The sequence below is a fragment of the Streptomyces sp. NPDC004629 genome (assembly GCF_042873595.1).
Taxonomy (GTDB): Bacteria; Actinomycetota; Actinomycetes; order Streptomycetales; family Streptomycetaceae; genus Streptomyces.
In genome coordinates, this window is record NZ_JBIALO010000022.1 from 1 (window position 1) to 57,671 (window position 57,671).

At 71.6% G+C, this 57,671-nt stretch carries 46 protein-coding genes and 1 other RNA gene (1 of these 47 running past the window's edge); 28 read left to right on the forward strand and 19 right to left on the reverse strand.

Going from position 1 to position 57,671, the window contains the following annotated elements; translation table 11 throughout:
- The 7 genes from ACFYTE_RS29005 to ACFYTE_RS29035 all read right to left on the reverse strand — a co-directional run.
- The coding region (locus ACFYTE_RS29005) for a glycosyltransferase family 2 protein (RefSeq protein ID WP_388716522.1) at positions 1-213 on the reverse strand (213 nt) is incomplete at its 3' end.
- Positions 214-219: 6 nt separating this feature from the next.
- Positions 220-2,430 carry a CDP-glycerol glycerophosphotransferase family protein gene (locus ACFYTE_RS29010; RefSeq protein ID WP_388716525.1) on the reverse strand — a complete coding sequence of 737 codons (2,211 nt, stop codon included), beginning with the start codon at positions 2,428-2,430 and terminating at the stop codon, positions 220-222.
- A 166-nt stretch (positions 2,431-2,596) separates the two neighbouring features.
- Complete coding sequence (locus ACFYTE_RS29015) at positions 2,597-4,858, reverse strand: CDP-glycerol glycerophosphotransferase family protein (RefSeq protein WP_388716528.1); 2,262 nt, start codon at positions 4,856-4,858, stop codon at positions 2,597-2,599.
- A 167-nt stretch (positions 4,859-5,025) separates the two neighbouring features.
- Positions 5,026-5,934, reverse strand: coding sequence for a carbohydrate ABC transporter permease (locus ACFYTE_RS29020; RefSeq protein WP_388716531.1), 909 nt, complete (start codon positions 5,932-5,934; stop codon positions 5,026-5,028).
- The gene (locus ACFYTE_RS29025) at positions 5,931-7,274 is read right to left on the reverse strand and encodes a carbohydrate ABC transporter permease (RefSeq protein ID WP_388716533.1); all 1,344 of its coding nucleotides are present in this window, start codon (positions 7,272-7,274) and stop codon (positions 5,931-5,933) included. The genes ACFYTE_RS29020 and ACFYTE_RS29025 overlap by 4 nt, the downstream gene beginning before the upstream one ends.
- A 7-nt stretch (positions 7,275-7,281) precedes the next feature.
- Complete coding sequence (locus ACFYTE_RS29030; RefSeq protein ID WP_388716536.1) at positions 7,282-8,667, reverse strand: ABC transporter substrate-binding protein; 1,386 nt, start codon at positions 8,665-8,667, stop codon at positions 7,282-7,284.
- Between the two features lie 155 nt (positions 8,668-8,822).
- Positions 8,823-12,428 carry an FtsK/SpoIIIE domain-containing protein gene (locus tag ACFYTE_RS29035; protein WP_388716878.1) on the reverse strand — a complete coding sequence of 1,202 codons (3,606 nt, stop codon included), beginning with the start codon at positions 12,426-12,428 and terminating at the stop codon, positions 8,823-8,825.
- Between the two features lie 381 nt (positions 12,429-12,809).
- Between ACFYTE_RS29035 and ACFYTE_RS29040 the strand changes: the two genes are divergently transcribed.
- The 4 genes from ACFYTE_RS29040 to ACFYTE_RS29055 all read left to right on the forward strand — a co-directional run bounded on the left by ACFYTE_RS29040 (position 12,810) and on the right by ACFYTE_RS29055 (position 18,690).
- Positions 12,810-14,501, forward strand: a complete 1,692-nt coding sequence (locus ACFYTE_RS29040; RefSeq protein WP_388716539.1) for a protein kinase — start codon at positions 12,810-12,812, stop codon at positions 14,499-14,501.
- 132 nt (positions 14,502-14,633) lie between these two features.
- Complete coding sequence (locus tag ACFYTE_RS29045; protein ID WP_388716542.1) at positions 14,634-15,866, forward strand: serine/threonine-protein kinase; 1,233 nt, start codon at positions 14,634-14,636, stop codon at positions 15,864-15,866.
- A 779-nt stretch (positions 15,867-16,645) separates the two neighbouring features.
- On the forward strand, positions 16,646-17,752 hold the full coding sequence (prfB, locus tag ACFYTE_RS29050) for a peptide chain release factor 2 (protein ID WP_388716545.1): 1,107 nt from the start codon (positions 16,646-16,648) through the stop codon (positions 17,750-17,752).
- Between the two features lie 320 nt (positions 17,753-18,072).
- Positions 18,073-18,690, forward strand: a complete 618-nt coding sequence (locus tag ACFYTE_RS29055) for a hypothetical protein (protein ID WP_388716549.1) — start codon at positions 18,073-18,075, stop codon at positions 18,688-18,690.
- Positions 18,691-18,802: 112 nt separating this feature from the next.
- On the opposite strand, the gene ACFYTE_RS29060 is transcribed toward ACFYTE_RS29055, so the two are convergent.
- Complete coding sequence (locus ACFYTE_RS29060) at positions 18,803-19,009, reverse strand: hypothetical protein (protein WP_388716551.1); 207 nt, start codon at positions 19,007-19,009, stop codon at positions 18,803-18,805.
- Positions 19,010-19,279: 270 nt separating this feature from the next.
- On the opposite strand from ACFYTE_RS29060, the gene ftsE reads away from it, so the two are divergent.
- The 5 genes from ftsE (at position 19,280) to ssrA (ending at position 23,201) form a co-directional block, all read left to right on the forward strand.
- A complete protein-coding gene (gene ftsE, locus ACFYTE_RS29065; RefSeq protein WP_361289025.1) occupies positions 19,280-19,969 on the forward strand; it encodes a cell division ATP-binding protein FtsE in 690 nt (229 codons plus the stop codon).
- Positions 19,970-20,007: 38 nt separating this feature from the next.
- Positions 20,008-20,925 (forward strand): permease-like cell division protein FtsX, encoded by a 918-nt coding sequence (gene ftsX, locus ACFYTE_RS29070; protein WP_388716555.1) that lies wholly within the window; start codon positions 20,008-20,010, stop codon positions 20,923-20,925.
- Positions 20,926-20,992: 67 nt separating this feature from the next.
- Complete coding sequence (locus ACFYTE_RS29075) at positions 20,993-22,165, forward strand: S41 family peptidase (RefSeq protein WP_388716559.1); 1,173 nt, start codon at positions 20,993-20,995, stop codon at positions 22,163-22,165.
- A gap of 58 nt (positions 22,166-22,223) precedes the next feature.
- Positions 22,224-22,709 carry an SsrA-binding protein SmpB gene (gene smpB / locus ACFYTE_RS29080; protein ID WP_388716563.1) on the forward strand — a complete coding sequence of 162 codons (486 nt, stop codon included), beginning with the start codon at positions 22,224-22,226 and terminating at the stop codon, positions 22,707-22,709.
- A 93-nt stretch (positions 22,710-22,802) separates the two neighbouring features.
- Positions 22,803-23,201, forward strand: a transfer-messenger RNA (tmRNA) gene (ssrA, locus tag ACFYTE_RS29085).
- Between the two features lie 141 nt (positions 23,202-23,342).
- Here ssrA and ACFYTE_RS29090 read toward each other — a convergent pair.
- The 6 genes from ACFYTE_RS29090 to ACFYTE_RS29115 form a co-directional block, all read right to left on the reverse strand.
- Positions 23,343-24,353, reverse strand: a complete 1,011-nt coding sequence (locus ACFYTE_RS29090; protein ID WP_388716566.1) for a LacI family DNA-binding transcriptional regulator — start codon at positions 24,351-24,353, stop codon at positions 23,343-23,345.
- Entirely contained in the window at positions 24,353-26,620 is a 2,268-nt protein-coding gene (yicI, locus tag ACFYTE_RS29095; protein WP_388716569.1) for an alpha-xylosidase, read from the reverse strand. Before yicI ends, ACFYTE_RS29090 begins: the two co-directional genes overlap by 1 nt.
- A gap of 9 nt (positions 26,621-26,629) precedes the next feature.
- Positions 26,630-27,454, reverse strand: a complete 825-nt coding sequence (locus tag ACFYTE_RS29100; RefSeq protein ID WP_388716573.1) for a carbohydrate ABC transporter permease — start codon at positions 27,452-27,454, stop codon at positions 26,630-26,632.
- Entirely contained in the window at positions 27,451-28,416 is a 966-nt protein-coding gene (locus ACFYTE_RS29105; protein WP_388716576.1) for a carbohydrate ABC transporter permease, read from the reverse strand. Before ACFYTE_RS29105 ends, ACFYTE_RS29100 begins: the two co-directional genes overlap by 4 nt.
- The gene (locus ACFYTE_RS29110; protein WP_388716579.1) at positions 28,413-29,705 is read right to left on the reverse strand and encodes an extracellular solute-binding protein; all 1,293 of its coding nucleotides are present in this window, start codon (positions 29,703-29,705) and stop codon (positions 28,413-28,415) included. Before ACFYTE_RS29110 ends, ACFYTE_RS29105 begins: the two co-directional genes overlap by 4 nt.
- Before the next feature lie 153 nt (positions 29,706-29,858).
- Positions 29,859-30,974, reverse strand: a complete 1,116-nt coding sequence (locus ACFYTE_RS29115) for an MFS transporter (protein WP_388716582.1) — start codon at positions 30,972-30,974, stop codon at positions 29,859-29,861.
- 545 nt (positions 30,975-31,519) lie between these two features.
- Here ACFYTE_RS29115 and ACFYTE_RS29120 point away from each other — a divergent pair.
- The 11 genes from ACFYTE_RS29120 (at position 31,520) to ACFYTE_RS29170 (ending at position 42,923) form a co-directional block, all read left to right on the forward strand.
- Positions 31,520-32,491 (forward strand): LysR family transcriptional regulator, encoded by a 972-nt coding sequence (locus ACFYTE_RS29120; protein ID WP_388716586.1) that lies wholly within the window; start codon positions 31,520-31,522, stop codon positions 32,489-32,491.
- 1,098 nt (positions 32,492-33,589) lie between these two features.
- Entirely contained in the window at positions 33,590-34,333 is a 744-nt protein-coding gene (locus ACFYTE_RS29125; protein ID WP_388716590.1) for a hypothetical protein, read from the forward strand.
- Complete coding sequence (locus ACFYTE_RS29130; protein WP_388716593.1) at positions 34,333-36,531, forward strand: glycosyltransferase; 2,199 nt, start codon at positions 34,333-34,335, stop codon at positions 36,529-36,531. Before ACFYTE_RS29125 ends, ACFYTE_RS29130 begins: the two co-directional genes overlap by 1 nt.
- Positions 36,528-37,901: an acyltransferase gene (locus ACFYTE_RS29135; RefSeq protein WP_388716596.1), complete on the forward strand. Its 1,374-nt coding sequence runs from the start codon at positions 36,528-36,530 to the stop codon at positions 37,899-37,901. Before ACFYTE_RS29130 ends, ACFYTE_RS29135 begins: the two co-directional genes overlap by 4 nt.
- A gap of 196 nt (positions 37,902-38,097) precedes the next feature.
- Positions 38,098-38,754, forward strand: coding sequence for a hypothetical protein (locus ACFYTE_RS29140; protein WP_388716599.1), 657 nt, complete (start codon positions 38,098-38,100; stop codon positions 38,752-38,754).
- Positions 38,754-39,788, forward strand: coding sequence for a hypothetical protein (locus ACFYTE_RS29145; RefSeq protein WP_388716602.1), 1,035 nt, complete (start codon positions 38,754-38,756; stop codon positions 39,786-39,788). The genes ACFYTE_RS29140 and ACFYTE_RS29145 overlap by 1 nt, the downstream gene beginning before the upstream one ends.
- 125 nt (positions 39,789-39,913) lie before the next feature.
- Positions 39,914-40,231: a hypothetical protein gene (locus ACFYTE_RS29150; protein ID WP_388716605.1), complete on the forward strand. Its 318-nt coding sequence runs from the start codon at positions 39,914-39,916 to the stop codon at positions 40,229-40,231.
- Positions 40,228-41,013, forward strand: coding sequence for a putative T7SS-secreted protein (locus ACFYTE_RS29155; protein WP_388716608.1), 786 nt, complete (start codon positions 40,228-40,230; stop codon positions 41,011-41,013). The genes ACFYTE_RS29150 and ACFYTE_RS29155 overlap by 4 nt, the downstream gene beginning before the upstream one ends.
- 217 nt (positions 41,014-41,230) lie before the next feature.
- Entirely contained in the window at positions 41,231-41,506 is a 276-nt protein-coding gene (locus tag ACFYTE_RS29160; RefSeq protein WP_388716611.1) for a hypothetical protein, read from the forward strand.
- Between the two features lie 111 nt (positions 41,507-41,617).
- Positions 41,618-42,229, forward strand: coding sequence for a hypothetical protein (locus ACFYTE_RS29165; RefSeq protein ID WP_388716614.1), 612 nt, complete (start codon positions 41,618-41,620; stop codon positions 42,227-42,229).
- 1 nt (position 42,230) lies between these two features.
- A complete protein-coding gene (locus tag ACFYTE_RS29170) occupies positions 42,231-42,923 on the forward strand; it encodes a hypothetical protein (RefSeq protein WP_388716617.1) in 693 nt (230 codons plus the stop codon).
- A gap of 66 nt (positions 42,924-42,989) precedes the next feature.
- Here ACFYTE_RS29170 and ACFYTE_RS29175 read toward each other — a convergent pair whose 3' ends face one another.
- The 4 genes from ACFYTE_RS29175 to ACFYTE_RS29190 all read right to left on the reverse strand — a co-directional run bounded on the left by ACFYTE_RS29175 (position 42,990) and on the right by ACFYTE_RS29190 (position 46,077).
- Positions 42,990-43,514, reverse strand: a complete 525-nt coding sequence (locus tag ACFYTE_RS29175) for a hypothetical protein (protein ID WP_388716620.1) — start codon at positions 43,512-43,514, stop codon at positions 42,990-42,992.
- A 447-nt stretch (positions 43,515-43,961) separates the two neighbouring features.
- Positions 43,962-44,882: a MauE/DoxX family redox-associated membrane protein gene (locus tag ACFYTE_RS29180; RefSeq protein ID WP_388716623.1), complete on the reverse strand. Its 921-nt coding sequence runs from the start codon at positions 44,880-44,882 to the stop codon at positions 43,962-43,964.
- 11 nt (positions 44,883-44,893) lie between these two features.
- Positions 44,894-45,514 carry a cell wall protein gene (locus tag ACFYTE_RS29185; protein ID WP_388716626.1) on the reverse strand — a complete coding sequence of 207 codons (621 nt, stop codon included), beginning with the start codon at positions 45,512-45,514 and terminating at the stop codon, positions 44,894-44,896.
- A gap of 140 nt (positions 45,515-45,654) precedes the next feature.
- Positions 45,655-46,077, reverse strand: coding sequence for a hypothetical protein (locus ACFYTE_RS29190; protein ID WP_388716629.1), 423 nt, complete (start codon positions 46,075-46,077; stop codon positions 45,655-45,657).
- A 490-nt stretch (positions 46,078-46,567) separates the two neighbouring features.
- On the opposite strand from ACFYTE_RS29190, the gene ACFYTE_RS29195 reads away from it, so the two are divergent.
- From ACFYTE_RS29195 to ACFYTE_RS29230, 8 genes are all read left to right on the forward strand, one after another.
- Complete coding sequence (locus tag ACFYTE_RS29195) at positions 46,568-47,950, forward strand: nitrate/nitrite transporter (RefSeq protein WP_388716632.1); 1,383 nt, start codon at positions 46,568-46,570, stop codon at positions 47,948-47,950.
- A 205-nt stretch (positions 47,951-48,155) separates the two neighbouring features.
- Entirely contained in the window at positions 48,156-49,307 is a 1,152-nt protein-coding gene (locus ACFYTE_RS29200; protein WP_388716635.1) for a uroporphyrinogen-III synthase, read from the forward strand.
- A 392-nt stretch (positions 49,308-49,699) separates the two neighbouring features.
- Positions 49,700-50,287 carry a CGNR zinc finger domain-containing protein gene (locus tag ACFYTE_RS29205; protein ID WP_388716637.1) on the forward strand — a complete coding sequence of 196 codons (588 nt, stop codon included), beginning with the start codon at positions 49,700-49,702 and terminating at the stop codon, positions 50,285-50,287.
- Between the two features lie 650 nt (positions 50,288-50,937).
- Positions 50,938-51,459, forward strand: coding sequence for a sigma-70 family RNA polymerase sigma factor (locus ACFYTE_RS29210; RefSeq protein WP_010039908.1), 522 nt, complete (start codon positions 50,938-50,940; stop codon positions 51,457-51,459).
- A 59-nt stretch (positions 51,460-51,518) separates the two neighbouring features.
- Positions 51,519-52,286, forward strand: a complete 768-nt coding sequence (locus ACFYTE_RS29215; RefSeq protein WP_388716640.1) for an anti-sigma factor family protein — start codon at positions 51,519-51,521, stop codon at positions 52,284-52,286.
- A 116-nt stretch (positions 52,287-52,402) separates the two neighbouring features.
- A complete protein-coding gene (locus ACFYTE_RS29220; RefSeq protein ID WP_388716643.1) occupies positions 52,403-54,835 on the forward strand; it encodes a HelD family protein in 2,433 nt (810 codons plus the stop codon).
- 357 nt (positions 54,836-55,192) lie between these two features.
- Positions 55,193-56,608: an NAD-dependent malic enzyme gene (locus ACFYTE_RS29225; protein WP_388716647.1), complete on the forward strand. Its 1,416-nt coding sequence runs from the start codon at positions 55,193-55,195 to the stop codon at positions 56,606-56,608.
- A 290-nt stretch (positions 56,609-56,898) separates the two neighbouring features.
- Positions 56,899-57,180 carry an HU family DNA-binding protein gene (locus tag ACFYTE_RS29230; RefSeq protein WP_351736298.1) on the forward strand — a complete coding sequence of 94 codons (282 nt, stop codon included), beginning with the start codon at positions 56,899-56,901 and terminating at the stop codon, positions 57,178-57,180.
- Positions 57,181-57,552: 372 nt separating this feature from the next.
- Here the strand turns inward: ACFYTE_RS29230 and murA are convergent, their stop codons facing one another.
- On the reverse strand, positions 57,553-57,671 hold the 3' portion of the coding sequence (murA, locus tag ACFYTE_RS29235) for a UDP-N-acetylglucosamine 1-carboxyvinyltransferase (protein ID WP_388716651.1). It continues 1,222 nt past the right edge of the window; 119 of the gene's 1,341 nt are visible here — the last part of the coding sequence; its start codon lies off the right edge, out of view; it ends in the stop codon at positions 57,553-57,555.

Consider the following 57,671-nt stretch of genomic DNA (forward strand, 5'->3'; position numbering starts at 1 on the left):
GCCGAGGCCGACGTTCTCGGGCAGGTGCAGCACGGTCACGCGCGGGTCGCGGGCCGCGTACTCGTCGAGGATCGCGCCGCAGCCGTCCGGCGAGCGGTCGTCCACGGCGATCACCTCGAAATCGGCGAAGGACTGCTCCAGGACCGAGTCGAGGCACTCGCGCAGGAAGCCCTGCACCTTGAAGCACGGGACGATGACGCTGAAGCGGGGCACTGCGGGTCAGCTCCTTGCGAGGGTCACGGCGGCGGGGGCGGGGACGCGCTCCGCGAGCGGCATCACGGGCGGGATCGCCTCCGGTGACTCGCCGAGCAGCACCCGCCGCACCACCCGCTCGGCGGCCCGGCCGTCGTCGAAATCGCAGAACCGCTCGCGGAACGCGGCGCGCAGCGCCCGCGACGTCGCCCCCGCGTACGTGCCGTCGCGAAAGACCCGTGCCAGCTCCTCCGGCGTGCGCGCCACCGGGCCCGGCGGCGCCGCCATCAGGTCGAAGTAGACGCCCCGCGTCTCCCGGTAGACGTCCCAGTCGTCCGCGTACACGACGATCGGCCGGTCCAGGTTGGCGTAGTCGAACATGATCGACGAGTAGTCGGTGATCAGCGCGTCCGCGGCCAGGCAGACGTCCTCGGATGAGCGGTGCGCGGACACATCGATGATCCGGCCGGCGGGGCCGCCGGCCGCGGCCCGGCCGCGGTCGTAGAAGTAGTGGGCGCGCAGCAGCACGACCACGTCCTCGCCGGCCGCCTCGCAGAACGCCTCCAGGTCGAGGCCCGACTCGAAACCGGTGTGGTGGTCGCGGTGGGTGGGCGCGTACAGGACGGCCGTGCGGCCCTCGGGCACGCCGAGTTCCCGGCGGATGCGGGCCACGTCCTGCGCGGTGGCCGTGTAGTACACGTCGTTGCGCGGATAGCCGTACTCCAGTGCCTCGTACGAGCCGGGGAAGGCGCGCTCCCACATCTGGGTGGAGTGGCGGTTGGAGGACAGGTTGAAGTCCCAGCGGTCGACCCGGCCGAGCAGCTTGGCGAAGCTGCCGGACTGCGCGGCCACCACCGGGTACGTCGACTGGTCCACGCCCATCGTCTTCAGCGGGGTGCCGTGCTGGGTCTGCACATGCACGCTGCCCGGCCGCTTGACCACGCCCTCGGCGAAGTTGGCGTTGTTGACGAGGTACTTGGCGCGGGCCAGCACCTCCCAGTAGCGGCGGGAGCCGATCACGACGTGGTCCACGTCCTGCGGTACGGCGTGTTCCTGGCCGGCCTCCACCAGGAACACCGAGCGGATGTGCGGAGCGAGTTCGCGGGCCTTGGCGTGGATCGCGGCCGGGCTGCACGCGTAGCCGCGGCCCCAGTAGGCGCAGTACACGGCGAGCCGGGGGTCGATCGGGCGGCGCAGTTGCGTCCGGTAGTGCAGCCGGGTGCGCAGCCCGCGGGGACGCGGGAGGCGCTCGGCCGCCCGCGAGGCCGACCGGTTGGCGGCGCGCAGCGCGCAGAACGCCGTGTAGGCGCCCGCCGCGAGCAACCGGTGCTGGACGCCCAGGCTGCCGGCCGGCACCCGGAAACCGGCCGGGCGGTGCCGGCGGTACAGCCGGTGGGCGCGGCGGAAGAAGCCCCGGTGCCCGGAGGGCAGCCGTTCGGGCCGGGAGGCCGTCTTCAGGACGACCGCGAAGAGCTGTGCGAACAGCGGCCTGGCCCGTTCGCCGGCCAGCCCACGCTCGGCGGCCCGGGTCAGCACCAGGTCCACCTGGTCGAGCAGTTCGCGCTGGTGCGCGCCGGGCAGGTTGAGCCGGTTGCCCTGCCGGCGCAGCCGGTGCCGGACCAGGGCCCGGCGCAGCACCGCGACCCGCTCGGCGGCGAGGGTCGTCAGACCGCCCCAGCCCAGATCCGTGAAGTGACCGTCGGGAAAGGCGAGTCGGTGCTCGGCGACGAAGGAGCGGCGGTAGGCGGCGCTCCACGCCGGGAGCGGTACGCCGGTGAGCCGCGGGGCGCGGGCGGGCGCGAACGCGCCGCCGGGGGCGGCGGCCAGCAGCGGGGCGGCCGGGTTGCTCGGCTCGCCCTCCCACCAGGGGGCCCGCTCGTGCTCGAAGTACAGCACGTCCACGTCGCCCGTAGCGCCGAGCCGCGCGTCCAGCGCCGCCAGCGCGCCCGGGAGGAGGAGGTCGTCGCCGTCCAGGAACAGCAGATAGCTGCCGGACGCCGCCCGCATCCCGGCGTTGCGGGCCCCGCTCAGCCCGGCGGACGGCGGTGAATGCACCGGGGTCACCCGGGAGTCCCGCTCGGCGTACTCCCCGGCGACGTCCGCCGCCGGGGAGTCGGGGGAGTCGCAGACCGGGATCAGCTCCAGGTCGGTGAAGGACTGTGCGAGGACCGAGTCCAGCGCCTGGGACAGCCGGCCCGCGACCCCGTGGGACGGAACGATGATGCTGAAGCGGGGCATTGCGCTCTTTCTGTTGTGATACCTGCCTCCCGGGTCGCCAAGGTCCCGGGACTCAGGCCGTACGGACGCGGCCGGGCCGCCCGGTCGGCCGCCAGGTGGACGGCCGGGTCGGGGTGGGCCGCGAGGTGCTGCAGGGCATGGGAACTCCCGTGAGAGCCAACGGTGTTCAGCGGCAGTCGGTGACGGTGACCGGACCGGAAGGTTGCGGAAGGGTGACCAACGGGGGACCGGCGAGCGCCGACGACGCCGACGGCACCGGATGGCGTTCGGCGAGCGGTGTGACCGGCGGCAGCAGCACGGCCTCGCCCAGCACCACATGCCGGACGACCCGCTCGGCGGCCCGGCCGTCGTCGAACGGGCAGAACCGCTCCCGGAACGCGGCCCGCAGCTGGGTCGAGCGCGAGCCGCGCCAGTGGCCGGTCGCGAAGATGTCGATCAGCTCGTCCTCGCTGCGCGCGTACGCGCCCGGCGGACAGGAGCGCAGATCGAAGTAGGTGCCGCGGGCCGCTTCGTACGCCTCCCGGTCCGGGGCGTACACGACGATCGGCCGGTCCAGGTTGGCGTAGTCGAACATGATCGACGAGTAGTCGGTGACCAGCGCGTCCGACGCCAGGCACAGGGACTCCACGCTCGGATGGCCGCTGACGTCGATGACGCGCTCGCCCTGCACCGGCGGTCCGTCGTGCCCGGGATGGGCGCGGAACAGCAGCACATAGCGCGGGCCCAGCCGGCGCAGCAGGCGCTCCGGGTCGAGCAGCAGGTGCTGGTCGCGCCGGTGGTCGCGGTGGGTCGGCGCGTACAGGATCGCCACGGTGCCCCGGGGGATGCCGAGTTGTTCGCGCAGCCGGGACACGTCGGCCGAGGTCGCCTTCTGGAAGACGTCGTTGCGCGGGTAGCCGTACTCCAGGGTCGTGTAGCGGCCCGGACAGACCCGCTCCCAGGTGACGGTGGAGTGGCGGTTGGCGGACAGGACGTAGTCCCACTTGTCGACGCCGTCCAGATACGACCCGAAGTCCGTGGCACCGGCGGCGGCCGGGCGGTCCTGCAGATCGAGGCCCATCCGCTTGAGCGGGGTGCCGTACCGGGTCTGCACCCAGACCTGGCCGCGCCGCTTGACCAGCCGCGGGTCCAGATCGGCGTTGACCACCAGGTACTTGGCGCGGGCCAGCGCCGTCCAGTAGGCCGCGGTGTCCGGACGCAGCCGGCGGGTGGCGGGCGGCACCGTGTGCTGGTGCTCGGGCCGGGCGATCCACGCCGTGCGGATGTGCGGTGCGTACCTGCGGAACGCGGCCTCCAGGGCGCCCGGGTTGCAGCCGTGGCCGCGGCCCCCGTGAGCGGTGAACACCGCCCGGTCGGGGCGCACGGGCAGGCAGAGCTGGATCCGGTAGTGAAGCCACAGGACGGCGGCGCGCACCACCCGGCGCAGCCCCGCGGCGGACCTTCGCACGCCCCGGCGCAGGGCCGCCGCCAGCCGCAGCGCGCGGTAGGTGCGGTGCGCGCCCAGCCGGATCAGGGTGTGCCGCAGACGGGCGCGCGGCGGGACGGGGGTGCCCGGCGTGCGGTGGCGCAGATACTGGGCGCGGGCGCGGCGCAGGAACTCGGCGCGGCTGCCGGGCGGCAGCCGGTCGGGCTTGCCGTACACGGTCGCCAGGTGGTCGACCATGCGCTGGAACAACGCCGGCTGCCAGCGGGCGAGTTCGGGCCGCTCGGCGACGTATGCGAAGACCCGGTCGTACTGCTCGAAGATGTCGAAGTGCTTGCGGCTGGTGGTGCCGAGGATGTTGCCGGTGCGGCGCTGCCGGTAGTGCACGCACACCCGGTCCAGCGTCGCGAGGGACCGCGCCGACATCAGGGCCGGGAAGGTCCAGGGGGTGTCCTCGTAGTAGCCCGGTGGGAACGACAGCCGCTCGGCCTCGACGAACTCCCTGCGGTACGCCTTGTTCCAGGCGACCATCAGGACGTTCAGCAGCCCCGGCCGGTCCGCCAGCCGGAAGGGGGCCGGGCCCTCCTCGGTGAGCTGGGCGGCGACCTGGTTGCGGACCGCCTCGCCCGTCCAGTAGGTGCGCGCGTAGTCGTAGACCAGGACGTCCGGTTCGTCGGTCTCCTTGATCCGGTCGGCGATCCACTCCAGGGCGCGCGGGGTGAGCGTGTCGTCGCCGTCGAGGAAGACCAGGTAGTCACCGGTCGCGCACTTCATGCCCGCGTTGCGGGCCCGGCCAAGACCCCGGTTCTCGGACAGGTGCACCGGCCGGACCCGTGGGTCGCGTGCCGCGTACTCGTCGATGATCGCGCCGCTCGCGTCCGGCGAGCGGTCGTCCACGACGATCAGTTCGAGATCCGGGTACGACTGTTCCAGCACCGAGTCCAGGCATGCGTGCAGATATGCCTGGACCTGGTACGCGGGGACAATGACACTGAACCTGGGCACGGCACATCCATGGGTCGGTCGTCGCGGGCGTTCTGCCCGGGAACGGCCGGTGGAGTGAAGTGGTTACGGTTCGTGCGGCAAGTGGGGGACACCCGGTGACGCCGTCGGGGGCGGGCAGCTGCCGGCCCGCCCCCCAACCGTGGTCCGTCTCCGGTTGTTTGACCGCGTTACTTGACCGCGCCCGCCATGACCCCGGACACGAACTGCCGCTGGAACGCGAAGAACACCGCCAGCGGGATCACCATCGAGATGAACGCGCCCGGCGCCAGCACGTCGATGTTGTTGCCGAACTGGCGGACCTGCGTCTGCAGGGCGACCGTGATCGGCTGCGAACCCGACTTGGTGAACACCAGCGCGATCAGCATGTCGTTCCACACCCACAGGAACTGGAAGATGCCCAGGCTGGCGATGGCGGGCCCGCCGAGCGGCATCACCACCCGGGCGAACAGCCGCAGTTCGCCCGCGCCGTCCAGCCGGGCCGCCTCCAGCAGCTCCCTCGGGATCTCCGCGAAGAAGTTCCGCAGCAGGAACACCGCGAACGGCAGGCCGAAACCGGCATGGAACAGGACCACCCCGAGGATCGACCCGAACAACCCGAGCTTGCCGAACAGTTCGGCGATCGGGATCAGCGCCACCTGCACCGGTACCACCAGCAGTCCGACCACGGCGAGGAACAGCCAGTCGCGGCCCGGGAACTCCATCCACGCGAAGGCGTAGCCCGCCAGCGAGCCGATGACGACGACCAGCACCGTCGCCGGGACCGTGATCAGCACCGTGTTCACCAGGGAGTTGGTGATATCGCTGTTCTCCAGCAGCTTCTGGTAGCTGTCGAAGGTGAGTTGGGACGGCTCGGTGAACACCTTCCACCAGCCGTCCGCGCTCATGTCCTCGGGCGCGCGCAGGGAGGAGATGAGCAGCCCGATCGTCGGCACCAGCCAGAACAGGCCGACGACCAGCAGGACCGCGCGGACCAGTCCGCCGCTCAGCCGCTCCGCGATCCGCGCGCCGAGCGACTGCCGGGCCTTGACCACCGGGCCCGGGGCCGCCTCGCCGATGCCTTCGGCATGCGTCGTCATCGCCGCCCCTCCCGCCTCAGCCGGCGAATGTTGAACCACATCACGGGGATCACCAGCAGCAGCAGGAGCACCGCGATGGCGCTCGCGACGCCCGGCCGGCCCTCCGAGAAGCCCTTCCGGTACAGCTCAAGGGCCAGCACGTTCGCGTCGTCCTGCGAGGAGCCGGGCGCGATGATGAAGACCAGGTCGAACACCTTCAGCACATTGATCATCAGGGTGACGGTGACGACCGCGAGGACCGGCGCGAGCAGGGGCACGGTGACCCTCCGGAACACCTGCCACTCGTTCGCCCCGTCGACCCGCGCCGCCTCCAGGAGTTCCCGGGGCACCCCCGCGAGCCCGGCCGCGATCAGCACCATCGCGAAACCCGCCCACATCCATACGTACGAGCCGATGATGGCGGGCGTCACCAGCGACGGGCCCAGCCAGTCGACGCCGTTGTAGGGCGCCTTGAAGTTGTCCGCCGGGAGCCGCAGCCGGGCGCCGTCGGCCGCCGCGGGCAGCGTGAACGTGCCGTCGTCGGCGGCCTTCGTGGCGGCCACCACCGTGCCGTCCTTCACCGCCTCGATCTTCATTCCCGCATAGCCGAGTTCGGACGGGTCGGGGGCGCCCAGCGTGCCGACGCCCTTGCCGCGGGTGAAGTCCTGCCAGGTGCTGCCGGTGACCTTCCCCGGCTCGGCCTTCGCGGCCCGAGCCGTGCGGGCGTCGCCGGGCATCTGGTCGGGGGCGACACCGACCAGCGGCAGGGTGACCGGGGTGCCGGCGCGGACGGTCGCCGACGTGACGAAGCCGCCGCCGTCCGCCCGCAGCGGCGACTCGCGGCCCGGGTGCGCCTTCGGGAACGCGGACGACTGGACGAACGTGTCGTGGATCCCCACCCACACGGCGTTGGCGACGCCCTTGTCCGGGTCCTGGTCGTACACCAGCCGGAAGATGATCCCGGCCGCCAGCATCGAGATCGCCATCGGCATGAAGACGACCAGCTTGAACGCCGTTCCCCAGCGCACCCGTTCGGTCAGCACCGCGAAGACCAGGCCGAGGACGGTGGACACGGTCGGCGCGAACACCACCCAGATGATGTTGTTCTTCAGCGCGGTGCGGATGCCGTCGTCGGTGAACAGGGCACGGTAGTTGTCGAATCCGGCGAATCCGTCGCCCGAGGAGTCGTAGAAGCTGCGGACGAGCGAGTACCCGATCGGGTAGACCACGAGCGCGCCGAGCAGCACCAGGGCGGGCAGCAGGAAGAGCGCTGCCACCGTCCTGCGGGTGCCGGTCACGCTCTTGCGGTTGCGGGGTGCGGCGGGGGACGGTGGGCCGCCCGCCGCCGTGGCCGACGCCATCGCCGGCTCAGCCGCCGTTCCCGTACGCCGCCGCCGCGTCCTTCTCCAACTGCGCCTGGGCGCCCGCGACATCCGACGGGTTCTTCAGGAAGTCCTGGAGGGCCTTCCACTCGCCCTTGCCGGGCGTGCCGCCGAAGGCCTGCGGGGCCTGGTCGGACATGTCGAAACGGAAGTCGTCGCCCGAGTCGATCAGCGCCTTGGCGATCGTGCGCTGCACATCGTTCGGGTAGGCCGAGTTCGGCACGTTCTTGTTCGGCGAGAGATAGCCGCCGAGCTTCGCCTGGATCGTCGCCGCGTCCGCCGAGGCGAGGAAGGTGACCAGCGCCTGGGCCGCCTTGGAATCCTTCAGGACGACCGCCGCGTCACCGCCGGAGACCACCGGCGCGGCGGAACCCACCGCCGGGAACGGGAACACCTTCGCGTCCGTGCCCACCTTCGCCTTGGTCTCACCGATGTTGACCTGCGCGAAGTCACCCTCGTAGACCATCGCCGCCTTGGGCTGGTCGCCGCCGGTGAAGGTCTGGGTGACGGAGGCCGGGAACTCGGTCTGGAGCGCGCCCTTCGCGCCGCCCGCGACATAGTCCTTCTTGCCCCAGATCTGGGCCAGCGTGGTCAGCGCCTCCTTGACGGAGGGATCCGTCCACTTGATCTTGTGCTGGGCGAGCTGGTCGTACTTCTCCGGGCCCGCCTGGGAGAGATAGATGTTCTCGAACCAGTCGGTGAGGGTCCAGCCGTCGGCGCCGCCGACCGAGAACGGCGTGACCCCCGAGTCGTACACGGCCTGCGCCGTCGTCAGCAGTTCCTGCCAGGTCGCGGGCTCCTTGGCGCCGGCGTTCTCGAACGCCTTGGCGTTGTACCAGATCAGCGACTTGTTGGCGGCCTTGTAGTAGGCGCCGTACTGCCGGCCGCCGACCTTGCCGATGTCCTGCCAGCCCTGCGCGTAGTTCTTGGCCAGCTGGGCCTGCGCCTCGGGGCCCAGCGGCTTGGCCCACGTCTTGTCCACCGCCTGCTTGATCGCACCGGGCTGCGGCAGCAGCGCGACGTCCGGCGGCTGACCGCCCGCGATCTTCGAGCCGAGGAAGTTGATGATCGGGTCCTGCGCGGGTACGAAGGTGACCTTGGCGCCCGTGCGCTTCTCGAACTCCGCGAGGACCTGCTTGAAGTTCTTCTGCTCGCCGCCGGTCCACACGGCGGCGACCTCCAGGCTCGCGCCGTCCAGCTTCGGCAGGGTGACACCGCTGCCCGTCCCGGCGGCGCTGCTGCTCTCGCCGCCGCCGGTCTTCTTGTCGTCGTCGCTGCCTCCGCAGGCGCTGAGCGCGAGCGCCCCCGCGAGGAGAGCGGCGAGTGTGGTGACGGCCCTGTGGGTCCGGATGGTGCTGCTCCTGCTGCGCATCACTGCCCCGTTCTTCGTTCGCCGTTGAACGTCCGAGCGCTGTACCGTGCCGTACGGTCTACGCCCGGCCCCTCGAACGCGGCAAGAGCGCCTGCGGTGTCAACCCGCCGATCGTGACCGGCTCGTGATCGGCCGCGTATGCATGGCGCCTCCGACTACAGCAGGGACGGGACCTGTGTGGCCGACACCTGTTGGGCCGCGCGTTCCACCGCGCTGGCCAGGAGGGCCAAGTCCGTGGGGCCGTTGCCCAGTTCGCGTACCGGGCGGCGGGCCGGCGGGTCGCCCATGCGGTGCCAGTCCAGCGGGACGACCGTGGGCCGCTGGGTCGCCGTACGCGGAATCCGCCCGGTCACCCGTCCGGCCTGGAACGCGGTGACACGACCGTCCGCCGTGGCCAACCGGCCGCGGCCCGGCGCCGGTTCGTCCGGTCCTGAGGACGGCGCGTCCAGCGTCACGCGGAGCGCGGCCTGCCGCGCCGGCTCCGTCTCGGCCGTACGACCGCCCGGACCGGCCGCCGCCACCAGATGGACGCCGAGCCGTTCGCCGTCCCGCGCCACCGCCTCCAGCGCCCGCACCACCGAACCCGCCGCGGGCCGGCCCGGCGAACCGAGCGCCGGGGAGACCAGCGCGTCCAGATCGTCCACGACCACCACCAGCCGGGGCAGCGGCGGCGGCGCCTCCGCCCGCCCCTGCCGGGCCGCGGCGGGGCGCAGCCGCAGCGTCGTGCTGGGCGGGGATTCGAGGTCGCCGCCACTCGCGGCGGGCCGCCCCGGCGCGGTGCGCTGCGCGACCATCCGGCCCGACACCTCGCGGTGCGCGTGCCACTCCGCGAAGCCCGCCCGCCCCAGCAACTCGGCCCGCCGCTTCAGCTCGGCGCTCAGGGACTGCGCGAACTCCCGCATGCGCACCGGGTCGTTGGCGGCCAGATGGGTGGTGACATGCGGTATGTCCGTGCACACGCGCAGCCCTTCGCCGCCCGCGCCCACGCCGTCCCGCCCGTCGACCAGCACCACGCCCAGCCGGTCGGGGCGCTCGGCGGCGGCCAGCGAGGCGACGACGGCCCGCAGCAGCTCCGTACGGCCGCTGCCCGGCGGGCCCTCGACCAGCAGATGCGGCCCCTCGGTGACCAGGTCGGCACCGAGCGGGCCGCGCGGGCCCGCGCCGAGCACCGCCCAGGCCCGCCCGCCCGGCGAGTCCGTGTCGTCCGCCGCGTCCGCCCAACGCGCCATCAGCGACGCCGGCGTGGCCCGCGCGAGCCCCAACTCGTCCAGCAGACGCGCCGACTGGGGCAGCGGCGCGGCCACACGCGCATGCCGCCCGTCGACCGCGCCGTCCGTGCGCAGCGGCGCCAGCGCCCGCGCGAACCGCTCCGCCCAGGCGGGCGAGACCGCGTCGACCGCGGCCGGCGTGCCGGGGCCGAGCGGACCGGCCGGAGCGGCGTGCGCGCCGGGCCGGGGGACGTGCAGCAGGTGCAGCGCCGTGGCGACGTCACCGCCGAGCAGCGCGACGGCGCCGCACGCCCGGAACGTCGGCGCGACCGCGCACGCCGCCTCGTAGGCCTCGTAGGTCCCCGGCGCGGCGGCCGCGGCGGGCGGTGTCTCCGCCAGGCACACGACGTGCATCCCGGCCCGCGGCCCCTCCAGGGCCAGCCGCGCCACCGCCTCGCGCAGGCCCGCCCCGCCCGGATCGCCGTCCACGACGACGACCGTGTAGGGGCCGGGGAAGCCGCCCGTCGTCTCGCCGCCGCTCGTGGCCGAGGAGAGCTGCGGCGGTGCCGAGCCGTCGGCCGTCTGGCTCTCCAGGCGGCGCAGCAGTTCCTGGGTGCGGGCCGCAGCCTGTTCGCGGTCGTAGGCCAGCAGCAGGCGGCAGTCCTGACCGTGACCGGGGCGCACATGCGGCAGCCAGCCGAGCCAGGACCACTCGGCGGTGCGCTCCGCCAGGGGGCGCGCGCGGTCCGCGCTGATCAGGACGATTTCCAGGCAGTCGGGGGAGTGCAGCGCGGCGAGTTGGGCCAGGACCGCGCGGGCCAGCCCGGACAGCCGCGGGCGCGGCCCGGCCAGGCCCAGCGCCCCGGCCGCGCGCAGGCCGACGGTGACCGGCGTGCCGGTGAGCGGGGCGGGGCCGCCCGGCGTCGGCCCGTCGGCCGTGCCCAGCCGGACCGTGAGCGTCTGCGGGTGTCCCGGACCGCGCTCCCACAGCCGGGGGCCAGGGCCGAGCGCGGTCAGCAGCAGGGCCGCCGGGTCCGGCCAGGTCTCCGGCCGCCGCGGGCCGCCCGGCGCGGCACCGCCGTGCGTGCCGGCGCCCTGTGTGTCGTACGGCCCCGGGCCGCCGGCCGCCGGATCCGCGCGCCCCCCGGCCAGCCGTCGCGCCCACGCGCCGAGGCCGCCGCGCCTGCGCAGGCCGGGCGGCAGGTCGGTGCCGCGCACCGGAGTGCCCTTGCGTCCCCCGGCGGGCTGGGCGTCCGCTTCCGGGCCGTAGTCGTGCCCGTACGACCCGGCCGGGCCGTACGCGCCATGGTGTCCGCGCGGGCGCGTGCCCTGGGTGTCCTCGGTGTCCTCGGTGTGACCGCCCCGCGCGTGCGGGACCGCTCCGGTGCCGTCCGCTCCGGTGCCGTGAGCCGCCGTCCGGGGGTCCGCGGGTCCGGGCGCGCGCGTGTCCGGCGGTGTGCCTTGTCCCCTGCCCGCGTGGCCGGGGCCGCCGAAGGCCACGCCGGGGCCGCCGGCCCCGAAGCGGCCGGCGTGGGTGTCCGCGCCCTGCGTCCCGGGGCCCTGGCCGCGCGGATCCCGCGCAGCGTCCCGGCTCTCGATCCCCGGCGCGCCGCCCTGTCCGGGCACGACCGGCGGCTGCACCGGGCGGTGCTCCTGGGCCCGCGGCGCCGTACCCGGGGCGCCCCAGTCCGCCGTGCCGTGGGCGTGCCGGGCGGGCCCGGACGGCACGCCCCGTCCGCTCTGCGGGGCCGTGGCGCGTTCGATGCGCCCGGCGCCGTCGGCGTAGGTGTCCCCGACGTACCCGCTCTCCCCGGCGTACCCGGTGTCCCCGGCGCCGTCGGCGTACCCGCTCTCCCCGGTGTCCGTCGCGTGCCCCGTGCGCGGGGTCACCCGGACGCAGCCCTCGCCGTCGGGAGCCGTCCGCATCAGGGCGCTCGGCCCCCCGGACGGAGTAAGCCGCAGGGTGGACTCGCCGACCCGCAGCAGCGCGCCCGGCGGAAAGCGGACCGGGCGGTCGGCCACCCGCACGCCGTCCAGCGCCGTGCCGTTCGTGGAGCCGAGGTCGGCGACCGAGACGCGGCCGTCGGCGGCGACCGTGACGGCGCAGTGCAGGCGGGAGACGTCGGGGTCGTCTATCGGGATGTCGGCGTCGGCGGAACGGCCGACGGTGATCCGGCCGCCGTGCAGCAGATGGACACCGCCCGCGTCCGGCCCCGCCACCACGTGCAACTGCGTCGGGGCGTCGTCCAGCTCCGGATGGGGCTCCGGCTCGGCGGGCGCGCCCAGGGCCAGCACGGCGCCGTCGACCAGCGGGGGCTCACCGAGGGTGCAGCGCCGGGCGTCCAGCCGCTCGGCGCCGGCGTACAGCACGACCGGGGCGTTCGCGGTGTCGCGGACCGTGCCCCCGTCGCCGGCGACCGTCGAGGCGAGCGCCGACGTCACCGCCGCCAGGGCGGTGCCGGCGGGCGCCGTGACCAGCACGTCGCGGCACGCGGCGCGGCCCCCCTGCGGGGACGGGCCCAGCGGGTCTACGACGGTCAGCCGGATCTGCATCGCCGTCAGCGGTCCCTTCTGCACGGGCGCGGACTTCCCCACCCCACACGAGCGTCGGCCAGTACTGCAGGCATCCTCGCACCTGTCACCGACAACGCGCCCGCGGCCCGGTGGTAAGTGATCTTGATTGGTCGGCTCTGCCCCCAAAAGTGCCCGACCGGTACCTCAAAAGTGCCTGACCGGTACCGCAAAAGTGGCTGACCGGCACCCCACCGTTGAACATTTGAGATCGGCCCCTGTCCCGGTTCGGCAGCCTTTCGGCAACCAGGAGAACGAGGGAAGCGTCTTTCCTTCGCACAGGGACGGGAACGCTCATGTGGTGCCCCCGCAGGCGGCACTACAGTGGATCGGAACACCAGCAAGCAGCAGGGAGCGCATGACGTGCGGCCGGTAGGCAGCAAGTACTTGCTTGAGGAGCCGCTCGGACGCGGCGCCACGGGCACCGTCTGGCGAGCCCGCCAGAGAGAGACGGCGGGCGCCGAGGCTGCCGTGCCCGGCCAGCCAGGTGAGACCGTCGCGATCAAGGTCCTCAAGGAGGAACTGGCGAGCGACGCCGACATCGTCATGCGGTTTCTGCGGGAGCGCTCCGTCCTGCTCCGGCTCACCCACCCGAACATCGTCCGGGTGCGCGACCTCGTCGTCGAGGGCGATCTGCTCGCCCTCGTCATGGACCTCGTCGAGGGTCCCGACCTGCACCGCTACCTGCGCGAGAACGGCCCGTTCACGCCCGTGGCCGCCGCGCTGCTGACCGCCCAGATCGCCGACGCGCTCGCGGCCAGCCACGCCGACGGCGTCGTCCACCGGGACCTGAAGCCCGCCAACGTGCTGCTCCAGCAGCGCGACGGCCGGATGAACCCGCTGCTGACGGACTTCGGCATCGCCCGCTTGGCCGACTCCCCGGGCCTGACCCGCACACACGAGTTCGTCGGCACGCCCGCGTACGTCGCGCCGGAGTCCGCCGAGGGCCGCCCGCAGACCTCCGCCGTCGACATCTACGGCGCCGGCATCCTGCTGTACGAGCTGGTCACCGGCCGCCCGCCGTTCTCCGGCGGCTCCGCCCTCGAAGTCCTGCACCAGCACCTGAGCGCCGAGCCGCGCCGCCCGTCCACCGTGCCCGACCCGCTGTGGACGGTCATAGAGCGCTGCCTGCGCAAGAACCCCGACGAACGCCCCAGCGCCGAGAACCTCGCGCGCGGCCTGCGGGTCGTCGCCGAGGGCATCGGCGTGCACGCCAACTCCGCCCAGATCGCCGCCGCCGAGGGCGTCGGTGCCCTGCTGGCCCCCGATCCGGCGCCCACCGCCGTACCGGGCGTGCCCGGGGCCGCCGACCCGACCCAGGTGCTGCCGACGGGCGCCTCCGCGGGGGCGTACGACCCCAACGCCGCGACCAGCGTGCTGCCGCACTCCGGCGGCCCGGCGGGCGCCGCCGATCCCACCGCGGTGCTGCCGAACACCGGGGCGGCCGACCCGACCGCCGTCATGCCGCCGATGCCGCAGGGCCGGGCGGACCAGCAGGGGCAGCAGCCCGAGCAGCCGCACCCCTGGCAGACCCAGCTGCGCGCCGCCCGCGACCGCAACGATCAGACGCAGGTCCAGTACGTCGACCCGGACCAGGACCCGCTGCGCCGCCGCCCCCAGCGCCAGGTGGCCCGGCCGCAGCAGCAGCCCGCGCCCCAGCACCAGCAGCGGCCCCCGGGCGGCTACGGGCGTCGGCAGCAGCCTCAGCAGCCTCAGCAGCCTCAGCCGCAGCAGTACCAGCCGCAGCCGTACGCGGCGCCGCGGCCCGAGCGGTACGCGCCGCCCGCACCGGCGGAGCCGCGGCGGCCGGCGCCCGAGCCGCGGCAGCCGCGGCAGCGCAGCGCCAACCCGATGAAGATCCCCGGGCTCGGCTGTCTGAAGGGCTGCCTGTTCACGATCGTCATCCTGTTCGTGGCGGGCTGGCTGGTGTGGGAGCTGAGCCCGCTCCAGGACTGGATCGGGACCGGCAAGAGCTACTGGGGACAGCTCAGCGACTGGTTCAGCACGGTGACCGGCTGGATCAAGGACCTGGGCGGCGGTTCCGGCGGCAACTAGGGCTCGGTCTGCGGCAACTAGAGCTAGGTCTGGGGATTTGTCGACACCTGACGGGTGATTTCGGCCGCCGCGGTGAAGGTTGGCTCCTCGGACGCGTAGTTTTAGCGGCAACACGCGTCTGTAGGAGCAGTCTTGGCACGGAAGATCGGCAGCCGGTACACCGCGAACCAGATCCTGGGACGGGGCAGCGCCGGCACGGTGTGGCTGGGCGAGGGACCGGACGGGCCCGTCGCCATCAAGCTGCTGCGCGAGGACCTCGCGTCCGACCAGGAACTCGTCGGACGCTTCGTGCAGGAGCGCACGGCACTGCTCGGCCTGGAACACCCGAACATCGTCTCGGTGCGCGACCTCGTCGTCGACGGCAACGACCTGGCCCTCGTCATGGACCTGGTCCGCGGCACCGACCTGCGCACCCGCCTGGAGCGGGAGCGGCGGCTCGCCCCCGACGCCGCGGTGGCCATTGTCGCGGACGTAGCGGAGGCACTGGCGGCGGCGCACGCGGCCGGGGTGGTGCACCGGGACGTCAAGCCCGAGAACGTGCTGCTCGACATGCAGGGGCCGCTCGGCCCCGGCGGTGCGCATCCCGCGCTGCTGACCGACTTCGGGGTCGCGAAGCTGATCGACACCCCCAAGCGGACCCGCGCCACGAAGATCATCGGCACCCCGGACTATCTGGCACCGGAGATCGTGGAGGGCCTGCCGCCGCGGGCCGCCGTCGACATCTACGCCCTCGCGACCGTGCTGTACGAGCTGCTGGCCGGGTTCACCCCGTTCGGCGGCGGCCACCCGGGCGCGGTGCTGCGCCGGCATGTGACCGAGACCGTCGCGCCGCTGCCGGGCATCCCGGACGAGCTGTGGCAGCTGATCGTGCAGTGCCTGGCGAAGGCGCCCGCCTCGCGGCTGAGGGCCTCCGAGCTGGCGGCGCGGCTGCGGGAGCAACTGCCCCAGCTGGCCGGGATGCCGCCGCTCGACGTGGACGAGCCGGACGCGGAGTCGGCGCCGCAGGCCGCGGAGCCCTCGGCGGCGGCTCCGGTGCTCGGCGAGCGGGCGCGTCGGCGTGGCTCGGTGCCGCTGGTCCCCGGTGCGCAGCCGGACTCCAACCGGGACACGCACACCTCGATGCGGGTGCCGGGGGCGGACGAGCTGGCGGGCGGCGCGAGGGGCACCGCGCGCGTGCCCCGGGCCTCGGGTGCCCCGCGCCCCGGGTCGGCCCGGCACCGCGCGGCGGCCCGGCGCCGGCGGGTGACGCTGGGAGTGGCGGGCGTGCTGCTCGCGGCGGCGATCGGCGTCGGCACCTGGCTGGCGACGTCAGGCGACGACACGGGCGCCACCCCGCAGAACCCACACACCTCCACAACACCGTGACGTGCCGCTCCGCGGGTTGGGCCGAGTCGCGCCGCGGCCGTCCGGGCCCGGGGTCGTGAGCGCACGTCGGGGCCGGTGCCGCCGTGCGACGGTGCCGGGCAGGACACATACACGTCCCCGACATCGTGACGTGCCGCTCCGCGGGTTGGGCCGAGTCGCGCCGCGGCCGTCCGGGCCCGGGGTCGTGAGCGCACGTCGGGGCCGGTGCCGCTGTGCGACTGTGCCGGGCAGGACACATACACGTCCCCGACATCGTGACGTTCACCACGGCCGCTGCGCCGGTCGAGCCGATCCGCGCCGCTGACCGTCCGGTGCGGCATCGCGGCGGGTCGTATGGTTCCGCTGCACCTCGGGCCCGCTGCCGCACCGCGGCGGCTCGGAGCAGGGCACGTCCACGACACGGTGACGTTCCCCACGGGGTGCTCCGCCGGTCCGGCGACCGGATCGCCCGTGGGGGCAACGGCGGGTGGCCGCGGTGCTTGGCTCGCGTCAAGTGCGCCGCGCCGGCTGAGCCCGGTGGGAAACCGCGCCGCCGCTGTGGCCGGTCGCGCCCACGCGGCGGAGCCGCAGACCGGGCTCAGCCCCGTGCCCCTTACTGGCGTCACACCGGCGACCGTCCGGGATGGCGTCGCGCCCCGGCACCTCGGGCCCGCTGACCGCGAGGGCCCCGGCCCGCTGCCAGACCGTGACGGCGCCTCCCCGCGGCCGCTCCGCGGTCTCGGTCGGTCGGAGGGTGGCGGGCGGGCGAGGTCGGTTGCCATTGCCGTTAGTCTGGAGGCGTGGCAGTCGTCGATGTATCCGAAGAGCTGAAGTCCCTCTCCTCGACCATGGAGTCGATCGAGGCCGTCCTGGACCTCGACAGGATGAGGGCCGACATCGCCGTGCTTGAGGAGCAGGCGGCGGCGCCGTCCCTGTGGGACAACCCGGACGAGGCGCAGAAGATCACCAGCAAGCTCTCCCACCTCCAGGCCGAGGTCAGGAAGGCGGAGGCGCTGCGCGGCCGGATCGACGATCTCGGCGTGCTCTTCGAGCTGGCCGAGGCCGAGGACGACCCCGACACCCGCGCCGAGGCCGAGGCCGAGCTGACCGAGGTCAGGAAGGCGCTGGACGAGATGGAGGTCCGCACGCTGCTCAGCGGGGAGTACGACGCGCGCGAGGCGCTCGTCAACATCCGCGCCGAGGCCGGCGGCGTCGACGCGGCCGACTTCGCCGAGAAGCTGCAGCGCATGTATATGCGCTGGGCCGAGCAGCACGGGTACAAGACCGAGGTCTACGAGACGTCGTACGCGGAAGAGGCCGGCATCAAGTCGACCACCTTCGCCGTGCAGGTGCCCTACGCCTACGGCACCCTCTCCGTGGAGCAGGGCACGCACCGGCTGGTGCGCATCTCGCCCTTCGACAACCAGGGGCGCCGCCAGACCTCCTTCGCCGGTGTCGAGGTCCTGCCCGTCGTCGAACAGTCCGACCACGTCGAGATCGACGAGTCCGAGCTGCGCATCGACGTGTACCGGTCCTCCGGCCCGGGCGGTCAGGGCGTCAACACCACCGACTCCGCGGTCCGCATCACCCACCTCCCCACCGGCATCGTGGTCTCCTGTCAGAACGAGCGGTCGCAGATCCAGAACAAGGCCACCGCGATGAACGTCCTTCAGGCCAAGCTGCTGGAGCGGCGCCGGCAGGAGGAGCAGGCCAGGATGGACGCCCTCAAGGGCGACGGCGGCAACTCCTGGGGCAACCAGATGCGTTCGTACGTGCTGCACCCGTACCAGATGGTCAAGGACCTGCGCACGGAGTTCGAGGTCGGCAACCCGGAGGCCGTGTTCAACGGTGAGATCGACGGCTTCCTGGAGGCCGGGATTCGCTGGCGCAAGCAGCAGGAGAAGTAGCCGAAGCAGCCAAGTCGACAATGGCAACTGCCGCCCTCGGGGCGGCAGTTGCCATTTGTCCGGGTTCTACATCACGCTCACGGGCGCCAACTCCCCGTAAATGCCCTGGTGCTGGACATTGCGCACGCAACGGCCTTGACGATCCCTTGGAAAATGGGAAGGGTGAAGCGTGCCATGCGTATCTCTGGGGCGCATGTGGACCGGGGGGCGTGAAGGACTTGAAGGACTTGAAGGACACGGACTTCACCGGCTACCCCCGTCGATCACGGTCGGCCCCATGCGCCGCACACTGACCATCAGCTACTGGGGGTAGCAACCACATGACCAAGAAGACGCGGATCCGGATCGCGCGGATCGCGGCCGGTGCCGTGATCGCGGCCGGCGCCTCGCTGACGGCGGCCGGCGCCGCCTCCGCCGCGGAGTCGGACTGCCTGCTCGGGGTCCTGTGCTCCGAGGAGTCGCCGAGCCCGGGCCCCACCGACACCGGCATCCCGACCACCCCGGAGTCGCCGCCGGAGTCCTCGGGCCCCTCGGACGAGCCGACGGAGCCGACGGAGGAGCCCACCGAGCCCACGGAGGAGCCCACCGAGCCGACCGAGGAGCCCACCTCCGACCCGACCCACGGCGGCGGCAACGGGAACGGCAACGGGAACGGCAACGGGAACGGGAACGGAAACGGCGGCGGCAACAGCAACACCGACCCCAAGGGCGGCTCCGGCAGCTCGGCCCAGGAGGGCGGCTCCTCCGCCCTGACCGGCACCGGCCCGGACACCCCGGCCGCCGGCGCCCAGGCCCAGGGCAGCGGTGACGAACTCGCCGAGACGGGTGCCGGGCAGACCGCGTTCCTGATCGCGGGCGCCGCCACCATGATCGCCGGTGGTGTCGCCTTCCGTGTCCTGCCGCGCCTCGCGGGCGGTCGGGGCGGCGCCGCAGCCTGAGCGTGACTGAGCGTAGTCACGTTCGTGCGGTCCGTACGGATGACGCATGACCAAGGGCCCGGAGCCTGCCGCTCCGGGCCCTTCGGCCGTCCTCAGTCGCTCTGTGGTCCGCTCACGCGGTCTGGTGCGCCAGCAGCGCCACCGCGGCGATCAGCACCGCCAGCAGTGCGATCAGCGCCATCGGGTTCAGACCGGCGAAGAAGCCGTCCTGGAAGAAGCCCTGCTGCTGCAGCCGCTCGCGGTTGGCCCGGCACACGGGACACCGGCCCTCGTTCACAGGCGCCGCGCAGTTCGCGCACACCAACCGGTCGTACGTCATGCGCTCGCCCTCCTTGCACCGGCCGTCATTCGAACAACGCCTACGGGAACGAGAACGTTCCCCTCACCACTGTGCCAGGTTCCCGCGGAGCGTGCGCGGGTCACCGGCATCCGGCGGTCCCCGCCTACAAGCCCGATACCCGGCAGATACACCCCCGATACCCGGCACAAAAATGTACAAGCTCCGCACAACCCCGGCCGGCGACTGCGCTCGCCCGCCGGGTTCGCGTATGGTCACGCACATCTACCCCCGGCGACCCGTGGTGCATCCGTGATCCGATTCGACAATGTCTCCAAGGTCTACCCCAAGCAGACCCGCCCCGCACTCAGGGACGTGTCCCTGGAAGTGGAGAAAGGCGAGTTCGTATTCCTCGTGGGGTCCTCCGGCTCCGGAAAGTCCACCTTCCTGCGGCTGATCCTCCGCGAGGAGCGGTGCAGCCACGGCCAGGTGCACGTCCTGGGCAAGGACCTCGCGCGCGTATCCAACTGGAAGGTGCCGCAGATCCGGCGCCAGCTCGGAACGGTCTTCCAGGACTTCCGCCTCCTGCCGAACAAGACGGTCGCGGAGAACGTGGCCTTCGCCCAGGAGGTCATCGGCAAGTCACGCGGAGAGATCCGCAAGTCCGTGCCGCAGGTGCTCGACCTCGTCGGGCTCGGCGGCAAGGAGGAACGCATGCCCGGCGAGCTGTCCGGTGGTGAGCAGCAGCGCGTGGCCATCGCGCGCGCCTTCGTCAACCGGCCCAAGCTGCTCATCTGCGACGAGCCCACCGGCAACCTCGACCCGCAGACCTCCGTCGGCATCATGAAGCTGCTCGACCGGATCAACCGGACCGGCACGACCGTGGTGATGGCGACGCACGACCAGAACATCGTGGACCAGATGCGCAAGCGCGTCATCGAGCTGGAGAAGGGACGCCTCGTCCGCGACCAGGCCCGCGGCGTCTACGGCTACCAGCACTGACACCGCACGAGATCCACGGAAAGGCTTGATCCGACGCCATGCGCGCCCAGTTCGTACTGTCGGAGATCGGTGTAGGTCTCCGCCGCAATCTGACGATGACCTTCGCCGTCATCGTCTCCGTCGCCCTGTCCCTGGCCCTGTTCGGCGGCTCGCTGCTGATGAGCGACCAGGTGACCACCATGAAGGGCTACTGGTACGACAAGGTCAACGTCTCGATCTTCCTCTGCAACAAGAGCGACGCCGAGTCGGACCCCAACTGCGCCAAGGGCGCGGCCACCGAGGACCAGAAGAAGCAGATCCTCGCCGACCTGCAGAAGATGTCGGTCGTCCAGAAGGTCACCTACGAGTCGCAGGACGAGGCGTACAAGCACTACAAGCAGCAGTTCGGCGACTCCCCGCTGGCCAGCTCGCTCACCCCGGACCAGATGCAGGAGTCGTACCGGATCAAGCTGAAGGACCCGGAGAAGTACCAGGTCATCGCGACCGCCTTCGACGGGCGTGACGGCGTGCAGTCGGTGCAGGACCAAAAGGGGATCCTGGATAATCTTTTCGGTCTGCTCAATCTGATGAACAACGCGGCGCTCGGCGTCATGGCGCTGATGCTGATCGTCGCCCTGCTGCTGATCGTCAACACCGTGCGCGTTTCGGCGTTCAGCCGACGGCGTGAGACCGGGATCATGCGGCTGGTCGGCGCATCCGGCTTCTACATTCAGGCGCCGTTCATCATGGAGGCCGCGGTCGCCGGGCTCATCGGCGGCGGTCTCGCCTGCATCTTCCTCGTGCTCGGGCGGTACTTCACCATCGACCACGGCATGGCCTTGTCGTCCAAGCTGAACCTCATCAACTTCATCGGCTGGGACGCCGTGTTCACCAAGCTCCCGCTGATCCTCGCGGCGAGCCTGCTGATGCCCGCGCTTGCCGCGTTCTTCGCGTTGCGCAAGTACCTGAAGGTGTGACGCACGCCAAGAGGGCCGTGCGGTCAACCGGCCGTACGGCCCTTCGCGTTGTCCTAGACTCACCGGCATGTCAGGCCGTGACCCCCTCTGTCAGTCCCGCCGCTTCCGCCGCGGGGCGGCCCTGACGTTGGTCTTCGCCGGTGTGCTCGTCACCGGCGCCGCGACCGGCTCCTTCCCCGACCCCGCCGACTCCGGCCGCGGGTCCGTCCCCCAGGACGCGGCCCGCGCGACCGTCCGGCCCGATGCCGTCCAGAAGGCCGCCGCCGAGGCCATGGCCGACGGCAAGTCCCCCATGGAGGCGGCCGAACGAGCGGTGAGCCGCAGCGGGGACCGCTGGGGCGCCGTCTACTCCCAGGGCGAGTACCAGGAGTTCGAGGAGGCCCTTGACGGCCAGTACACCGGCGTCGGCCTGTGGGCACGGCGCGCCGGGGACGGCCGTATCGAGGTGACCAAGGTGCAGCCCGGGTCGCCCGCGGCCGCCGCCAGGATCCGCAAGGGTGACCGGCTGCGCAGCGTCGACGGCACCGCGGTCGACGGGCGGCCGGTCACCGAGGTGGTCGCCCTGCTGCGCGGCGACGCGCTGGACGCCCCCACGGGCACCGCCGTCCGGCTGGGCCTGGAGCGTGGCACGCGCACATGGAGCGAGACCCTGCGCCGGGCCCGGCTGTCCACCGACTCCGTGACCGTCCGCAGGCTCTCCGCGGGCGTCACCGTCATCAGGATCGACGCCTTCACCAAGGGCGCGGGCGACGTCGTGCGCAGCGCCGTGCGGCAGACCCCGGCCCGCGCCGGGATCGTCCTCGATCTGCGCGGCAACTCCGGCGGCCTGGTCACCGAGGCCGTCACCGCGGCCTCCGCCTTCCTCGACGGCGGACTCGTGGCCACCTACGACGTCGACGGCGAGCAGCGCGCCCTGCACGCTGAGGACGGCGGCGACACCACCAGACCCCTGGTCGCCCTCGTCGACGGCGGCACGATGAGCGCGGCCGAACTGCTCACCGGCGCACTCCAGGACCGGGGCCGCGCGGTCGTCGTCGGCTCCCGCACCTTCGGCAAGGGCTCGGTCCAGATGCCGACCCGGCTGCCCGACGGCTCCGTCGCCGAGCTGACCGTCGGCCACTACCGCACCCCCTCCGGGCACACCGTCGACGGCCGGGGCATCACCCCCGACCTGGTGGCCGGCCAGCGGGCGCTGGAGCGGGCCGAGACCGTGCTCGGCGGGCTCGGCGACCCGTCGTAGCGCCGCGGTTTATCGGCTTCCCCCACACCCCCTCCATGGTGCGAAAATGGTCGGCACTATGGCTAAGGAAAAAGGGCGCAAGCTGATCGCGCAGAACAAGAAGGCGCGGCACGACTACCACATCCTCGACACCTTTGAGGCCGGTCTGGTCCTCACCGGGACCGAGGTGAAGTCGCTGCGCCAGGGACGGGCCTCGCTGGTCGACGGCTTCGTGCAGCTCGACGCGCGCGAGGCGTGGCTGTACAACGTGCACGTGCCGGAGTACACCCAGGGCACCTGGACCAACCACAGCGCCCGCCGCAAGCGGAAGCTGCTGCTGCACCGCGCGGAGATCGAGAAGCTGGAGGCCAAGGCCCAGGAGACGGGTCACACGATCGTGCCGCTCGCGCTGTACTTCAAGGACGGCCGGGCCAAGATCGAGATCGCGCTCGCCAAGGGCAAGAAGGAGTACGACAAGCGCCAGACGCTGCGCGAGAAGCAGGACCGGCGCGAGGCGGACCGCGCGGTGGCGGCGGCCCGGCGCAGGCAGCGCGGCCAGTCCTGACCGGCCGGCGGGAATACGCTGGCATCCGGGTGCGTTGGTCACGTACGATGGCAGCGCACCCCGGGGCGGGTGCGTGACTTGAAAAGTCAATATGGGGATGATCGGTTTCGACAGCGGTTGTCGAAGCAGGGGAAGCGTGTCGAGGAAGCGGCCATGATCTCGTAAACCACAGGCCGAAAAAAATAATCGCCAATACCAAGCGCGATTCCTCCCAGCAGGCCTTCGCCCTCGCTGCCTGATAGGCAGCCAGAGCGAGCCTCCTACTAAAGGGAGTGTCAGCCCGGGGCTGTTCCCGACCCGGATCCTGGCATCAACTAGGGGACTAAACCTTGATCCCGGTCACGGGGTGAAGAGGGAAACCAAACAGTGACTGAGCCCGTCGGAGACTTGTCCGCGTGATCTCCGGGGCTGAGAAAAGCGCAGCGGACTGCACACGGAGAAGCCCTGGTTCCGCACCGTTGGACGCGGGTTCGATTCCCGCCATCTCCACACATACGACAGGCGATGTGCGCCCGCGGACTGCGCGGGCACACATCGCCTTCGTCGTTGTCACGAGCCTTCGTCGTTGTCACGCGGCTTCGCCGCGCGAGCGGGGGCTTCGCCACGACGGGCCCTCGTCATGGCGCACCGCACTCAGGGCGCCGTGCGGGGCCGGGTGGTGGCGCGTTCGGTCAGGCGGGGGACGAGCAGCGTCGCCTCCGGGATCTCGCTGCCGGCCAGCTTCCCCATCAGCAACTCCACCGCCCGCTCCCCGAGTTCGGCGGACGGCAGGGCCACCGACGTGACCGGGACGCGCAGCGACTCGGCGAGTTCGTCGGGGCAGATCGCGGTGACGGACAGATCGCCGGGAACCCGCAGCCCGAGCTGTCCGAAGGCGTCGATCAGCGGTTCCAGCACCGCCTCGTTGTGCACGACGACCCCGGTCAGCGCGGGCTGCTCGCGCAGCAGCCGCTCGGCGACCCGGCGGGCCGCGGCGGGCGTGGCCTCGCACGGGTGGACGGCCGAGACGAGCCCGCGCCGGTCGGCCGCCGCGGTGAAGCCCCGTACCACCCGCTCGGCGAACGCCGTCCGGCGCACATACACCTCGGGCGGCGAGCCGACCAGCGCCACGACCCGGTGCCCGAGCCCCGCCAGCCGTTCCACGCACAGCTCGCCTGCCGCCTTGAAATCGAGGTCCACGCAGGTCAGGCCCGCGGGCTCGGCGGGAAACCCGATCAGCACGGACGGCCGGCCCAGCGAGCGCAGCAGCGGCAGCCGGGGGTCGTGGAGCTGGACGTCCATCACGATCAGCGCGTCCACCAGCGCGGTGTCCGCGACCCGACGCAGCCCCTCCTCGCCCTCCTCCTGGGTGAGCAGCAGCACATCGTGGTCGTGGCGCCGGGCCGTGGTCACCACTGACACCGCGAACTGCATGACCACCGGCACATGGATGCCCGCGCGCAGCGGGACCACCAGGGCGAGGACGTTGGAGCGGCTGCCGGCCAGGGCGCGGGCGCCTGCGTGCGGGCGGTAGCCCAGCTCGCGGATGGACGCCGCGATGCGCCGCCGGGTCTCCTCGGAGATGGGGCGCTTGCCGCTCAGGGCGTAGGAGACGGTGCTGGGGGAGACCCCGGCGTGCCGCGCCACATCGGTGATCTTGACCATCAGCCCAGCTCCACCGTGAGGAACCCGGTACCGGCCCGGGCCCGCGCGGTCCGCTCCCCGGCCGCGAGCGCCCAGGGCCGCGAGGGGTCGCCGGCCGAGGCCCGCAGCGTGTCGCCCTCCCGTACGACGGTGAAGGTCACGTCCCCGACCCGCACCGTCACCTGTGCGCCGCGCGCCGGCCGGAACGCGCGCAGCGTGACCCCGTCGGCGTGGTCGTAGTCCGGCCGGTCGTCCACCGCGCCCACCGGGATCACCGCCCCCGGCCGCACGAGCAGCGGCACGCTCAGAAAGCCGTGCCGCTCGCGCACCCAGCGCGGCCCGGTCACCGTGCGCCCGTCGGCGAAGCGGGTCCAGGTGCCCTCGGGCACGTAGTACGTCACGTCCCCCTCGTCGCTGAACACCGGCGCGACCAGCAGATCCGGGCCGAGCATGTACTGCCGCTCCAGATGCGCGCACCCGGGGTCGTCCGGGAACTCCAGGACCATCGCCCGCATCACCGGCACACCCTCCTCGTGGGCGGTGCGCGCCGCTTCGTAGAGGTAGGGCATCAGGCGCAGTTTGAGCCGGGTGAAGTGACGCAGCACATCGACGGACTCCTCGTCGAACAGCCACGGCACCCGGTACGACGACGACCCGTGCAGTCGGCTGTGCGAGGACAGCAGACCGAAGGCGATCCACCGTTTGAACAGCGCGGGCGTCGGGGTGCCCTCGAAGCCGCCGACGTCGTGGCTCCAGAAGCCGAACCCGGACAGCCCCAGCGACAGCCCGCCGCGCAGCGACTCGGCCATCGACTCGTACGTCGCCTCGCAGTCGCCGCCCCAGTGCACCGGGAACCGCTGGCTCCCGCTGGTCGCCGACCGCGCGAACACCACCGCCTCGCCCTCGCCCCGGTGCTTGCGCAGCACGTCGAAGACGGTGCGGTTGTAGAGGTAGGTGTAGTAGTTGTGCATCCGCTCCGGGTCGGAGCCGTCGGCCCAGGCCACGTCGAGCGGGACGCGCTCGCCGAAGTCGGTCTTGAAGCAGTCGACGCCCTGCGCGAGCAGCGCCTCCAGCTTCGAGGCGTACCAGTCGCGGGCGGCCGGGCTGGTGAAGTCCACCAGCGCCATGCCGGGCTGCCACAGGTCCCACTGCCACACGGCGCCGTCCGGCCGCTTCAGCAGATGACCGAGGGCCTTGCCCTGCGCGAACAGCGCGGAACGCTGTGCGATATACGGGTTGATCCACACGCAGACCCGCAGGCCGCGCTCCTTCAGACGGGCCAGCATGCCCTCCGGGTCGGGGAACACCCGCGGGTCCCAGCGGAAGTCGCACCAGTGGAACTCGCGCATCCAGAAACAGTCGAAGTGAAAGACGGACAGCGGCAGTTCGCGCTCCCGCATGCCCTTGATGAAGGACGTCACCGTCTCCTCGTCGTACGACGTGGTGAACGACGTCGACAGCCACAGCCCGAACGACCAGGCGGGCGGCAGGGCCGGGCGGCCGGTGAGGGCGGTGTACTTGCGGAGGATGTCCTTCGGGGCCGGGCCGTGGATGACGTAGTACGTCAACTGCTGTGACTCGACGCTGAACTGGACCCGGGACACGGACTCCGAACCGACCTCGAAGGACACCTTGCCGGGGTGGTCGACGAAGACGCCGTAGCCGGCGTCCGTGAGATAGAACGGGGCGTTCTTGTAGGCCTGTTCGGTGGCCGTGCCGCCGTCGGCGTTCCAGATGTCGACGACCTGGCCGTTCTTGACCAGCGGCCCGAAACGCTCGCCGAGACCGTAGACGCCGGTGCCCACCTTGAGGCCCAACTGCTCGCGCAGATAGTGCGCGCCGGTCGCGTCCCGCATGATGCCCATGCCCTTGGGGCCGCTGCCGGTCAGGGTGCGCCCGCCGGCCAGGAAGTCGACCCGCCAGGGGCCGGTGCGGGCCACCCGGACCGACAGCGCGCCGGAGGTGAGCATCGCGTGCTCGTCGTCGTAGGAGATATGCGCCGCGCCCTCCTGCCGCCGCACCTCGAACCGGGGGATGCGCGGCTGCTCGCCCTCGAAGTGGGTGAACGTGATGCCGATGACATCGGGCATCGGGGCATGGACGCTGATCGTCACGACCGGTCCCTTCAGCAGGTCGCCACGGTGGCGGACGGGCTGGGTCGGCGCGTGGATCTCCAGCGTGCCTCTCCCGGAGGGGGTGTCCCCAGCGGCGGTGACGTCGAGGACCTCGACCGGATGGGCCGCGGTGACGCCCTCGCGCAACAGCCAGTAGCCGTCGGTGAACTTCACAGGGGCTCCCTACTTGACGGCACCCGCGGCGAGCCCGCGGATGAGCGTGCGCTGGAAGACGAGGAAGAAGACGACCGCCGGCAGCACACCGAGCAGGGCCGCCGCGCTGGTCATGGTGGCGTCCATCAGCCGCTGGCCCTGCAGGACGCCGAGCGCCACCGACACGGTCTGGTTGTCGTTGGAGACCAGCATGACCAGCGGGAGCAGGAACTCGTTCCAGGTCCAGACGAAGAAGAACACCAGGAGCACGCCGAGGGTGGGGCGGCTGACGGGGACCACGATCCGCCACAGCACCTGCCACTTGTCCGCCCCGTCGATGCGGGCCGCCTCGATGATCTCCCGTGGGAACCGGCCCAGCACCGAGGAGAGGAGATAGGTGCCGAAGGCCGCCTGGATCACCGTGAACACGATGATCACGCCGATCCGGGTGTCGTACAGGCCCGCCTGCTTGCTCAGGTAGTACAGCGGATAGACCAGCGCCTCCTGCGGCAGCACGTTGGCGAGCACGAAGAACGCCAGCACCCAGGTACGGCCCTTGATCCGGCCGATGCCGATCGCGTAGGCGTTGAGCACCGACACGACCACCGCGAGTACCGCCACCGAGCCGCTGATCAGCACGGAGTTGAGGAGCTTTCGGCCGTAGTCGACGCGCTGCCAGAAGTCCTTCAGACCCTCCAGGTGGACGCCGTCGGGCAGGCTGAGCGGGCCGTCCTGTGCGTACTCCGCCGGTGACTTGACCGCGTTGACGGCGACGATCACGAACGGCACCACCATGAACAGGGCCGCCACGCACAGGGCGATCAGCACCGGGTAGCGGCGCAGCACTCCGGTCATGCCCGGCTCCCTTCCTCGGCGTCCTCCGCACGGCTCTGGAACCTCAGCCCGAGCAGACTGAGGGCCAGGATGAGGACCGTGAGCACGGTGGAGATCGCCGCGCCATAGCCGACCTGGGTCTTCTCGAAGAAGGTGGTGAAGGAGAAATAGGAGGGCACGTCGGTCGCCCCGCCGGGCCCGCCCTTCGTCAGCACGTACACCGCGCCGAACACCTTGAGCGCGGCGACGGTGCACCAGGTCAGGACCACATGGATCTCCGGGCGGAGCTGCGGCAGCGTGATGTGCCGGAAGCGGCGCCACCAGCCGGCGCCGTCCAGCTCGGCCGCCTCGTACAGTTGCGGGTCGACGCGTTGCAGGCCCGCCATGAAGACGACCAGCGGGAAGCCGAGCTGCACCCACACCATCACGCCCATCACGCTGTACAGCGCGAGGTCCGGGTCGCCGAGCCAGTCCTGCCGCCAGGAGCCGAGCCCGACGGCCTTCAGCAGGGCGTTGAGCGTGCCGTCGTCCGGGGCGAGGATCCAGCTCCAGACGATGCCGGCGACCGCGATCGGCAGCACCTGCGGCAGATAGAAACAGGCGCGCAGCACCACCACGACCCGGGAGCCGAAGTGCTTGCCGATGTAGTCGAACAGCGCGGCGGCCAGGACGAGTCCGAGCGCCGTCGGCAGGAGCGCCATGGCGACGACCATGAACAGGCTGTGCCGGAACGAGGCCCAGAACTCGGTGTCGCCCAGCAGCTCGCGGTAGTTGGCGAGCCCGGACCAGTCGGGGCTGCCCACCCCCTGCCAGTCGGTGAGGCTCACACCGGTGTTCATCAGGAACGGGACGACGATCACCGCGAGGAAGGCCAGGACCCCCGGCAGCAGGAACAGCGCGTGGGAGTCGCGGCGGCGGGGCGGGGTTCCGGCGCGGTGCCGGGCCTTCGCCGGCCGCCCGCCGCGTGCGACGGTGACGGTCATCGCCCCGGTACGCCCTTGTCGTACGCCTTCTGCAGATGGCTCAGGTAGGCGTCCGGCCGCTCGCTGTCCGTGATCAGCTTCTGGGTCTCGGAGACAAGGGTGTCGTAGAAGCCGGGGACCGGCCAGTCGGGGTAGAAGGCCAGGCCGTCCCGGGCGGAGAGGGTGTTGAAGTCGGAGATGAGGGCCTTGGCCCTCGGCTCGGTGATGGCCGAGGTGTCGGCCGCGACCGGGACGGCGCCCTTGTTGCCGAGCAGGTTCTGGATCTTCTTCGACAGGGTGATGTCGATGAAGTCGTAGGCGAGTTCCTTGTTCTTCGCGGCCTTGGGGACGACCCACAGATTGCCGCCGGAGCCCAGGGTCAGGTCCGAGCCCGGCCACAGCGAGGTGTCCCAGTCGAACGTCGCCTCGGCCTCGAAGCGGCCGAACCACCAGCTGCCGGAGAACAGGATCGGCGCCTTGCCCCGGATCCAGGACACGCCCGCGTCCTCGGCCTTCGCACCGCTGGACGTCCTGCTGATGTAGCCCTTCTTCACCCAGTCCGCGAACGTGGTGGCCGCGTAGGTCCAGGCGGGGTCGTGGAAGTCGGTCTCGCCCTGGTACAGCTCGTACGCGTCGACCCAGGCGCGGTCGGCCCGGGAGAGGGCCAGTTGGTACAGATACTGCTGGGCCGGGTACTCGGCGCCCGCGTTGGCGAGCGGGGTGACGCCCTTGTGCACGAACGCGTCCATGGCGGCGGTCAGTTCGTCGAACGTCTTCGGCTCGGCGATGCCGTACTTCGCGAACAGGTCCTTGTTGTAGAAGACCATCGTGTACTCGGCGTAGTTGGGCACGCCGTACCACGTGCCGGAGCCCATCACGCCGTTCGCGTCGTACCGGCTGGTCGTGCGGACGCCCGCGCTCAGCTTCTTGTCCCAGCCGCGTGTGGTGGCCTGGGCGGTCAGATCGGTGAGCAGGCCCTGCTTGGAGAGCAGACCCGCCGTCGCGTTGCCCTTGTTGTACTCCATCAGATCGGGCGCGTCGGAGGAGTTGAGCACCATCGGCGCCGTCTTCTGGATCTGTTCGAATCCCTTCTCCTCGAACTTCACCGTGACACCCGGGTGCCGGGCCTCGAACTCCTTGACGGCCTCCTTCCAGGCCACGCCCATCGCGCTGTTGGGCGCTTCGTAGTGCCACAGCCGCAGCGTCCTGCCGTCGGAGGAGCCGTCGTCCGAGCCGCCGCAGGAGGTCAACAGCAGGGACCCGGAGAGGATCACCGCAGCGGCCGCCACACGCCTTCGTGCCGTCAACATCCTGTGCCTCCAGGGGAGTCGGATGGTTCTGGGGTCGCCGTGCAGCGGGGCACCGGTCCCGTCGAACCAGTTCGATGCGCGGCGTCGAAGCGCTTCGACGGGGGAAGGTAGGTGAGGCCCTTGAGTGCGTCAATGGGCGCGGCGAGAATTGATTCAAGCGGTTCGACGGGCTCGCCGCGACCATCGCGGCCGGGCGGTGGCCGAGGCGATCAGCAGCGCGGTGCCGGCCGCCGCGGCCGGCACCGCGAAGCCCGTCGTCGGCGAGGCGTGCTGTGCGGCCCAGCCGCCGCCCGCGGAGCCGCAGGCGATGCCGAGGAGCAGCCCGGTGACCACGAGGCTCATCCCCTCGTTCAGCCGGCCCTCGGGGGTCTGCCGCTGGACCAGCGTCATCGCGGTGACCATCGTCGGCGCGGTCGCCATGCCCGCCACGAGCAGGGCCGCCGCCAGCGCCCACAGCGATCCCGAGACGCCGGCCGCGAGCAGCGGCAGCAGCATCAGCGCGGTCATCGCGAGCAGACACCTCGGCAGCCGCGCGCGGGCCGGGCCCCGCGCCCCGTACCACAGCCCGGCCGCACACGAGCCCGCCGCCTGCAGGGCGAGGACCGCCCCGGCCGCGGACCGGTGGCCCTGCCCGTCCGCGTAGGCGATCGTGACGACCTCCATCGAGCCGAAGACGGCGCCGGTGGCGACGAAACAGACCAGCAGCGGCGGGAAACCCGGGGCGCGCAGCGGCGAGCGGCCCCGGCGCACCGCCCGCGGCGGCGGCTCGGTCGCCCGCTGCGCCGCGAACACCAGCATGCCCGTCAGCAGCAGTACCGCCCCGGCGAGCGTGCCGGCCTCGGGGAAGAACGTCCCGGTCAGGAAGGACGCCAGCACCGGGCCGAGCATGAAGCACAACTCGTCCGCGGCCTGTTCGAAGGAGTTCGCGGTGTGCAGGGCGCCGGGGTCGTCCCGCAGCAGATGCGCCCAGCGGGCCCGGGACAGTCCGCCGATGTTGGGGGTGGTGGCGGTGGCCGCGTACGCGGCGAACAGGGTCCAGTTCGGGGCGCCGTAACGCACGCACAGCAGCAGGGCGAGGCTGCCCAGCACCGCGCACACCGTGGCCGGCACGGCGACCCGGGCCTGCCCGTGCCGGTCCACCAGCCGCGCGAGCCACGGCCCGGCCACCGCCGTCGCCCCGAGACCGACCGCGGTGACGGCGCCGGCGAGCGCGTACGAGCCCCGTGCGCCGGCGATCATCACGACGGCGCTCACGCTGAACATGCCCATCGGCAGCCGGGCGATCAGGTTCCCGACGGTGAAGGCCCGGACCCCGGGGCGGGCGAAGAGACGACGGTAGGGGGCCGACGGGGTCGCCCTGCCGGGGGCTCGGTCGGCCCTCTGGCGAGAAGGCTCGGGGTGGGTTCCGACGGGGGCCGGGGCCGTTGTCCGGGCGGGGGGTTCGGACGGTGCTTCGGGGGACGGCTCGGTGTGTGCCCCGGCGGGGACCGGGGTGGCTGTTCGGCCGGCGGTGTGGGTCAGGGGCTCGGGGGCTGTTCGGGCCGGTGGTGCGGTGGGTGGCTTGTGGGGTGCTGGGGGCCGTGACGCGGGGGGTGTCGCGGGTTCCGCGGGTGTGTCGCGGGCCGTTTCGGTCTGCTGCCGAGGCGGCGCTGCGGCGGCCGGTTGCGCGCGCGCCTTCGGGGGTGTCTCGGGGGACGGCCCGGTCTCGGGTTCGGCGGGGGTCGGTGGCATGGGGTCACCGTCGTCCGGGGGCGGTCCCGGGGTCCAACACCTGTTCGGTGCGGATTCACGCACATCCGTTGTAGATTCCGGGTGTGCCCGCTCCCGCCCACCTCGACCCCCGCCTCCTGCGCGCGTTCGTCACCGTCGCCGAGGAACTGCACTTCACCCGGGCCGCCGCCCGTCTGTACATCGCCCAGCAGGCGCTGAGCCGGGACGTACGGCGGCTGGAGCGGGAACTGGGCGCCGAACTGTTCCTGCGTACGACCCGGCAGGTGACGCTGACCGCCGACGGCGCGCGCCTGCTGCCGTACGCCCGCCGGGTGCTCGCCGCCCAGGACGACCTGCTCGCAGCCGCCGGCCGGGCCCGGCCCCTCCTGGTCGACCTGAACTCGCCGGGCCTGGCCACCGGCCGCCGCGTGCTGCACCGGGCCCGCGAGCTAGCCCCGGAACACGAGCTGATGGCCCGCTACGAGAGCGGGCTGACCGGGGCGGCGGCCGAACTCCTCGCGGGCCGGCTCGACGCGTCCTTCGGCCGGTTCGCGGGCCTCGACCCGGTGCTGCGGGCCGGACTCGAACAGCAGCCGGTCCGCTATGAACCCATGGCCCTGGTGCTGCCCGACGACCATCCGCTGGCTTCGCTGGAGGCGGTGCCGCCAGCCGCGCTCGCGGGCGAGACCGTGTACGCCGGGGCCGGCAATCCGCGCACCCCCGAGTGGACCGACCTCGCGCGTCGCCTCTTCGAGGGGTGGGACATCCGGCTCGCGCCACCTCTTCCGCTGGCCGTCGGGGACGAGGAGTTCGAGCGGATGATGGCCAAGACGCGGAACCCGATTCTCGCCGTAGTGGACTTTCCGGCCATGCCACGGACGGTTTTGCGCCCGCTCGTCGATCCGGTCCCGCTCTCGCCCGTGTCACTCGTGTGGCGAAAGGGACTGGTCCACCCCGGATTCGATGCGCTTCGGCGGGCGGCGTCCCAGGTCGCCGCGGCGGAGGGATGGCTGCGGCGCCCCGCCGGGGGATGGATTCCGGCCATGGACGAGGATGTGATGTGCGCCGGGAACTGATACGCGGTGACCACACATCCTCCGCGTACGCTACATTCGTGGCCCGAGCACGCTGTGGTAAAGGGGGCGCTCGGGCCGGGTGGGGGCTCGGTTCGATCGACGGGTGCTCGGTGTCGTGAGCGCACCCGGAACTGTCCCGTGGGGGGATGTGCGCGCGTGAAGAAGTGGCGAGAAGACGCCCAACCAGAACGGTCCGACGTCGCAGCGACGACCCGGAACCTTCCCATGGCAGGGGGCGACACCCGGGCACTCCCGGAGAGGGGAAGCACAACCTCCCTCCGCGCGGACCGGGATCCTCACAGCGGGCCCGACGACGCGTTCGACGGCTGGTTCGTCAGCGAGTCCGGTGGCCGGTCTGTCAGCGATTCAGGTGGTCGGTCCGCCGGCGAATTCGGCGGCCGGTCCGGCGCAGGCCCGGACGGCGGGTCCGAGGGCGGGTCGGCGCAGGAGCGCCAGGTGCCGGAGAAAAGGTCCGGGACCGGCGCCGGGACTGGATCCGGGGCCGGGCCCGAGGCCATTGCGGGCGCGGGGCGCGGGCGTTTTATATCCGATGCCGAGACGACCGCGGTGCTGCCCACGACCGGAGCGGGCGGCCCGGCCAGGCGCGGCGATGCGGCCGACCTGCCTGGCCCGGCCATCGGCTCCGCGGGTCCAGCCGGTTCCGCCATCGGCTCCGCGGGTTCCGCCGTCGGCTCCGCCGGTTCTGCCGTCGGCTCCGCCGGTTCGGCGGGGCTTGTGCGGGATGCCGGTCCTGGTGGTTCGGCGGGGCTTGTGCGGGACCCTGGTCCGGCCGGTTCCGCGGGGCTGGTGCGGGGCGCTGGTTCCGTGGGGCGCGTGCGGGATGCCGGTCCTGGCGGTGCGGCGGGGCTTGTGCGGGATGCCGGTCCTGGTGGTTCGGCGGGGCTTGTGCGGGACCCTGGTCCGGCCGGTTCCGCGGGGCCGGCGCGGGGGGCCGGTTCTGCCGGGCTTGCTCGTACGGCCGGTGCCGCGGCGCCCTCGGGGTCGCTGCGTGACCCCTGGGACACATCCCTCTCGGTCCTTTCGACCGGGTCCGAGGGCGGCGCGCCGACCACGGACCCGGCCCACGATCCGCACGAGGTGACCGTCCAGCTCGATGCCGTACAGCTGGGCGACGCCCGGCTCCACCCGGTCGAGGGCGCCCGCCCCGGCGGCGGCCAGGACGGCTCCGACCGACCGGTCTTCGTCGACGAGTCGGGACGCCGCAGCCGCCGTTTCCGCCGCCTCGGCATATTCGTCGGCCTCGCCTGCGCCGTCTACGCCGTCGTCATCGTCGTCACCCTCCTGTCCGGCAGCTCGGACGCCCCCTGGCTGCCCGTGCCGGGCGAGAACGCCGACCGCCCGGCGGGCAAGGTGGACACCTCCCCGCTGCCCGCCGAGTCCGTCCGCCCCTCCGGCACCGGCAGCGCCACCCCCGGGGCCACCCCCACGGCCGGCGACGGCACCACCCCGGCACCGGGCACGGGCGCCGCCCAGCCCGGCGCCACCACCAGCCCCGGCGGGCCCGGCACGGCCACCGACCCGCAGCCGACGGCGACCAGATCCGCGTCCGGTTCGGGCGCCGGCGCCGGCGGCAGCGGCAGCGGCGGCGGCCCGACCGCAGGACCCAAGCCCTCCACGGAGCCGCCCCCCTCGGCCTCGCCCGACCCGAGTGACCCCGTCGACCCCGGCGGCCCCTCACCCGACCCCTCCGAGTCCGCGGCCGCAGGCAGCGCCGGCACCGGCGCGTTGGCCGGCGACTCGTCCGCCCCGGCGCCGATCGCCCAGGAGTACGGCTCCACGGCATCGTCCGCCCCCGACCCGTCCCCGGAGCACAACCTCTGATGGCACCCCGCACCCGCCGTCACCGGGCCGCGATCGGAGCCCGTGACGGCTCCCGGCGCCGCCGCGTGCCCATGCGCCTGCTGCTGCCCGTGCTCGTCCTCGTCGCCCTGATCGCGATGCTGATGCTGCGCGGCTACGTCCACAGCGAGATCCTCGCCGACCACCGCATCCAGCCCGAGGCCGCCGCCGACCGGGTGCCGGAGAAGATCATCGACGGCGGCCCGGTCATCGACACCCGCGGCGGTCGCACGGCCAGCCTGCGCGTCCCCGACCACCACCTGGTCCTCACCTTCGACGACGGCCCCGACCCGACCTGGACCCCGAAGGTCCTCGACGTACTGAAGAAGCACCACGCGCACGCCGTCTTCTTCGTCACCGGCACCATGACCTCCCGCTACCCGGACCTGGTCAAGCGCATGGTCGACGAGGGCCACGAGGTCGGCCTGCACACCTTCAACCACCCCGACCTCTCCTACCAGTCGAAGAAGCGCATCGACTGGGAGCTGTCCCAGAACCAGCTGGCGATCACCGGGGCCGCCGGGATCCGCACCTCGCTGTTCCGGCCGCCGTACTCCTCCTTCGCCGACGCCATGGACAACAAGTCCTGGCCGGTCACCGAGTACATCGGCAGCCGCGGCTACATCACCGTCGTCAACAACACGGACAGCGAGGACTGGAAGAAGCCCGGCGTCGACGAGATCATCCGCCGTGCCACCCCGCACCACGGCAAGGGCGCCATCGTCCTGATGCACGACTCCGGCGGCGACCGCCACCAGACCGTGCAGGCCCTGGACCGGTTCCTGCCCGAACTCCAGGAACGCGGCTACCGGTTCGACAACCTGACCGAAGCACTCGGCGCGCCCAGCGCGCTCACCCCGGTCAGCGGCGTCGACCTGTGGAAGGGCAAGGCGTGGGTCTTGCTGGTGCGCGCCGCGGACGACATCACCGGCGTACTCGTCGTCGGCCTCGCGGTGATCGGCACCCTGGTCATCGGGCGCTTCGTGCTGATGCTGCTGCTCTCCGGCGCGCACGCACGCCGGGTGCGCCGCAAGGGCTTCAGCTGGGGTCCGCCGGTGACCGAGCCGGTCTCGGTGATCGTCCCGGCGTACAACGAGGCGAAGTGCATAGAGAACACCGTCAACTCGCTGATGGCGAGCCAGCACGCCATCGAGGTCATCGTCGTCGACGACGGTTCGACGGACGGCACGGCCCGGATCGTGGAGGCGATGGGCCTGCCGAACGTGCGCGTCGTACGGCAGCTGAACGCGGGCAAGCCGGCCGCGCTCAACCGCGGCCTGGCGAACGCCCGTTACGACCTGGTCGTGATGATGGACGGCGACACCGTCTTCGAACCGGCCACGGTCCGCGAGCTGGTGCAGCCCTTCGCCGACCCGCGCGTCGGCGCGGTCGCGGGCAACGCCAAGGTCGGCAACCGCGACTCGCTGATCGGCGCCTGGCAGCACATCGAGTACGTGATGGGCTTCAACCTCGACCGGCGCATGTACGACATCCTGCGCTGCATGCCGACGATCCCCGGCGCGGTGGGTGCGTTCCGCCGGTCGGCCCTGGAACGGATCGGCGGCATGAGCGACGACACGCTGGCCGAGGACACCGACGTCACCATGGCCCTGCACCGGGACGGCTGGCGCGTCGTCTACGCCGAGAACGCGCGCGCCTGGACGGAGGCCCCGGAGTCGGTCCAGCAACTGTGGTCGCAGCGCTACCGCTGGTCGTACGGCACCATGCAGGCGATCTGGAAGCACCGCCGCGCCCTGGTCGAACGGGGCCCGTCGGGCCGCTTCGGCCGGGTGTGCCTGCCGTTCGTGTCGCTGTTCATGGTCGTGGCCCCGCTGCTGGCGCCCCTGATCGACGTCTTCCTCCTGTACGGGGTGGTCTTCGGCCCGACGCAGAAGACGGTCGTGGCCTGGCTGGGCGTCCTCGCGATCCAGGCCGTGTGCGCGGCGTACGCGTTCCGCCTGGACCGCGAACGCATGACCCACCTCATCTCGCTGCCCCTGCAGCAGATCCTCTACCGCCAACTCATGTACGTCGTGCTGCTCCAGTCCTGGATCACGGCGCTCACCGGCGGCCGGCTGCGCTGGCAGAAGCTGCGCCGCACGGGCGTCGTCGAGGCACCGGGCGGACCGATGCCGCGCCAGCGGGCGCGCAGCAGCAGTGATCGGAGGCCCGTGGCATGACCCACGGATACACGACCGGGACCGGCGCCGGCCAGGAGCCGACGCCGTCGTACGGCATTCCGCAGCAGCGGGCGACGGGTTCTGCGGCTGGGGTTGCCGGTGCATCTGGGGTTCCCGGTGCCGCTGGGGCATATGGGGCTGGTGCTGGTGCTGTGGTCGGTGCTGCCGGTGCCGCTGTGGCCGCCGGTGCTTCTGGGGTGGGCGGTGCTGCCGGGGTGGCCAAGACGCCCTCGGGTCGCGACCGCTACCTGGACCTGCTGCGCTCGATAGCCCTGGTCCGCGTGGTCGTCTACCACCTGTTCGGCTGGGCCTGGCTGACCGTGCTGTTCCCGTCGATGGGCGTGATGTTCGCGCTGGCCGGCTCCCTGATGGCACGCTCGCTCAAACGCCCGGCGCTCGGGGTGATCCGAGGCCGGATCCGTCGACTCCTGCCGCCGCTCTGGGCGTTCAGCGTGGTGGCGCTGGCGATGATGTTCGCGGGCGGCTGGAACCCGGTGAAGGACCCGGACAACGGCGGCACCTGGGGCCTCGTCAAGCTGATCGACTACATCATCCCGATCGGCGCCCCGCCCTTCCCCTGGCACATCGGCTCGAAGTCGGGCCTGCTGGAGGACACCTGGGCGGTGCAGGCGGCGGGCCCGCTCTGGTACCTGCGCGCCTACCTGTGGTTCGTCGTGGCCTCCCCGCTGCTCCTGTGGGCGTTCCGGCGCGCGCCCTGGCCGACCCTGCTGGCCCCCCTCGGCCTGACCGCGATCCTCGGCACGGGCCTCGTGACCATCCCCGGCGAGACCGGCAACGCGGTGACGGACTTCGCGGTCTACGGCGGCTGCTGGGTCCTGGGCTTCGCCCACCACGAGGGGCTGCTCAAGCGCATCCCCCGCTACCTCGCCGTCTCCTGCTCGGCGCTGATCATGGCCTTCGGCCTGTGGTGGGCCTCCGGCCATCTGGGCCCCGACGGCTGGGACCTGAACGACATCCCGCTGGCGCAGGCGATGTGGTCCTTCGGGTTTGTGGTCATTCTGTTGCAGTACTCGCCGTCCTGGCCGGAGCTGCCGGGCCGGCTGGCGCGCTGGGACAAGCTGGTGACCCTGTCCAACAACCGCGCCGTCACCATCTACCTGTGGCACAACCTGCTGATCATGGCCACGGTCCCGATCATCGACCAGGCGTACAACCTGCCGTTCATGCAGAGCGAGCGGGCCACCGCGGCGCTCGACTCCACCTACATGCTGTGGATGTTCTTCCTGGTCTGGCCGCTGATCGGGCTGGCGATCGTTGTCTTCGGCTGGATCGAGGACTTCGCGGCGAAGCGGAGCCCGAGGCTGTGGCCCAACGGCGCGAAGCGCTCCGCAAATCGCCGCAGAACGTGACCGCCCGCGCGGCCACCCTCGGCACCGGCCATGTCACGGAACGGTCAGCAACGCCCCTGCCGATGACGCCGATCGGTCCACCTTGCCCCGCTTCGCGCATCCCGCGCGGGCGGGGCGAGTCATATCGCCCTGGTGTGCCCGCACTCGATCCGGCTACCGTGTCCACCCCACTCAACTGCCCCACCAGGAGCCCACCGTGACCCGCCGCACCCGCCTGCTCACGACAGCCGCCGCCGGAGCGACGGCCGCACTGCTCCTCGCCGGGTGCGGCGGCAACGACGACGACACAACCCCGAACGGCAAGATCGCCGGCGCAGACACCACCCCCACAAAAACCACCTCCCCAACCCCCACCCAACCAACCCCCTCGAACCACCCGAAGATCACCCTGCCGTCGGACCTGACGTACACCTTCGACTGGCCGAAGACGGGCGACCCGGACAAGGACGCGGTCCTGTCGGACAGCGAACAGTCCATCAAGGCGGTGGACCTGGCAATCGTCAACCAGAACGCACTCGACGACGCCTACCTGTACTACTACGAGGGGGAAGCGGCCGCCGGTACGCAGAAGTTCATTCAGAACTATGTGGACCACAAGGCCAGCCTCACCGGCGCCTATCGCTTCTATGCTCCTGAGGTGGCTGTCGCAAAGGACGGAACGGCGTCACTCACCTACTGCGAGGATCAGGGCAAGGCATACGTCAAGTACCTGGACACCAACAAGGTCAAGAAGACCGAGGTCACTTCGAAGAGCTACGTCATTTACCACACGTCGCTCAAGAAGAACGGCAAGGGTGTCTGGACGATCCAGGAGATCAATTCTCAGAGTGGGAGTGCAAAGTGCCAGCCCTGATGCACAGACTCCAGACTCTCCCGCTGCTGCTCGCCACGGGAACCTGTCTGTCACTCCTTGCCGTCCCCGGCACTGCACACGCCGACGACACGCTCGACGGCAACACGCAGAACTCGTCCGAGCCGACCGCGAAAGGTGACAGCAGCCCCGACGGCACGATCTCGGCCAGCGCGTCAGGCGTGGTGTTCGACCGTTCCAAGAATGGGGCTGGTGGGGCTGTGGGGGCGCTGGTGTCCACCACCGACTGGGCCCCGCCTGCCTGTTGGTACGCGCCCAAGTACACGCCCGACCAACTCAAGGCGTACCTGGAGCCGATCTGGGCCGCCGACTCGACGGGTTACGAGTGGGACGCCCAGCAGCGCGACCGCTACGTCAAGGGCCACCCCTACACGGACTTCAACAAGGACAAGGCCGGCGACGGCTACTGGTGGGACTCGTACGTCAACAAGGACTTCCCGCCGGGCTGGGACAAGTGCAAAGAGCCGTACTTCTGGGTGGACAAGGGCGACCCCCCACCGGCCGACATCCAGAACGCGGTGACTCCCGAGATCCTTGCCGAGCTGGCGTACAACGAGATCCGGGTGCCGAGCACGACGGTGGACCTGGCCCCCGCGGATACCACGAAGGTCAACCTCCCCACCTGGGCCTGGCTGGACGGCGCCAGGTTCAGGCCGGTATCGGTGACCGCTTCCGTTCCGGTCCTCGGCATCGAGGCGACGACCACGGCGGAACCGGTCTCCCTGAGGATCGACCCCGGCACTGCGGACGCGGTGACCTACCCCGCGTCCGGCGTCTGTGAGATCAACAACCAGCGCATCGGTGAGCCGTACGCCAAGGGCAAGTCCGAACAGACACCCCCGTGCGGAGTGAAGTACCTGCGTTCTTCGGGCAACGGCTCCTACCCGCTGAAGGCGACCATCACCTGGCAGATCCACTGGACCGGCACCGGCGGCGCGGGCGGTGATCTGGGGGAGGGCACGTTCGGCGCCACCCAGAACGTCGTCGTCCAGGAAATCCAGGCCGTCAACAGGTGAGGGGTGTCGCCGTCAAGGCGTAGCCCGCCCGTTGCCCCACCCGGAGGAACGGGCGGGCCGGTGTGCCCCGGAGGCGGATAGCGTGATTCCGCTTCGTCCGAGGGCACACCAGGGGAGCGGACCGCATGGCAGATCGACTGGCCGTCGACGACGACGAGTTGAAGCACTTCATGAGGCTGCTGAACAAGTCGAGCGATTCGTTGAAGGGCCTGCGCAGGGCGCTGGCCGACGCGACGGTCAGCGGCCTCGGCACCGATGATCTCGACTCGGCGTGCGAGGACTTCCAGGCGGACTGGAAGTACGGCACCGAGCGGATCGGCGAGCAGACCGAGTCCCTGGCGAGGATCATCGGCGAGAGCAAGGACAGTTACCGGGAGGTCGACAGGGCCCTGGAAGCGGCGCTGAGGAAAGGCGCGCACGGTACGGGCGGGGCCGTACGGTGACCACGGCTCCCGGCGCGGAGGCGAACCCGTACCCGCACCTCGGTTTCGACCCGGCCCCCGGCGACACCCACTCCGTGCGCGACCTCCACAAGAAGCTGGCCTCGTGCGCCAAGGTCCTGGAGGAGACGCACGGCCTGGTGACGCAGTTGATGGACGGCAGCCACTGGAAGGGTGACGCGGCGGTCGCCTTCCGGGAGGAACTGCGGGGCGGACCGCTGGCCCTCAATCTGAGGAACGCCGCGCACTCCGTCCGCAAGGCCGCCGGGCAACTGGTCCGCTGGGAGGGTGAACTCGACGACTTCCAGCGCCGGGCGGGCCGCCTGGACGCGGACGCGCGGGATGCGTGGGACGTCCTGGACAAGGCGAGGAGGCGTGCGTCCAGGGCGCGGAGTTCCCCGGCCCTGGGCAGGGAGGCCGGCCCCGGCCATGACGACGCGCAGAAGTCCCTGACCCAGGCGAACGCGGCCGTCGCGCATGCGCAGGCCGACCTGGACGCCATTATCCGCCGGGCGCGGAAGCTCGCCGAGGAACACGAGGAGAAGGCCCGACACCGGGCCACCAAGATCCAAACAGCAACAAAAAAACTAGCCCCCCAAACCCCACCCTTCCCAGCACCCCCCCCTGACCTGGCTAACAGACAACCTCCCAGACCTCCTCAGCTGGTCTGCGGCGTTCATTGGCATTGTTGCCCTCACCATGGCGACCGGCGGCACCGCCGCGGCCGTACTGCTGCTGTCTGCCTCAGTCCTGAGCGCCGGCGCCGCGGCGGGAAGGCTGGCTGACCCGGCAGTGCGTGCCTCGCTCTGGGACGGCTTCCGGCGCCAGGAGTTCGACGCGGATTTCTGGAGCAACGCAGTCGCAGTCACCGCAGACGGCTTGGGGATGCTGCCCGGGCTAGGTGCCGTCGCGAAGGGCACACCCGTTCTGATGAGAGGGGTTGGGGAAGCAGGTGAGGCGCTCACAGCCGGACAGAGACTCGTCGCAGCGGGGGACCGGACCATGGCGAGTGCGCGAGAGTTCACGGATCTGCACAACCCGATCACCACGTGGATCCTGGAGAAGGCGCCACGGCTGCGGCCAACGGTTGAGGCAACCGAAGCCGCCGCTCCCTGGGCCGGTTTCACTACAGCGTCCTACGGACTGGCGGCGAGCAACTTCGACGCGCTGGACAACGACGCTACAGCGAACATCGGTACCGGGATGGATGGCTACTTTCTCGGGCCGGTCAACGTGGGAGAAACAATCGATCTCGCTCGCCGGGTCTTCCGCTCCTGATCCAGTAGCGCTGATCACCTAGATCGAACGTGAGGCGACATTCCTATGAATTCCACCGACGGCGCCCAGGCTTGGGGCCACACGCCTACCCGACGCGCCTGGGTGAAGCACATGGCCATCAACGTAGTGGGGATCATTGGATGGCCCGCGGGCTGGCTCACGTTGCTCGGTGCGTCGATGTACACGCCGAACTGGGTCGTTTGGCTCTTCATGCCGTTTTTTCTCTACGGTTTCTACCGATTCTGCAACCAGTTGACATATTTCCGCTGGGCCGACCGTATGCGACGCGTCCTGCGTGAGTACCCCTGGCAATCGTTGGAAGGGGTACCGAGCGGTCTCGGTAAGCACCCAGCCGCTCAAGACGACGGCATGTGGTTTGAGTTCCGGAACCCGGACGACTTCGAGGAGAAGATTCCCTTGGTTTTCCTCAGGCACCAGCGATCGTACTGGTGGCTGAGACGCATGGACGGCCCTCGCGCCAAGCCCAGTCGCAGGGCTCAGATCGAACCCCTCTGGTTTGCCGGTGATCCGCGCTTCCTGGCGGTTGTTGCGGCGCCGACCAAGGACGGCAAGGCTCCCAAGCGCCTCTATCTTCTTTATCAGCGCTCGGTGTTCGACAGTGGTCGCACCCCTCAGGCATGGGAGGCCGGCACCGTCGACAGTGAGCGTGCCTGCCGGGCCGGCGCCAGATACGTGGCCCGTGGTTCACGCCCGCATGTTTAGCATGGGCCTCAACCGAAATCGTGATGCATCAGTGACGGCAGAAGATCAGAATCTCTGCGTCCGACCCGGCGCAGGAGCTGAAGAGGACGGCTTCTGGTTCGCCATTCCTCCGGGATTCATCTCGCTGCCCGTCGCTTCACCTCTCGCTTCGTCGGGCTCATTTGGGACACAAGAACTGAGCGCTGTCGTGGCGCCTTTTCTTTGCTCGGTGTCGGACGGGGCGACGCGCCGGAGGTTCGTCACAAGCCTGACGACCGCTCACCGGATGCTCTGCGCCTTGTGGTCGGAAGGAACGGTCCATTGTTCGCTCGGTCTGCATCGCGATGACACGGTAAATGACGACGGAGGCGTTCTGCTCTCCTTTTTCACGATCACTTGGATGAACATCTCTTGGGCCCCGCGAGCTGTCACTGCGGCCAGGGCCGTTACCACGGCCGAAGGGCATGGGAATATCGCGTACGACGAACTCGGCTGCGGCCCGGTCGCATTCAGCGAGACGCTACGCACGCCGAGGCCAGGCTCGGGTCTGCCGCAGACGCCGCTCCTCCAGATCTACGCACACGTGCCACACCCCGATGGCACGAGCCTGGTCCTGCTCACCTTGAGTACCACGGCGACATCTCACCGCGACGCCTACCGAACACTGCTTCGTCGGATCACGGAACGGGTCACCTTCGACGCCCCAAGGGGTTGACGGGCCCGTGGGTCTCCGGAGCTGGGCCGGGGGCCCGCCCCGGTAGGGGCGGGCCCGTTGGGTGGGTTAGCAGCCGCCGCAGTTGTAGTAGAGGACGTCCCAGTGGTTGCCCTCGTCGGCGTAGATGTTGCCGGCGCCGGACTGGTACTGGGGTGCGCCGTCGCCGCGGAGGCCGATGTAGGTGAAGTTGCCCTTGACGTAGTTGGTGAGGCAGGTGCTCTTGGCGTAGTCGAGCTTGTAGCCGTTCCAGTGCGAGTACGTGCCGCTGGCGTGCCCGGTCTCCGTGCCGCCGGTGATGTTCAGTGCACAGCCGGAGGAGCCCTTGAGGGTCTGGGCGCCCTGCGCGGTGGCGAGGTTGAGCTGCTCGAAGGACGTACACGTCGGGTTGTTGCGGTCGGAGCAGTTCCCGGACGACGACCAGGTGATGCCGGACGAGCCGAACATCGAGGTGGCGGTCGCGTGGGAGATCTTGGTGACGGCGGCGACCTGGGCACCGTCCTGGGCGGCCAGGGCGTCCCCGGCGTCGGCGAGGACGGCGAGCCCGGGGGCGACGGTGAGGGCGAGGGCCGTGAGGGCGGAACGGATCTTCATGGGGGGACCTTTCCTGCGGTCGGGCCGTGCTTCCTATGGGGCGGCTGTGCAGGTGGTGCAGAGAGATGGTGCCCGAGGTCTACGCGTGTCCGCCAGGGGTGAGGGCGGAGAGGGTCGCTGCGTCGTGCCAGCGACATCCTGACCTCGACGCCTCGACGCCTCGACGCCTCGACGCCTCGACGCCTCGACGCCTCGACGCCTCGACGCCTCGACGCCTCGACGCCTCGACGCCTCGACGCCCCGACGGACGCGGAGCCTCGACGGACGCGAGGCCTCGACGGACGCGACGCCCCGACGCCTCGACGGACGCGGAGCCCCGATGGACGCGGAGCCCCGATGGACGCGGAGCCCCGATGGACGCGGAGCCCCGATGGACGCGGGGCCTTGCGCTCCGGGTCTCCCGCGCTGCCGCAGGCACACGGCACGTCGGCGGCCCACGGCGCAGCCTCAGGTCGCCATCGGCAGCGGGGTTCGCCGGGGCGGGGGAGCCAGGGCCTCGGCCGGAAGGATCTCTTCCGTCTCCTCGTCGACCAGGGAGACGCGGATCGCCGGGTGGGGCGCGGAGGTGATGTCCGCCGTGATGTCCAGGGCGAACAGCACGCTCACCGGACGGGAACCGTGGGCGTCCGCGTATGTGCCCGCGTAGCGCAGCACCCGCCAGCCGTCGTCGTCCCAGTGGTCGAGCAGCGCCGAGCGGACCACCGGGCGCGCGGTCTCCCAGGCCACGGAGCGCTCCAGCAACTGCACGGTCGCGTCGACCGGTACGCGCTCACCGCCCGCCGACGGCAGCGGACTGCCGAACACCCGCAGCCGGGCCCGGCGCAGCGGCATCAGCCACAGGTGGTCCAGGTCCGAGGAGACGGCAAGCAGCAGTGCCGCCGCGGCCAGGAGCAGGACCGTGGAGGCGGCGGGGCGCCCGGTGAGCGTCGACCACCAGGCGGTGTCCGCGGTGGCCGCCACCAGGCCGCCGGCCACGACGAGCCCGGCCCGGGTGAACGACCGTACGCCGATGGGGCCTTCGGAGCGGGCGCTGCATCCGCAGGACGACTCGGGTGCGGTCGCCCTGGCGTACGCCAGGTAACCGGTGAAGCCGAGGCCGAGCACCGCCGTGGCGAGGCCGGGAACGGCCGCGGCGAGACCGGGAACGGAACCGGTGGGTACGGCCAACAGGGCGGCGGCCAGGACGAGTTCGACCCCGCCCACGGTCCGCAGCGCCAGCGTGGCCCGCCGGCCGTCGTCGAGTACCCGTATCAGCACGGTGTCGGCGGCCAGTTGGGCGGTGCGCCGGCCGAACAGCTTGGCCGCGCCGGTCAGTGCCAACAGCACTCCGCACACCAGCGGCGCCAGGTCGGAGAGGAGCGGGATCATGGCACCGCCCCTCAGTGCCCGAGTGTGACGCGGGCGATGTCGATGTGGTTGTCCGCGGGCCGCCAGGCGCCGAGTACCTGCGCGGTCTGGCCGATCCGCATCCGCGACAGGTCGGAGGTGAGCGCGCCGCCCTGGTAGGAGGCGGTCGTGGTGTCGGGCACGACCCGGCCGACCAGCTCGTGGTCGTTGTGGGCGAGGTGCACCCGGTCCTTGGCGATGCCGCGGATCGTGCCGTGGACGTTCACGATGTTGACCCACACCGCGTCCGCCGCGATGGTGCCGTCGGGCATGGTCACCCCGCGGGCGTAGAGGCCGTCGCCGGTCTCGATGGCCTCCGCGGTGGTGGTGCGCAGCTTCCAGACGCTGGTGGCGTTGGTCAGCTGGACGAGGTGCCGCTCTCCGTGCGAGCCGGCGACGTCCAGCACGCTCCGGTTGACGGCGACGACGCGGCCCTCCGCGAACGCGGCGGAGACCGCCGGGTCGAGCGAGGGCATCGGCGCCGCGAAGGCCGCCTCGGCGTCGAGGCCGCCGAGCGCGGAGGCGCCGACGATGGTGGCGCCGCCGACGGCGGCCGTGGTGAGGAAGCGTCTGCGGTCCAGCCGGCGCCCGCCGGGTGTCTGGCTGTGGCTCATGTCGTCCTCTCCTGTTCTCCTGGTAGGACTTCCGTGCTGGGTTCTGGTGTGACTTTCGCGCTGACCTCGGTCGTGGCACGTGCGTTGGCTTCAGTCGGGCGCGTGCGTTGACTTCGGTCAGGACTCCTGTGGTGACCAGGTCACTCGTAGATTTGGACCGGCACCAAGCCGGAGCTGAGGCTGCCGATCGCCGAGAAGGCGGCCGGGGTCAGGTCGAGGACTCTGTTGGTGCGGCAGGTGCCGTTGCAGCAGGTCGACTCGCCGCAGAAGCTCTTGGTGCGCGGGCCGCAGTCGGCGAGCGTGACGCACACCGTGGCGCCCGAGCACTGGTGGCGGACGTTCATGACGGCGCCGCAGCTGCGCCGCGGCATGTTCTCGCCGCACAGGTCGGGCCGGGTGATGTCCCAGCATGCCGAGGAGAGGTTGGGCCAGGCCGCCATGTTCTTGGCGGACTGGCAGGTGCCGCAGGCGCCGGTGTTGGCGCTGCCGCACGAGCCCCAGGCGTTGCCGCAGCAGAACCAGGTCGCTTCGCCCGCCCAGAGCGAGGTCGATCCGCAGGCCATGTCTGTTCCCTTTCGTGTGGGCACGGGCCGCAGGACGGGTCCGTGTATGTCCTGTGCATGACAAATTTGCCCGAGCGTGCGGTGGAGGCCGCTCGGAACGTTGTGCTTCGTGGTCGCCGGAACGAGCCGCCGGAACAGGCCGTCGGCCCGCGTCCTCGCGGGCGGACGGAGTCCGTCGTGTGCCGTGCCGTGCGATCGAGTGCGGTACGCGCTGTGCCGTAGGGCGTCGGATGGGACGGCGGTGCGGGCGGAGCGGGGAGCACAGCCATGATGCCGAGTTCTACGCGCGTCCGGAAGTGGGCGTGCACGGTGAATCCGCTCGGGCCCGGCGGCGGCCGTGGCGCCGCACGGCCACGCGGATCTCTCAGCCGTCCCGCCCGCGGGGTGAGAGCAACGTTCCCGGGCGGTCACCCGGCGCCACAGACCGGAAACGCGCCCTTCCTACCTTCCAACCGACAGCAACCGACCCCCGCAGCACCCTGGAGGCGTCATGACAGCCACTGGTACGGCCCCCGCACCGAGCGGCGGGGGAGGTCGCTGGATCCAGGACTGGGATCCCGAGGACGAGACCTTCTGGAGGACGACCGGGGAGCGGATCGCCCGGCGCAACCTGTACTTCTCCGTGCTCTGCGAGCACATCGGCTTCTCGATCTGGACCCTGTGGTCCGTGCTGGTGCTCTTCATGGGCCCGGAGTACGGTCTGACCCCGGCCGACAAGTTCCTGCTGACGTCCATGGTCACGCTGGTCGGCGCGGTCGTCCGGGTGCCGTACACCTTCGCCGTCGCGGTCTTCGGCGGGCGGAACTGGACGATCGTCTCCGCCGGTCTGCTGCTGGTCCCGACGGTCGCCGCGTTCGTCGTGATGGAGCCGGGCACGTCCTTCGCCACCTTCCTGGGGATCGGCCTGCTGGCCGGCATCGGCGGCGGGAACTTCGCCTCTTCCATGACCAACATCAACGCCTTCTTCCCGCTGCGGCAGAAGGGCTGGGCGCTCGGGCTCAACGCGGGCGGCGGAAACGTCGGCGTGCCGGTCATCCAGCTCGTCGCCCTCGCGATCATCGGGGCCGGCGGCGGGCCGCGGGTGCTGCTCGGGGTCTACATCCCGCTGATCGTCGTCGCGGCGGTCCTCGCCGCCGTCTTCATGGACAACCTCGCCACCGTGAAGAACGACACCGGGGCCGCCCGGGACGCCGCGAAGGACGGGCACACCTGGATCATGTCCTTCCTCTATGTCGGCACGTTCGGGTCGTTCATCGGCTACAGCTTCGCCTTCGGGCAGGTGCTGACCACCCAGTTCGGCCGTACGCCGCTTCAGGCCGCCTACCTCACCTTCATCGGGCCGCTGCTCGGCTCGCTGGTGCGGCCCCTGGGCGGCCGGCTCGCCGACCGGTACGGCGGCGCCCGCATCACGCTGTGGACCTATGTGGCCATGGCGGCGGCCACCGCCGTGCTCGTCGTCGCCGGTCTGCGGGAGTCGCTGGCGCTGTTCGTCGTCGTGTTCGTCGTCCTGTTCGCGCTCACCGGGCTCGGCAACGGCTCGACGTACAAGATGATCCCCGGCATCTTCCAGGCCAAGGCGCTGGCCTCGGGGCTGACGGGCGAGGAGGCCGCGCGGTACGGGCGGCGGCTGTCCGGGGCCTCGATGGGGCTCATCGGAGCGGTCGGCGCGCTCGGCGGGGTCGGCATCAACCTCGCCTTCCGGCAGTCGTTCCTCAGCTCCGGCTCCGGCACCGGCGCGTTCGTCGCCTTCCTCGCCTTCTACGCCGTCTGCTTCGCGGTCACCTGGGCCGTATACCTTCGCCGGCCGGCCACCGTGGCCGCCACCGAGGCGGCCACCGAGACGAAACGGCAGCTCAGCTACGCCGAGGTGTGACGTAACACCGTGGACATCGAGCCGAACCGAGCCTGTCATGCGCCGTTGACAGGCTCGTTCGGTACGGCAGGTACCGAATCGGCTTCATCGGTACCGCCGTCTGCTGAACGACGATCTGCGGTACGAAGAGTGCGAGAAGCGTACGAGAAGAGTACGAAGAGTACGAAAACCAGTGGTACGACGACTGGAGTACGGGACGAGGGCCATGTACGACGAACAGCAGCGACCGGACCACGGGCCCCTCGCGGGGTTCACCGTGGGCGTGACGGCCGCGCGCCGGGCCGACGAACTCGGGGCGCTGCTCCAGCGGCGCGGTGCCGTCGTCGTGCACGGGCCCGCCCTGCGCATCGTGCCCCTGGCCGACGACGGCGAACTGCTCGCCGCGACCAAGGAGATCATCGACCGGGCGCCCGACGTGGTGGTGGCCACCACCGCCATCGGCTTCCGCGGCTGGGTCGAGGCGGCCGACGGGTGGGGGCTCGGCGAGCCGCTGCTCGGGCGGCTGCGCGGCGTCGAACTGCTGGCGCGCGGGCCCAAGGTGAAGGGCGCGATCCGGGCCGCGGGACTGACCGAGGAGTGGTCGCCGGCCAGCGAGTCGATGGCCGAGGTCCTCGACCGGCTGCTGGAGGAGGGCGTGGCCGGGCGACGGGTCGCCGTGCAACTGCACGGGGAACCGCTGCCCGGGTTCGTGGAGGCGCTGCGGGCCGGCGGAGCTGAGGTGCTTCCGGTGCCGGTGTACCGGTGGATGCCGCCCGAGGACATCGGCCCGGTGGACCGGTTGCTGGACGCGGCCCTGACCCGAGGACTGGACGCGCTCACCTTCACCAGTGCGCCCGCCGCCGCGTCGCTGCTGTCCCGGGCGGAGGAGCGGGGCCTGCTGAGCGAGTTGCTGGACGCCTTCCACCACGCCGTGCTGCCCGCGTGCGTCGGGCCGGTGACCGCGCTGCCGTTGGAGGCCCGCGGGGTGACCACGGTGCAGCCGGAGCGCTTTCGGCTCGGGCCGCTCGTGCAGGTGCTGTGCCAGGAACTGCCGGGCCGGGCACGGGTGTTGCCGATCGCCGGGCACCGGGTGGAGATCCGGGGGCAGGCGGTGCTGGTGGACGGCGAACTCCGGCCGGTGCCGCCGGCCGGGATGTCGCTGCTGCGGGCGCTGTCGCGGCGGCCGGGGTGGGTGGTCGGCCGGGCCGAACTGCTGCGGGCGCTGCCCGGCGCCGGGCGGGACGAGCACGCCGTGGAGACGGCGATGGCCCGGCTGCGTACGGCCCTGGGCACGCCCAGACTGATCCAGACGGTGGTCAAACGCGGCTACCGGCTGGCCCTGGATCCGGCGGCGGACGCGAAGTACGCCGACGGCTGACGGCGGTTGACCGTCCCGTCCCGCCGGGGCCGGGGCGGTTGCCGGGGCGTGCGGTCAGGCCGGCCTCCGGTGCGCGTGGCCGTACAGCACGAGCGCACGCGTCATGTCCTCTCCGCATACGCGCGGCTCGCACGGCGCGGGTGCCTGCTCGTGTCGGGCCTGGGCAGGCGGTCTGTACCGGGCTTGTGCCGGGTGCGGGCCGGTGCCTCGGCATCCCGGCCAGCCTGTGTGCCGTGCGGTGCCGTGCGGTGCCGTGCGGTGCCAGGCCGCCGGGAGTCGCCCGTGCCGTGCGGCGCGTACCGGCCTCGGGCGGTGTGAGGGGTTCCGGGCGCGGAAGCGGGCAGGCACTGTGGGGGAGGGAACGGTTCCCTGCCCTAGGCGGTGACTGGCACATGGCACTGGGTACGGCCCCCTACGAGCCGCGGTTCCACGCCGGACGGAGCTGTCTGGACCTCCTCGCGACCACGCACCCCGAGGAACGGCTGCACGCGGTGGAGTCGTTGCGCGCCTGGATCCTCGGCTCCGGACTCGTACCGCCCGGCACCCCACTGGCCCATGCCGACGCCTCCTGGCTGGTCGGCTTCCGTGAACTGCGCGGACACATCGGCCAGTTGGTGTGCGGCGGTGTCAAGGGGGACGGGCGGCCGTACGATCTCGCGCTCGCCCGGGTCAACACGGTCGCGCAGACCGCGGCCCCGGCGCCGCGCGCGGTGCGCCGCGGCGACGGCGCCCTCGTGCGGGAGCTGGCCGGTCCGCCCGAGTGCGCGGCGCTGCTCGGGGCCCTCGCGCGGGACGCCGTGGAACTGCTCACCGACCCCGTGGCGTGGGCGGCCGTCCGGGAGTGCGAGGGGGACAACTGCCCCATCGTGTACCTGGACACGTCCCGCGGGCGGCGCAGGCGCTGGTGCTCCAGCGAGGTCTGCGGAAACCGGGAGCGGGTGGCCCGCCACCGCCGCCGAACAGCCCTGCCCCGCCCCTGACCCCGCCCCCACGCCAGCCCCAACCCCGCCCACCTACGCCCTTGCCCCGCCCCACGTCCGGCACACGCTCGCCGGGCCGCGGCTTCGTCCGGCTCCCGTGCGGTGTGTGTTTGCCGCGCCCCACCCCCGCCCGGCCCACGGCCGGTGTGTGCTCGCCGGGCCCCTGCCTTATCTCAACCCGCCCCCGCTCCCGTCCGGTGCGCGCCCACCGCCCCCAACCCCGCCCCCGCTCCCGTCCGGCGCGCCTGCCGCCCTCAACCCCGCCCCGGCTCGCATCCGGCGCCTGTCTGCTGCTCCTCAACTCGACCCCGCTCGCGCGCCGCGCGTGCCCTTCCCTCAACCGGGTGCAGTCGCACGTCAGTTGGGGAAGTGATCTGCGTAACACGGTGTTTGTTCGCGTCGACGTGCGGGCAGCGCCAACTCTCCGGGCGGCGTGTCGGAAATGTAAAGAAAACGCGGTGGGAATGTGCGCGCATGTCCCTCTCGTCGCGGCACACCGAGGAAAACAGTCACCCCTCTTTGAACACGCCGCACTCCGCATCCGTACCCGTGGTCGAGCGACCGACTGGGGGAACCCCCGGACATCGGAGGTGGGCGTGCGCAAGGATTCCGTCGTGGCCAATGAACGTGGATCGAGGGCCCGACATCGCATGTCCCAGCCCTCGGAGCCCGACGAGGAGCTGATGCGTGCGCTGTATCGCGAGCACGCGGGACCCCTCCTCGCCTATGTCCTCCGGCTGGTCGCCGGAGACCGGCAGCGCGCCGAGGACGTGGTGCAGGAGACGCTCATCCGTGCCTGGAAGAACGCCGGTCAACTCAATCGAGCGACCGGATCGGTACGCCCCTGGCTGGTGACGGTCGCGCGCCGCATCGTCATCGACGGCCACCGCAGCCGGCAGGCCCGGCCGCAGGAGGTCGATCCGTCGCCGCTGGAGGTCATCCCCGCGGAGGACGAGATCGACAAGGCGCTGTGGCTGATGACGCTGTCTGACGCGCTCGACGACCTGACCCCGGCCCACCGGGAGGTGCTCGTCGAGACGTACTTCAAGGGGCGTACCGTCAATGAGGCGGCCGAGACCCTGGGCATACCGAGCGGCACGGTCCGCTCACGGGTGTTCTACGCCCTGCGTTCGATGAAGCTGGCACTGGAGGAGCGGGGGGTGACGGCGTGATGAGTGGGTACGGGGGACTCAACGGATTCAGCACGGGTGGTCCGGGTATGTCTGGCCCCATGAGCCCCAGGCAGGGATCTCCGGCGCCCAACGAGCACGAGACGGTCGGCGCCTACGCGCTCGGCATCCTCGACGACGCCGAGGCGACGGCTTTTGAAGCCCACCTCGCGGGGTGCGAATGGTGCGCGCAGCAGCTCGACGAGCTGGCCGGGATGGAGCCCATGCTGGCCGCGCTCGCGGACCTGCCGGGGGCCGGTACGCCCGCGATCGGGGAGTCGCTGTCCGCCAAGCCCAGCCCGCGGCTCGCGGAGAAGCTGGTCGACGAGGTCGCCGAGCGCCGCGCCCGCAAGCGCCGGCGGAGCTTCTACCTGGTCGCCGCGGCGGCCGCGCTGATCATCGGCGGTCCGCTGACCGTGCTGGCGGCGAGCGGCGGCTCGGACGGCGGCACCGGCACCGTGGCCGCGCCGCCCGCCCGGACCGCGTTCACCACCATGTCGGACAAGGTCACGGCGACCGACCCGAAGACGCACGTCACCGCGACGGTCGCGGTGGAGAAGAAGCTCTGGGGCGCGGACACCGTGCTGGAGCTGAAGAACGTCACCGGACCGCAGAAGTGCTCGCTGATCGCCGTCGGCAAGAACGGCGAGCGCGAGACGGTGACCTCCTGGTCCGTGCCGAACTGGGGCTACGGCCTGCCGGACGCCAAGACCGAGGAGGCCAAGAACCCCCTCTACGTCCGCGGCGGGGCGTCCCTGCAACCGGACGAGATCGACCACTTCGAGGTCATGACCTTCAGCGGCAAGAAGCTCGTCCAGATCGACGCGTGAGCCCGTCCGGCGTCGACGTGTGAGTCCGTCCGGCGGGATCCGCCGGGCGGCCGTAGCTTCCATGGGCCCCCTTCGCGTACGGTTGACGGCTGCCCAGCACGTCAGAAGGGGGCCCGGTGGCCGCTCAGGCTCAGCAATCCGCCGTCGGCTCGGTCCACGATTCCGTACGGGACCGGGAGATCGGCATCGAACAGGAACACCTGGACCGGGTGTACCGGCGGCTTGGGGAGAAGATCCACGAGGCCGAGTTCCTCATGGACGACGCGGCCCGGCGCGGCCAGGTCGGCACGCCCGGCGCGCTCGCCGAGCGCGACGCGCAGGTCTTCCGGGCGGGCATCCACCTCAACCGGCTGAACAACGAGTTCGAGGACTTCCTGTTCGGCCGGATCGACCTGCTCCTCGGCAAGGACGGCAAGAAGGGCCCCGACGGCGCCTACACCGCCGTCGAACCCGCCGAGGGCGCGGTGCGCACCGACGACACCGCCGACATCGCCGAGACCCTGCACATCGGACGCATCGGCGTGCTGGACGAGGACTACGCGCCGCTCGTCATCGACTGGCGGGCCCCCGCGGCGGCCCCCTTCTACCGCGCCACCCCCGTCGACCCCGGACGGGTCGTGCGCCGCCGCGTCATCCGCTCCAAGGGGCGCCGGGTGCTGGGCGTCGAGGACGACCTCATGCGCCCCGAGCTGACCGCCTTCCTGGACGGCCGACGGCTGCCGGTGATCGGCGACGGCGCCCTGATGGCCGCGCTGGGCCAGGCCCGCGGCCACACCATGCGGGACATCGTCTCCTCCATCCAGGCCGAGCAGGACCTGGTCATCCGCGCCCCCGCCGGCTCGGTGACGTATGTGGAGGGCGGGCCCGGCACGGGCAAGACGGCGGTCGCGCTGCACCGGGCGGCCTACCTCCTCTACCAGGACCGGCGCCGGTACGCGGGCGGCATCCTGATCGTCTCGCCGACCCCGCTGCTGGTGGCGTACACCGAGGGCGTGCTGCCCTCGCTCGGCGAGGAGGGCCAGGTCGCGATCCGGGCGATCGGCTCGCTCGTCGACGGCGCGGCGGCCACGCTGTACGACGCGCCGTCGGTGGCGCGGGCGAAGGGGTCGTACCGGATGCTGAAGGTGCTGCGGAAGGCGGCACGCGGGGCGCTGGAGTCGGGGTCGGCCAGCGGCGCGGGACCGTCCGCCGGACAGCTCGCCCTCGGTGAGGACGACGACACCGACGCCCGCCCGCAGGCCCCCTCGGGGACGCCCGGCCGGCTCCGTGTCGTCGCCTTCGGGCGGCGGCTGGAGCTGGGGGCCGCCGAACTGGACCGCATCCGCCGCACCGCGCTCGGCGGCACCGCCCCCGTGAACCTGCTGCGCCCGCGTGCCCGCAGGCTGCTCCTGGACGCCCTGTACGAGCAGTCCGGTGCCGCCGCCCGGCACGGCGACCCGGAGCTGGCCGCCGAGCTGCGCGCCTCGTTCGACGAGGACGTCACCGGCGAGGACGCCTTCATCGCCTTCCTGGAGGCGTGGTGGCCGGAGCTGACCCCGAAGGACGTCCTGGACGCGATGGCCGACGAGCGCAGGCTCGGCCGCTGGGCCCGCCGCATCCTCAACCCGGGCGAGATCCGCAAGGTGGCCCGCTCCCTGAAGCGGGACGGGTACTCCGTGCACGACATCGCGATGCTCGACGAGCTCCAGGCGATCCTCGGCACCCCGGCCCGCCCCCGCAAGAGACGCGAACTGGACCCGCTGGACCAGCTCACCGGCCTGGAGGAGCTGATGCCGGTGCGCGAGGAGTCGCAGCGCGAGCGGGCCGAGCGGCTCGCGCAGGAGCGCGTCGAGTACGCGCACGTCATCGTCGACGAGGCGCAGGACCTCACGCCGATGCAGTGGCGGATGGTCGGCCGGCGCGGGCGGCACGCCAGCTGGACGGTCGTCGGCGACCCGGCCCAGTCCTCCTGGTCCGACCCGGACGAGGCGGCCGAGGCCCGAGACGAGGCCCTGGGCACCCGCGTGCCCGGCTCGCACCAGCGGCCCGGCGGGGGCGGGGCAGCGGGCCGCTCCGCGCGCGCCCGGCGCTTCCGGCTCACCGTGAACTACCGCAACCCCTCCGAGATCGCCGACCTGGCGTCGAAGGTGCTGGCCCTTGCGATGCCGGGCTCCGAGTCCCCGACCGCGGTGCGCTCCACCGGGGTCGAGCCGCGCTTCACCGTGCTGCGGGACTCCCTGGAGAAGACCGTGCGCACGGAGGCTGAGCGGCTGCTGGGCCTCGTGGACGGCACGGTCGGCGTCGTCGTCGCCATGAACCGGCGCGCGGAGGCCGCGCGCTGGCTGGCCGGGCTCGGCGACCGGGTGGTGGCGCTCGGCAGCCTGGAGGCCAAGGGCCTGGAGTACGACGCGACGGTCGTGGTCTGCCCGGCGGAGATCGCCGACGAGAGCCCGGCCGGCCTGCGGGTGCTGTACGTCGCGCTGACCCGCGCCACCCAGCAGCTGACGGTCGTCTCGGGGGACCGGGACGAGCCGGACGCGGCCGGGGTGCCGGACCTCCTGCGGGACTGAACGCGCGATGAACTCTGCGGACGGGAATGGCTGTACGGGATCCGTTTGTTAGCCTGGGTGTGACACCGGCTCGATCCAAGCCCCCGGGCCCAACCTTCGTCGCCACGAGCGACCACTTGCCGCGAGGCGAGCATGGCGGGTCGGTGTCATGAACGGTGGAGAGGCCCACGTCTCATCGGGACGTGGGCCTCTTTCCTTGCCCGGTCAGCTCTCGTATGGTGGAAGTCATTTTCCGCGATCAAGGCGTACCGGTGAACAATACGTCCGCAATCCGGGGCGGCTACCACGTACTCGGGGGTAGGTGCGACGATCGGACGGCACAACTTCGCGACACGGTGAAAGCAGAGGAAGTCGGCCATGGCAACGGCGCCCAGCGTCTCCTACTCGATGACCATCCGGCTGGAGGTGCCCGCGAGCGGAACCGCCGTCTCGCAGCTCACCACCGCGGTGGAATCCTCCGGAGGCTCGGTGACCGGCCTCGACGTCACCGCGTCCGGCCACGAGAAGCTCCGTATCGACGTCACCATCGCGGCCACCTCGACCGGGCACGCCGACGAGATCGTGGAGAAGCTGCGCGGCATCGAGGGCGTCACACTCGGCAAGGTCTCCGACCGTACGTTCCTCATGCACCTCGGCGGCAAGATCGAGATGCAGTCCAAGCACCCCATCCGCAACCGTGACGACCTGTCCATGGTCTACACACCCGGGGTGGCCCGGGTCTGCATGGCGATCGCCGAGAACCCGGAGGACGCCCGCCGGCTCACCATCAAACGCAACTCCGTTGCGGTTGTGACGGACGGCTCCGCGGTGCTGGGCCTCGGCAACATCGGCCCGAAGGCCGCGCTGCCCGTCATGGAGGGCAAGGCGGCCCTGTTCAAGCGGTTCGCCGGCATCGACGCCTGGCCGCTGTGCCTCGACACCCAGGACACCGACCAGATCGTCGAGATCGTCAAGGCGATCGCCCCCGGCTTCGCCGGCATCAACCTGGAGGACATCTCCGCGCCCCGCTGCTTCGAGATCGAGGCCAGGCTGCGCGAGGCCCTTGACATCCCCGTCTTCCACGACGACCAGCACGGCACCGCGATCGTCGTCCTGGCGGCACTGACCAACGCGCTGCGCGTGGTGGGCAAGGCGATCGAGAACGTCCGCGTCGTCATGTCCGGGGCCGGCGCGGCGGGTACGGCCATCCTCAAGCTGCTGCTCGCCGCGGGTGTCAAGAACGCCGTCGTCGCCGACATCCACGGCGTCGTGCACGCCGGCCGCGAGGACCTGCTGGCCGCGCCCACCGACTCGCCGCTGCGCTGGATCGCCGACAACACCAACCCCGAGGGCCTCACCGGCACCTTGAAGGAGGCCGTGCGCGACGCGGATGTCTTCATCGGTGTCTCCGCCCCGAACGTGCTCGACGGCGTCGACGTGGCGGCCATGGCGGACGGCGCGATCGTGTTCGCGCTCGCGAATCCGGACCCCGAGGTCGACCCGGCAATCGCCCGTCAGACGGCCGCAGTTGTGGCCACCGGCCGCTCCGACTTCCCGAACCAGATCAACAACGTGCTGGTCTTCCCGGGCGTCTTCCGCGGTTTGCTGGACGCCCAGTCCCACACCGTCAACACGGAGATGATGCTGGCCGCGGCGCAGGCGCTGGCCGACGTGGTCACCGAGGACGAACTGAACCCGAACTACATCGTGCCGAGCGTCTTCAACGACAAGGTCGCGGGCGCGGTGGCCGGCGCGGTGCGGGACGCGGCCAGGGCGGCCGCGGGCGCGATGTAGCGCCTCGTACCGTAGTGTGCAAGGCGTGACGATCGACATGGCGGCCTCGCACCGGCGCGTCGCGGAACCTCCTGACGCCGGGCGCCCTCTAGGGTGACGGCCGAGCAGGCGCTTTTCGTGTGACTCCCTAGGGTGTTCTCACGACTCCTACGGGTGCCGGATTGGCTTTCCCGCCGCAGGTGGGGGCAGGATGCGTCCCTGGGCGCGAGCGTATCGGCTTCGCTGTGCCTGATCTGCGGCTCCGGCCGCGTGGCACGCCCCAACAGCAAGAAGAACACGGGAGTAACAAAATGAATCGCAGTGAGCTGGTGGCCGCGCTGGCCGACCGCGCCGAAGTGACCCGCAAGGACGCCGACGCCGTTCTGGCCGCGTTCGCCGAGGTCGTCGGTGACGTCGTCTCCAAGGGCGACGAGAAGGTCACCATCCCCGGCTTCCTGACCTTCGAGCGCACCCACCGGGCCGCTCGCACCGCCCGCAACCCGCAGACCGGCGAGCCCATCAACATCCCCGCCGGCTACAGCGTGAAGGTCTCCGCGGGCAGCAAGCTCAAGGAATCGGCCAAGGGCAAGTAAGCGCTCCGCTTCGAGCGGTGGTCCACGGGAGCGTCGTTCGGCTGGTGTGTCGTGGGTGACTGCGGGTCGGTTGTGGCTGGTCGCGCAGTTCCCCGCGCCCCTTCGGGGCGCGTCCGCGGCGGGCGCGGAATTCGATAAATGGGGCGGCCTCCTTGGCGGGGGGCCGCCCATTTTCGTGTGACGGTTGGGTGGTGGTCCACGGGAGCGTCGTTCGGCTGGTGTGTCGTGGGTGACTGCGGGTCGGTTGTGGCTGGTCGCGCAGTTCCCCGCGCCCCTTCGGGGCGCGTCCGCGGCGGGCGCGGAATTCGATAAATGGGGCGGCCCTCTTGGCGGGGGGCCGCCTCATTTCGTGTGGGCGGTTGAGTGCGGCGGCTAGCTGAGGGCCTTGCCGGGGAGTTCTACCTTCGCGCCGAGTTCGACGAGCTTTTCCATGAAGTTCTCGTAGCCGCGGTTGATGAGGTCGATGCCGTGCACCCGGGACGTGCCCTGCG

Excerpts from the sequence above, each read along its gene's own strand:
- ACFYTE_RS29010 (WP_388716525.1), bottom strand. The coding sequence starts at position 2,430 with ATGCCCCGCTTCAGCATCATCGTTCCGTCCCACGGGGTCGCGGGCCGG.
- ACFYTE_RS29020 (WP_388716531.1), bottom strand. The coding sequence starts at position 5,934 with ATGACGACGCATGCCGAAGGCATCGGCGAGGCGGCCCCGGGCCCGGTG.
- ACFYTE_RS29025 (WP_388716533.1), bottom strand. The coding sequence starts at position 7,274 with ATGGCGTCGGCCACGGCGGCGGGCGGCCCACCGTCCCCCGCCGCACCC.
- ACFYTE_RS29030 (WP_388716536.1), bottom strand. The coding sequence starts at position 8,667 with ATGCGCAGCAGGAGCAGCACCATCCGGACCCACAGGGCCGTCACCACA.
- ACFYTE_RS29035 (WP_388716878.1), bottom strand. The coding sequence starts at position 12,428 with ATGCAGATCCGGCTGACCGTCGTAGACCCGCTGGGCCCGTCCCCGCAG.
- ACFYTE_RS29055 (WP_388716549.1), top strand. The coding sequence starts at position 18,073 with ATGACCAAGAAGACGCGGATCCGGATCGCGCGGATCGCGGCCGGTGCC.
- ACFYTE_RS29060 (WP_388716551.1), bottom strand. The coding sequence starts at position 19,009 with ATGACGTACGACCGGTTGGTGTGCGCGAACTGCGCGGCGCCTGTGAAC.
- ftsX (WP_388716555.1), top strand. The coding sequence starts at position 20,008 with ATGCGCGCCCAGTTCGTACTGTCGGAGATCGGTGTAGGTCTCCGCCGC.
- ACFYTE_RS29075 (WP_388716559.1), top strand. The coding sequence starts at position 20,993 with ATGTCAGGCCGTGACCCCCTCTGTCAGTCCCGCCGCTTCCGCCGCGGG.
- smpB (WP_388716563.1), top strand. The coding sequence starts at position 22,224 with ATGGCTAAGGAAAAAGGGCGCAAGCTGATCGCGCAGAACAAGAAGGCG.
- ACFYTE_RS29090 (WP_388716566.1), bottom strand. The coding sequence starts at position 24,353 with ATGGTCAAGATCACCGATGTGGCGCGGCACGCCGGGGTCTCCCCCAGC.
- ACFYTE_RS29100 (WP_388716573.1), bottom strand. The coding sequence starts at position 27,454 with ATGACCGGAGTGCTGCGCCGCTACCCGGTGCTGATCGCCCTGTGCGTG.
- ACFYTE_RS29105 (WP_388716576.1), bottom strand. The coding sequence starts at position 28,416 with ATGACCGTCACCGTCGCACGCGGCGGGCGGCCGGCGAAGGCCCGGCAC.
- ACFYTE_RS29110 (WP_388716579.1), bottom strand. The coding sequence starts at position 29,705 with ATGTTGACGGCACGAAGGCGTGTGGCGGCCGCTGCGGTGATCCTCTCC.
- ACFYTE_RS29115 (WP_388716582.1), bottom strand. The coding sequence starts at position 30,974 with ATGGGCATGTTCAGCGTGAGCGCCGTCGTGATGATCGCCGGCGCACGG.
- ACFYTE_RS29130 (WP_388716593.1), top strand. The coding sequence starts at position 34,333 with ATGGCACCCCGCACCCGCCGTCACCGGGCCGCGATCGGAGCCCGTGAC.
- ACFYTE_RS29135 (WP_388716596.1), top strand. The coding sequence starts at position 36,528 with ATGACCCACGGATACACGACCGGGACCGGCGCCGGCCAGGAGCCGACG.
- ACFYTE_RS29145 (WP_388716602.1), top strand. The coding sequence starts at position 38,754 with ATGCACAGACTCCAGACTCTCCCGCTGCTGCTCGCCACGGGAACCTGT.
- ACFYTE_RS29150 (WP_388716605.1), top strand. The coding sequence starts at position 39,914 with ATGGCAGATCGACTGGCCGTCGACGACGACGAGTTGAAGCACTTCATG.
- ACFYTE_RS29160 (WP_388716611.1), top strand. The coding sequence starts at position 41,231 with ATGGCGAGTGCGCGAGAGTTCACGGATCTGCACAACCCGATCACCACG.
- ACFYTE_RS29165 (WP_388716614.1), top strand. The coding sequence starts at position 41,618 with ATGGCCATCAACGTAGTGGGGATCATTGGATGGCCCGCGGGCTGGCTC.
- ACFYTE_RS29170 (WP_388716617.1), top strand. The coding sequence starts at position 42,231 with ATGGGCCTCAACCGAAATCGTGATGCATCAGTGACGGCAGAAGATCAG.
- ACFYTE_RS29175 (WP_388716620.1), bottom strand. The coding sequence starts at position 43,514 with ATGAAGATCCGTTCCGCCCTCACGGCCCTCGCCCTCACCGTCGCCCCC.
- ACFYTE_RS29180 (WP_388716623.1), bottom strand. The coding sequence starts at position 44,882 with ATGATCCCGCTCCTCTCCGACCTGGCGCCGCTGGTGTGCGGAGTGCTG.
- ACFYTE_RS29185 (WP_388716626.1), bottom strand. The coding sequence starts at position 45,514 with ATGAGCCACAGCCAGACACCCGGCGGGCGCCGGCTGGACCGCAGACGC.
- ACFYTE_RS29190 (WP_388716629.1), bottom strand. The coding sequence starts at position 46,077 with ATGGCCTGCGGATCGACCTCGCTCTGGGCGGGCGAAGCGACCTGGTTC.
- ACFYTE_RS29195 (WP_388716632.1), top strand. The coding sequence starts at position 46,568 with ATGACAGCCACTGGTACGGCCCCCGCACCGAGCGGCGGGGGAGGTCGC.
- ACFYTE_RS29200 (WP_388716635.1), top strand. The coding sequence starts at position 48,156 with ATGTACGACGAACAGCAGCGACCGGACCACGGGCCCCTCGCGGGGTTC.
- ACFYTE_RS29205 (WP_388716637.1), top strand. The coding sequence starts at position 49,700 with ATGGCACTGGGTACGGCCCCCTACGAGCCGCGGTTCCACGCCGGACGG.
- ACFYTE_RS29210 (WP_010039908.1), top strand. The coding sequence starts at position 50,938 with ATGTCCCAGCCCTCGGAGCCCGACGAGGAGCTGATGCGTGCGCTGTAT.
- ACFYTE_RS29215 (WP_388716640.1), top strand. The coding sequence starts at position 51,519 with ATGAGCCCCAGGCAGGGATCTCCGGCGCCCAACGAGCACGAGACGGTC.
- ACFYTE_RS29225 (WP_388716647.1), top strand. The coding sequence starts at position 55,193 with ATGGCAACGGCGCCCAGCGTCTCCTACTCGATGACCATCCGGCTGGAG.
- ACFYTE_RS29230 (WP_351736298.1), top strand. The coding sequence starts at position 56,899 with ATGAATCGCAGTGAGCTGGTGGCCGCGCTGGCCGACCGCGCCGAAGTG.